The sequence below is a fragment of the Nocardia lasii genome (genome assembly GCF_042658545.1).
Classification (GTDB): Bacteria; Actinomycetota; Actinomycetes; order Mycobacteriales; family Mycobacteriaceae; genus Nocardia; species Nocardia lasii.
Map to the genome: position 1 here is coordinate 103,521 of NZ_JBHSQN010000011.1, position 56,017 is coordinate 159,537.

Sequence of the window (56,017 nt, forward strand, 5' to 3'; positions counted from 1 at the left end):
CGCTGGTTGGCCTCGCTGCGCAGTTCGCGCAGCGAGCGCTGGGTGGGTCGCACGATCGCCATGAACACCGTGACCGCGCCGACCGTGGCGACCGGGGTCAGCGCGCGCACCACGGTCTCGACGTGCCAGCTCTCGAAGGCGCCCAGCGTGATCAGCACCAGCGCGCCCGCCCCGACGCCGAGCCAGGCCGCCAGGATCCGCCCGCGCAGCACCAGCATCGCCAACAGATACGAGGTCGGGTAGGCGGTCCACAGCTGGTGGGAGAAGCCCGTGGGGTTGGCCACCCACGGCACCGTCAGCGCCATCGCCGCGGGTCCGGCGCCCGCGGTGAAGATCGTCGCGGGCCACGGCAGCGGGTCCACCGGGAACACCAGCACCACCAGCGCCGCGGCGGCCATCAGCGCCAGCGCGGTGCCCGCGGCCAGCGGCGGCGCGAAGTCGAAGTTCACCCGCAGATACATCACGATGGTGGCTTCGAAGATGATCACGAACAGCCACGCGGTGCCGTCGCTGAGCCCGAACAGGTCGCGCATCGCGAACGGCAGATCCCGATCCACCATCAGCTCCCCCACACCAAGGTCACGACGGTGCCCGCGCCGGGCGCCGATTCCACGAAGGCCGCGCCACCGGCCAGCGCGCGCATGCGACCCAGGATGCTGCCCGCGATGCCCATCCGGTCGACCGAGACGCGCGCGGGGTCGAATCCGGCGCCGTCGTCGGACAGCACCACCCGGATGCCGCCGGTGGCGATGGTGACCGTGACGCTGCGGCGCACCCGCCGGCCGGGCACGTCGGCGTGGCGCACGCTGTTGCGCACGGCTTCGGACAGGGCGGCGGCGAGCACCTGGGCGGCCTCGGTCGGTAGGCACAGGTCGGCGGTGGAGCGCGAGGGCACCTGCACCGGGATCTCGGCGCTGACCGTGCGCACCGCCTCGCGCAGGAACTCGACCGTCGCGGCCGCGTCGAGGTGGTCGATCTCGGGGGCGCGCCGCGACTGCTCGAGCTGTTCGAGGGTGCGGGCGGCCTGGTTGCGCAGCACCGCCGAGGACCGGTGCGCGCGGGAGGCTTCCAGCAGAGTCGAGAGCACGGCGTCGTGGATCAGCGCCGCGAAGCGGGTGCTCTCGCGTTCCCTGGCCGCGCTCGCCGCGACGGTCGCCGCGCGGCTGCGCTGCCGGACGGCTTCGCGGTCGACCCGTTCGGCCGCGGCGCGCGCGTAGACCACGCACCACAGGAACAGCGCGGCCACGCCGAGGCCGCGGGTGATGTCGCCGAGGGTGGAGCCCATCGAACTGTCCGGCACCACCAGCGCGTTCGACACGCTGGTCGCCACGGCGAGCACCGCGGCGAACGCGGTCGCGACGCGGCGCGACCAGGCCAGTCCGGCGGCCAGCACCCCGACCGCGAGTCCGCGATAGGGCCAGGACGCGAACGAGCCGATGTGCACCACCGAGTACACCAGCGGCGTCACCAGGGTCGCGCCGAGATAGCACAGGGCGGCCGCGCCCGCGGTGCGCCGGATCGCGTCGACGCGCCCGCGCGCCGAGACCAGCGCCAGCACCCCGAACATCAGATACGCCGCCACCAGGTGCGCTTCGGGCCAGATCGACAGGTTCACCGGTCCCACCAGCACCGCGGGCAGTTCCAGGACCATCACGATCATCGCGGCGGTCCCGACCATCACCCCGAGTCGGCGCAGGATCTGCTCGGTGGCCGCCCGCGAGAATTCGATGTCGCCGACCGTCGCGGGCGCCGTCGCGACCGCGAGTGTGCTCACGCGCGCTGCTGCCGCTCCGGGACCGGTAGCCACCCGTCCTCGACCGCGCGTTTGTACAGGTCGGTCTTGGTCGGGGCGGGGCGGCCTGCGTCGGCGTACTTCTGGCGGATGCGGCCGAGGTAGTCGTTGACGGTCTGCTCCGACAGCCCGGTCAGGCGCGCCACCCGCGAGGCCTTCTCGCCCGAGGCGTAGAGCATGAGCACTTCCTCCTGCCGGGGGCTCAGGCCGACGTCGGACAGTTGCGGGTCGCCGTCGATGGCGGCGGCCCAGTCGGTGGTCACCACCTGCTCACCGGAGGCGGCCCGGCGCACCGCCGCGACCACGGTGGCCACGCTCTCGGACTTGCGCAGCACGCCCAGCACGCCCGCCTTGGCGGCGGAGCGCACCAGAAAAGCGTTGTCGGCGCCGGTGAACACGAGCACCTCGATGCCGTGCGCGCGCAGCGCGGTGACATTGTCCTCGGGCGTCGACCCGTCGGGCAGGCGCAGATCGAGCACGACCAGGTCGAGTTCGGTGGTCCGGTCGAGCAGTTCGGCCACCGATTCGGCCACCGCGACCAGTTCCAGGTCCGGCTCCGGGTCGAGCATGGCCGCCAACCCGATCGCCACCGACTCGTGATCCTCGACCACACCCACCCGGCGCACCGCGCGCGTCTGTTCCTCGCTCACCGACCACTCCCACTCGTCGAACACCCACCGCGGCCAGCCCGCAACACCTAGCTCCCGAGTTCTACCGCATCCCAAGCCCCCATGTCAGCCCACCAGAATTCGGGGCCCACCCGCTACCCCCACCCGACCTGCACCGATGGACAACCCATGACGCCACAAGCCCCCCGACTCGGTCGCCGCGCTCCGTGAGCCGGGTGGCCCCACACGATCAGCTGAGCCGGCGCACTCGCCCCGAGTTTCCAGCACTCCTCGCGCTCCCCTTGCTCGGCTTCCCCCCGCACCTCCACGAACTCCGCCGCCCGCATCCACCCCAGCCCGGTCGCATTCACGTGCGTGGTCGCGTAGCCCTGGTGCGAACGCGAAGGGCAACCTCTGATCCAGGCGGTAAATCCGCTAACCGGTCCGATTTGCGAACGGGCGCTTGCCGTACATCGCCACATACTCCGCGATCATTGCCTTTTCCACCGCTCGGGCGTCGGGCTCCTCCCGCCAGCCGACCAACAGCTCAGCGCTGTCGGCGAGCTGCCAGATCAAGCGCCCGCCCCAGTGCCCGGCTCGCCGCCCGGCACCGTGCCGCCGATACTCGCCCAACCGCTTCCGTAGACCCCTCCTGCCCGACGCCCCAAGGTCCGCCTTGCCGATATAGACCACCGGTTCCCCAGGTACCCAGGAGGATTGAAGTTCGGCAAGCGATACGGACGGGTCGCCCTTTGTCCAACCAGCGGGACTGCCAGGGAGAAACACCGGCGGTGCTGTCGCGGGCCGGATGACCACGTAGACCCCGGCTCCGGCCGGAACGTCGGTAGTCGGCAATGCGGCGAAGGTTACGAAGCCCTCGAAACCGGCCAGCGGGAACGTCATACCGGGATGATGCCGCACCGCCCCGACAGATGGTTAGGGCGGATCAGAAGCGGTGCCGCCGCGTGCCCTCGGTCTCGATGCGCTCGCGGATGCCGTCCACTGATCGGTCACGCGGGATGCGCTCAGGCCACAAGATCGCCGCCCCCAGCACCGCCAGCGGCAAGCCCACCACGACCACCCACCCGAGGGCGATCACCGCGCCGCCCGGCGCGGTCCCCGGAGGCATAGCAGGCCGTGACGGACAGCGATCAACAGGCGCTCATCCACCGGCGTCTGGTCCACGGCTGCGAGAGCGGCCACCACATCGGCGTGGAGTTCCACGAACTCGGACATCGGGACCGGCCAGCCGTCCGCGCCGACCACCTCCCAGGTTCCATCGCTGTGCTGGAGGTAGCGTCCGCCGTCCATGTCGTCCCCTGTCGTTCGCTGATGGCTTGCACCGGCCGCCGGGGAGCACAACACTCGACGGCCGGGCATAAACGAATCCTGGGCGGGCACTGCGCGGACCCGATACGACTTTGTGCGTTTTTGCGCGCAACCTTGGGAGCCGGAGGCGAACACGGCGACCATTGCGAGGTACGTTCGCCTCAATCGCAAAGGACGGCCTCACCATGCACTCTCACCTCACACTGCGCCTGCTCGGCTCCGGCTCCAAGAGCGGCACCTGCCCGGCGGTGTACGCCGCCGAGACAGGCGAGCTGGTCGTACAGGGCGACATCACCGACCGGACCGGGACCGTGCTGGTGCCTCACGTCCTGCTCGACTGGCTGGAGCCGGGCATGACGCTGCCCGTAGAAGCCACCAACGCCCCCGGCAAGTTCCTGGTCAGCGGCGAGCAGGTCACCGCGCCCGAAGTCCTCGCACAGCTCCGACTCGCAGACCACGAGACGGCCGTGGTGGTGCGCTGATGCTCCACGTCGTCGGTGACGAGGTATTCGAGCCGCTGTTCCGCGCGGCCCGCCGGTATGCCTTCCACCTGGAGGTGCAGGACACCTACGGCGTAGCCGATGAAGTCGAAGCGCTGCGACGCTGGGAAGCCGGGGAGACCTACGAACCGGAGGAACAGCCGGAGTCGTGGAAGGCGTGGGATGACCTGATGGTCTCCACGGCCGGGCGCGGCGTCTCCTTGGAGCGGCTGCGTGTGGTGACGGTCCCGCACTCGACCTACACCCGCTGGCTGCTCAGCGAGACGGACGGCAACGTGGAGGTCGGCGAGGTGGTCCGATGGCTGCCGCGCCACCTCGCCGACCCGGCCGAGGTGCCGGGCGACGACTTCTGGTTGTTCGATGACGAGACGGTGGCGTTCACGACGTTCGCCGAGACGGGAGAGTTCATGGGCCTGTCCATCACCACCGATCCGGGGATCGTCGGCCTGTGCTTGCGGGCACGGGCGACGTTGTGGCCGAAGGGAATCGACCACGCCCGCTACGCCGACAGTGAGCACGCGCACGCGCCGTGAGAGCTGTCGATGACGCACGGGCCGCGCTCGGCGCACGCCTTCGGGAGCTGCGCCGAGCCGCCCACCTATCCGGCGTCGATCTCGCCGCTCGGTGCGGCTGGCACTCGTCCAAGATCAGCCGCATCGAGCGCGGGAAGCAAGCGCCGTCCGAAGCCGACCTCGCCGACTGGTGCGCAGCGTGCGACAGCATGGCCGTCCTGGATGACCTGGTTGCGAGCCTGCGCAACCTGCGCGCGATGTACCTGGAATGGCAGCGCACCCTGGCCGCCGGGCACGCCCACCGGCAACGCCAGTCCATCAAAGTCGAAGGCGAGACCCGCCTCATCCGCTGGTACGACCCCGACACCATGCCCGGCCTGTTGCAGACCGAGGGCTACGCCCGCGCGATCCTGCGCGTCTGCATCTCGATGATCGGCGGCCGTGACGACCTGGACGAGGCGGTAGCCGTGCGGATGGCCCGTAGGGGTGTCCTCCAGCGCGCCGGGCACCGCTTCCACATCCTCGTCGGCGAGGCCGCGCTCTATCCGACCGTCGGCGATAACGCGGTGATGGTGGCGCAGCTCGAACACCTCCTCGGCGAACTGGAGCGGCCCAACCTCCGGCTCGGCGTGATCCCGCTGGACACCGACTACCGCGCCCCGGCGACGAACTTCGTCATTTACGACCGCGCCCAGGTGCTCACCGAGACCGTCAGCGCAGAACTGACCATCACCCGGCCCTCGGAGATCGCCCTGCACGAGAAGACCTTCGCCGTGCTCGCCGACCAGGCCGCCTACAACGACGCCGCCCGAGCCCTCATCCGGGGAGCGCTGGAGCGTCGGAAGATCCCGCCGCGCGGAAATCTCTAGCGGGCCGAGCGGGCTTGCGCACAAGTCAGACAGCGCGGCTGTTTTCCGCTGCGTGGATCGATTACAAAATCGTGATTGAACAACTTACGGTGTCCCCTGTTGCGTTCACAGGTTCGGCAGTTCCGCCATCCATTCTTCAGCCTCGTGTTCTCAGGCGTGAACTCGTGTCCATACGGACAGAACCGCGACGCTGCATGTTTGGCTAGAAAACACACGCGGCAACGGCGCACCGTCGTCGGATTGCTCGTGTCAATCACATACTCGTGCCCATGCTTCGGAATGTGATCGGCGTTGAGGCGGCACAGTACGCAATTGCGCCAGCCCTTCGCGGTGTATTCCGTTGTCGCCTTGGTGAATTTGTGACCGTTGACGCAGTGTGTTGGGGGCGGGTTCAACTTGCGACAGGTGAGGCAACGCCGCTTCTTGACCGGACCGTCTGGGTCAGGGACGAATGAGTGCCCGTAGTCCGGGATATGTGTCCGATCCCAGATACATTGCTGGCAGTATCGCTTTCCGTCGCTGCCGATCCGCTTGTTCTCGGGGGTGTATTCATGCCCCTGCGGACAGAACTGCGGCGTCGATTCCTTAGTTTGCCGACAGATGAGGCAGCGTCGGCGCTGGTCGCTCACATTCTCACGATCCGCGACAAACTCGTGCCCGAGCATTTCGAGGTGATACACGTCCGTGTTGCACTGGCGGCAACGCCGGTGGCCGTCTGAGCTGTAGTCCGTGTTCTCGTCGTCGTAGGGGTGACCTTTTGGGCAAGCAAGGATCACCATTGCGGCGCGCCGTAGGTTCTCGCCAATGGTCACCGCCTCAAGATGCCGGGGATTGCAGCACAACGGGACACCGCATAGATGATCAATCGTGAGGTTGAGCGCTGAGTCCTCGCCGTTCGCGAGCTCGTAGGCGAGGCGGTGAACCTGCATAACGCGCCCCTTACGTTTCTGGCCCGGCACACGGACATACATTCGCCCGTACCCCATCTCATTCTTTGAGCCGGTCCACACTTGGCAATCACCCGTGAGCCCATACAAGGTCTTGCCGCGCTCCGAAACCGGCTGGGGAACAAGCCCCTTCCTCAACTTCACTGCCGGAGAAACCGCAGCTCCAGTCGCGACGCCGTGACCGTCGAGATATACGACAGCGACAGTGACACTGGCCGCGACCGTTAGCAATTCACCGCACCCGCAACCGCATTTAACCTTGTTCGGGTCACCGTATTTCTTCAAGCGCCGAAGGTGCGCCTGGCACAGACCGCGCCCAGCGACTGGACGCGGGCACCCATCGAGCTTGCATTCATCACCCCCCACCGAAATACGCGGAGCAGGTCGGTCTGCAGGCAGCTCAGCGCTGGTCTCGGCTCGCTCGATGTTGAATTTGCGCGCATTGCACGTCCAATGAGCAGCGCGACAATTTTCCATCGTGTGGGGGCCACCTCTGGACAGAGGAATCACATGGTCGACGGCCGGGGATAGCGGGTCATGTTTGCCGCCAAGGACTCGGGTTGTTCGCAAGGGCTCCGGGATCGGGTCGCCGCACAGGTGACATATCCAGCCGTCTCGCTCGAACACCTCTCGCGCGATGACAAGTTCCGTCTCAACGCCCCACTTCTCGGCACGGTTGAGCGCGTCACGAGCGCGGATCAACTCAGCTTTGCGGAGCTTGACGTGTTCCTCGCACCGCTGGCGGCTCGGACCGCGCCCTGTGGGTCGAGGGTCGAACATCGTGTCGCAATCGGCGCACTTGATGAGCATGAGGCCTCCTCATCCCATTGGACCATCGCCCGGTGACAACATTCGGAGTTGCCGCGCAAACGAGAGCAGCGGTGCGGCTCACCCCATGAGCTGTGCCGCCACGGTCGCGCCGAGTTCCCAGCACGCTTCGAGGTCGCTCTTGGACGGCTTCCCCGACACCACCACATAGTCGGCCGCCTTCACCCACCCCAAGCCGGTAGTGATGGAGGTGACGCCCTTCTCCGCGCCCTCGGTGCCCTCGTTGCCGTGGAAGTACGCGCCGAACGGCCGCCCACGGGTCGAATCCAGGCAGGGGTAGTAAATGACATCCAGCCCGTGTTTCAGGCCGCCGCTCATGTACCCGAGGTTCGCCGGAGTGCCGAGCACGTACCCGTCCGCCTCCAGCACGTCGGTCGGCGACAGGGAGAGCGCAGCACGGCGCACGACCTCCACGCCTTCGATCTCCGGGTCGGTCGCCCCGGACACCACGGCCTCGAACATCGCCTGGCAGTGCGGCGAGGGCGTGTGATGGACGATCAGGAGCCGTTTCACGCCGCCGACCTCGCGGGACTCGTAATAGACGGGTAAGTAGACAAATTATGTTTGAGGGCGCCGCTCATGTAGCCGAGGTTGGCGGGGGTGCCGAGGAGGTAGCCGTCGGCCTCGAGGACGTCGACGGCGGTGAGGGACAGGGCGGCGCGGCGCACGATCTCGACGCCCTCGATCTCGGGGTCGCTCGCGCCGGCGAGGACCGCTTCGAACATCGCCTGGCAGTGCGGGGAGGGGGTGTGGTGGACGATCAGCAACCGGGCCACGGGCTACTCTCCTGGGTCGCGTTCCAGTTTCTCCAAGGCCACGGCGCGGCGCATGGTGTCGCGGGCGCGGCCCCGGTCGCCGGCGTAGTCGTAGGCGCGGGCGAGTCGGTAGGAGCTGCGCCAGTTGTCGGGGTCGGCTTCCCATTCGGTCTTGATCCGCGCGAACAGGGCGTCGGCGGCTCCGCGTTCGATCCGGCCGGACGGGCGCCGCGGCAGCTCGGAGGTGTCGACCTCGAGGCCTTCCTCGTCGATGCGCCGGGCGAGGTGCTGGTGGTCGAACGCCGCGCGCAGGGTCGACCACAGGATCCACACCCCGACCAGCGGCAGTGCCAGCATGCCGATGCCGATCGCGATCCCGGCGAATCCGCCGTCGGCGATGTAGGCGATGGCCAGGCCGCCGAGTCGGACGAAGTAGAACAGCAGCGCGGCGACCATGAAGGCCACCAGCGCAACGGTTTTGAGGACTTGCCGATCGGGTCGCGACCCGGCGGACTCGCTCACAGATCCAGGAACGGGTCGAGTCCGACGGTGAGTCCGGGCCGTCCGGCGATCTCGCGCACCGCGAGCAGCACGCCCGGCGCGAACGAGGACCGGTCGATGGAGTCGTGGCGGATGGTCAGGGTCTCGCCCTGGGTGCCGAACAGCACCTCCTGGTGCGCGACGAGCCCGGCCAGGCGCACCGAGTGCACCCGCACCCCGTCCACGTCGGCGCCGCGGGCACCCTCGAGTTCGGCGGTGGTGGCGTCGGGGCTGACGCCGACGCCTGCCTCGGCGCGGGCGGCGGCGATGACCGCGGCGGTGCGGTAGGCGGTGCCCGAGGGCGCGTCGGCCTTGTTCGGGTGGTGCAGTTCGATGACCTCGACCGAGTCGAAGAACCGCGCGGCCTGTTCGGCGAAGCGCATCGACAGCACGGCGCCGATGGCGAAGTTCGGGGCGATGAGCACGCCGGTCTCGGGCTGCTGGGCCAGTTGTCCGCGCACCTCGGCCAGGCGAACCTCGTCGAAGCCGGTGGTGCCGACGACGGCGTGAATGCCGTTCTCGATGAGGAACTTCAGGTTGCCCATCACCACGTCGGGGTGGGTGAAGTCGACCACGACCTGCGTGTTCGTCTCGGTGAACGTCTCGAGCGCGTCACCCTTGTCGACCTGGGCGACCAGCTCCAGATCGGGTGCCGCCTCCACCGCCGCGCAGATGGCCTGCCCGACCTTGCCGCGTGCTCCGAGCACTCCGACCCGAATGGTCACCGCATCTCCTCGTCCTCGACTCCACTTGCTCGGCCAAGCCTATCGAGCAGCCCGGAACCCGGCCGCGCCGACCTCGCGCCCGGAGTCGAAGACGATGACCTGACGCAGCGCCGCGCCCGCCGCGAGATCGTCCATCGCCGTGTTGACCTGGTCGAGGCCGATCCGCGCCGAGACGAGCCGTTCCAGCGGCAACTTCCCGGCCCGCCACATCCGCACGTATTCGGGGATGTCGCGTGCGGGCACGGCGGAGCCGAGGTAGCTGCCGATGATGGTGCGCCCCTGGGCGACCAGCGCCAGCGGCGAGATCGTGGCGGTGGCGGTCGGTGCGGGCAACCCGACCGTCACGGTGACGCCACCGGGAGCTGTTGCGGCGACGGCAGTTTCAAAGGCACGCACGTTGCCTGCCGCCTCGATCACGACATCGGCGCTCACCCCCTGCTCGGCCACCTCTGCCGGGGTCAGCGCGACGGTAGCGCCGAATTCGCGGGCGAGCGCGAGCTTTTCGGGCACTGTGTCCACCGCGATCACCTCGCCGAGTCCCAGCGAGACCGCCACGAGCACCGCCGCCATCCCGACCCCGCCGAGCCCGACCACCATGATCCGGTCTCCCGCACCGGGTTTCGCCGCGTTGAGCAGCGCGCCACCCCCGGTCAGCACCGCGCACCCGAGCACCGCCGCGATCTCGGGCGGCACATCGTCGTCCACGGGCACCACCGAGCGCCGATCCACCACCGCGTGCGTGGCGAAGCCGGAAACCCCCAGGTGGTGGTGCACCTCCTCGCCGTCGCGGGTCAGCCGCCGCCCACCGCCGAGCAGTTCGCCCGCGTTGTTGGCCACACTGCCCGGCCCACACGGGGTACGCCCGTTGCTCGCGCACCCCGCGCAGTCCCCACAGCGCGGCAGAAACGTCATCACGACCCGCTGCCCGAGCCCCACATCGGTGACCCCGTCCCCCACCGCTTCGACGATCCCCGCGGCTTCGTGCCCGAGCAGCATCGGCACCGGCCGCACCCGATTACCGTCCACCACAGACAGATCCGAATGGCACAGCCCCGCCGCCTCGATGCGCACCAGCAGCTCACCCGGCCCCGGCGCGCCCAGTTCCAGCTCGCACACGGTGATCGGCCGCGACTCGGCGAACGGCGCCGGATCGGCGACGCGTTCCAGAACGGCTCCACGAATCCTCATGCCCGCGACGCTACCGCGAGCACCCTTTACAGGGTCGCGGATCGGTGGCTACCCTCGATCACGGTGAAGGTGCTCCTGTCGGCCGCCTCGTACCGTGCCCAGGGTCGGCGCCTTCACGAACAAGGAGAAATCCCCTGTCAGTGCAGTTCAATCACACTATTGTCGGATGCCGCGATCATCGCGAAACCGCCGAGTTCTGGGCGGACATCCTCGGGTTGGATATCGGCGAGGAGTGGGGGCCGTTCATTCCGATCGCCCTCGCGCACGGGGCCGCTTTCGATTTCGCGAAAGTCCCGCCCGTCATCACCGAGATCCAGCCGCAGCACTACGCGTTCCTGGTGTCGGAGGCCGAGTTCGACGCGGCCTACGCCAAGATTCAGCGCTACCGGCTGGATCACTGGGCTGATCCCCACCAGCACCTGCCGAACGAGATCAACCACAACGACGGCGGCCGAGGGGTCTATTTCCTCGACCCCAACGGCCACTACCTGGAACTGATCACCGTTCCGTACGGCGGCTGGCCCGAGTAGCCCCGCGCGTGCGGGTCCCGAGGTCTCGGGACCCGCATCCGTGGCCCGGCGTCGCGAGTTCCGCCGATCGCGGACCCTGCGGCGATTCAGCCCTTCACGGCCGCGCGCGTTCCGCGAAGTCCGAGCAGCGCCGCGACCACGCAGGCCAGCGCCACGCTCACCACGAACCACGGGAACACCGTCGCGATCCCCCAGGTGGTCGCCGCCCAACCGGCCACCAGGGTCGGCAGGGCCAAGGCCGAGTAGGCCAGCAGGTAGAACGCCGACATGGTCTCGCCCCGGCGATGCGGCGGCACGACCTCCGACAGGTGCCGCAGCGAACCGCCGAAGCCGAGGCCGAAAGTCGCGCCGAGCACCAGGCCCGCGAGCACCACGACCACCGGTTCCTTCGTCGCCAGGGCCGGAATGGTGATCAGCAGCGACGCCGCCATGCCGAGGTCGCCGATCACCGCCGCGCGCCGGGCCGGGATCCCGGTGGCCAGCAGCTGCGCGAGCGCCCCCGACAGCGCGGTCCCGGCGACCACCACGCCGCCGAACACCAGGTTGTGCACGCCGGTCTCGGTCGCGGCCAGCGACGGATACAGCGACAGCAGCACGCCCAGCACCGACCAGGCCGCCATCACCCCGATCGCCGAGAACCAGAAATCTGCCCTGATCTCGTGCGGCACAGCGGGTTTGGCGATGGTGATACGCGCCTTCACCCGGGCGGTGTGCGGTTCGCGCAACGCCACGATGCCCGCGCCCGCCGCCAAACACACCACCGCGATCACCACGTACGGCGTGCGCAGCGGCGCGGGCGCGTACTGCGCGAGCACCGAGGTCCCCAGCACCGCGAGCGCGATGCCCACGTTGAACGCCACCCCGGACAGCTGTCCCGATCGCGCACCGCGCGCGGGCCGCAGATCCAGCAGCGCCGCCGCGCCCGCGACGACGGTCGCGCCCACGGCCGCGCCGTGTAATGCCCTGGCCAGCAACAGCATCGGCACCGAGTCGGCGAGCAGGAACACGACCAGCCCGGCGATCATGGTGGCGAAGGCCCCGATCATCACCGGCTTGCGCCCGATCACGTCGGAGATCCGCCCCGAGACCAGCACGGCGCCCAAGGCCGCGACGGCGTAGACGGCGAACACCATGGTCGTGGTCAGCGGCGACAGGTGCCATTCGGTCTCGTAGATGCCGTAGAGCGGCGCGGGCGCCCCGGACACCCCCAGTGCCACCGCGCACGCGGCCAGAATCGCCCCGTACGCCCAGCGCTGTCCGGTCTCGACCGGTGCCGTCGTCGTCACCACAGTAGTCCCCATCAGCAGAGTTTGATATCCATCGAACGCCTCCGACGCTACGCCCGGGTACGATGACTATCAAACCCCCAGTGAGGTATTCAACTCATGACACAGGCTAAAGATCTTCGGTCGGCGCCGACCCTACCGGTCGCCCCGCTCCCCGCCGTCCTCGGTGCCCTGCACGACCCCGTACGCCTGGAAATGGTCCGTCGCCTGAGCAACGCCGCCGCCCCCGTGCGCTGCGCGGCCCTCTACGACGCCATCAACAAATCCACCGCCACCCACCACTTCAAGATCCTGCGCGAGGCGGGCCTGATCGAACGTCTGACCATCGACGGCCAGACCTACCAGTTCCTGCGCGCCGAGGACATCGAGCGCGCCGTCCCCGGCCTGCTCCCCGCGATCGTCGACGCCGCCAACCGCGCGCACGCGACCGACTGAGTCACGCCTCGACGACCGCGTCCGTCAGCTGTCGACGAGCTTGCGGACCGACGCGGGCAGGTCGCGGGTGCGGCGGTAGGGTCCCGAGACCGCCGCGCCGTAGGGGCGCGCGAGCAGGGTGCGGGCGATGTCGTTGACCTCGTCGGTGGTGACGGCGTCGATGCGGGTGAGCGTGGCCGAGACGCTGCGGTGGTTGCCGTAGCTGAGTTCGCTGCGACCGATGCGGTTCATCCGCGAGGCGGAGTCCTCGAGGCCGAGCACCAGTCCGCCGCGCAAAGAGCCCTTGGCCCTGGCACATTCGGCGTCGGTGACCCCGTTCGCCGCGACCTCGTCGAGCACCGCGCGCGCCAAAGAGGTAACCTGGCCGAGGTTTTCGGGTTGGCAGCCGAGCGAGACCGAGAACGACCCGGTGTCGGCGAAGGTGTCCACGCTCGAGTACACCGAGTACGCGAGGCCGCGTTCCTCCCGAATCCGTTGGAACAGGCGCGAACTCAGTCCGCCACCGACGATGGTGTTGAGGATCGACAGCGGCCACCGCTGCGGCCCCTCGTGCCTGCCGAAGGCCCGCACACCGAACGCGAGGTGGGTTTGCTCGCTGTCGCGATTGACCCGGATCAATCCGGGCGCGCCCTGGGCCCGGAAGGTGCCCTCGCGGCGCGGGGCCGGTTCGGCGGCGGGGTCGAGGCGGGCGCTGAACGCGCGGTGCACCAGTTCCACGACGCGCTCGTGTTCGACATTGCCCGCGACCGCCACGACCATGCGTTCGGGCCGGTAGCGGCGCTGGTGGAAGCCGCGCAGCTGGGTGGCGCGCATGTCCTCGATGGATTCGACGCTGCCGATCACCGGTCGTCCGATGGGGTGGTCGCCGAACATGGCGGTGAGGAAGGAGTCGGCGACCAGGTCTTCGGGGTCGTCGTCGCGCATGGCGATCTCCTCGAGCACGACCTGGCGCTCCACGTCGACATCGACCGCCCGGCACAGCCCGTTGAGCACCACGTCGGAGACGAGGTCGACCGCCAGCGGCAGGTCCTCGTCGATGACGTGGGCGTAGTAGCAGGTCTGTTCCTTGGCGGTGAACGCGTTGAGTTCGCCGCCGACCGCGTCCATGGACTGGGCTATGTCGAGGGCGCTGCGCGTGGGGGTGGCCTTGAACAGCAGGTGTTCGAGGAAGTGCGCGGCGCCGGCCACGGTGGGGCCCTCGTCGCGCGAGCCGACGCCGACCCACACGCCGATGGAGGCCGAGCGCACGCCGGGCACGTGTTCGGTGACCACGCGCAGGCCGCCGGGGAGCACGGTGCGGCGCACGCCACCGTCGGTGGCGAGATCAGTGGGTTGGGCACTGGACTCGGTCAATTTAGGCTTCGTCACCCGATCCCACCGGACGGCTGTGCTGGCATGTTTCCTCGACCTCTCGACGGGAGTTGGCGACGTGCGCGCTGCACGATGACCGACTTGCGATTCTAGGCGCCCATCGCCCCCGCACGCGCATCGGCCCTCGTCGCGGGGTCTTGTCCGGCGAACCCGTCGGCGCCGGTCTCGGCCCCGTCGAGCACCTCGGCGATGCGCGCCAGGCCCGCTTCGCCCGCCATCGCCCAGTGCGTGGCGTCGATGCCGTGGCGGTGCACCGTGCCGCCGATGGCGGTGGTCCAGCTCGCCGCGCCGCGCGAGGCGGTGGGGTCGTCGACGGTGGCCGCGAAGTAGACGAGGTCGCCGTCGAAGCGGCGCGGCCGGTAGTCGTCGACCATGTGCATCGAGGCGGTCGCGGCGTCGAGGATGCGGGTGATGCGGTCGCGGTCGAGGGCGGCCAGCGGGCCACCGATGCCCGCGGCCGCGGCGGCCAGGCCGTCGGCGTCGAAGGCCAGTTCGGCCCCGGCGAGGCCACCGAGCAGGTCGCCGACGGTGGGCATCGGGGTCTGTTCGGGTCCGTCGCCGAGCCAGCTGTCCATCATGGCCAGCTGCGCGACCTGTTCGCCCTCGGCTTGCAGGCCGGTGGCGACCGCGTGGGCGAGCAGCCCGCCCAGCGACCAGCCGAGCAGGTGGTAGGGCCCGTGCGGCTGGACTTCGCGGATGGCCGCGATGTAGCGCCGCGCCCAGTCCTCGATGGTGGCCGGCAGTGGTTCGTCGGCGGTGAGGGCCGGGGACTGGAGGCCGTAGATCGGCCGGTCGAGGTGACGAGTGAGTCCGGCGAAGGACCAGGCCACGCCGCCGACCGGGTGGATGCAGAACAGCGGCGCCCCGGTGCCGCCCGCGCGCAGCGGGAGCAGGACCGCGAACGCGTCGTCGGCGGAATCCCCTTCTACGCGAAGTCGTTCCACGACGACGGCGGGTGTGGGGTCGGTGAAGAACCAGGCCACCGGCACCGTGCTACCCAGTGCCTCGCTCAGCCGCGAGGACAGCTGGACCGCGGTCAGTGAGTTGCCGCCGAGGTCGAAGAAGTTGTCGTCCATGCCGATGCGCTCGAGCCCGAGCACCCGCGCGAACGCCCCCGCGACCACCTGTTCGGTCTCGGTGATGGGCGCCCGGTAGGCGGCTTGGCGCAGCTCGGGGCGGGGCAGCGCACCGCGATCGAGCTTGCCCGAGGTGTTGACCGGCAGGGCGGCGAGCTCCACCACGACGGCGGGCACCAGGTACCCGGGCAGTTCCGCCGCCAGCGCCGAACGCAGCGCGGCGACATCGACAGTCGAATGCGCCTGCACCACAGCACCTTCGGCATCCGACCCCGGGACAGCAGCCCCGACATCGGCGAACCCGGTGGCAGCAGTATCGACACCACCACGCTGACCAGCAGTCGCGCTGATATTCCCACCGACCGCGCCGTCGGCAGCGCCGCCCTCGGTGTCGACAACGGCACCGGACGCGGGCGTGCCGTTCTCCTGCGCACGCGCGGAGGCGCTCGGCACGACCGGGTGGCCGCTCACCCAGGTGCCGTCCTCCTGCGCACGCGCGGCGACGACGTAGGCGACGAGCCGGTCGGCGCCGACCCCGGAGACCACGGCGGCCGCGGCCTGCGCGATTCCCGGCTGCCGCTGGAGCGCGGCTTCCACCTCGCCCAGTTCGATGCGCTGGCCGTTGAGCTTCACCTGGAGGTCGGCGCGTCCCACGTATTCCAGTGTGGGACTGCGCTTTCCGCGCAGCCGGACGAGGTCGCCGGTGCGGTACATCCGGGCGCCGGGCGCACCGAACGGATCGGACACGAACCGTTCGGCGGTGAGTTCGGATGCCCCGACGTACCCGTGCGCGAGCTGGGCGCCACCGACGTACAGCTCACCGACGACACCGGGCACCACCGGCCGCAGCCGGGAATCGAGCACGTAGAGCCCCGTGTTCGACACCGGCGTGCCGATCGGCACCGTGACGAGGTCGTCGTCGCCGACCACATGGGTGCTGACCTGCACCGTGGTCTCGGTGGGCCCGTACAGGTTCACCACCTGCGCGCCGGTGAGTTCGCGGACCTGCTGGGCGAGCGCGGCGGGCAGTGCCTCACCACCGGCGAACACACGCCGAAGTGCCTGGCCCGCACCACCATCGAACGCGACGCCCGGCGCGAATCGCGCGCTCGAGCCGCCGTCTACGAGAAGACTTTGTCCCACCCCGGCGTCGTTGCCCGTGCCGGTCACACCCTGACCAGCACCCGCACCGGCACCGTTGCCCACGCCGGTCACACCCTGACCAGCACCCGCCTCGGCGTTGTTGCCCAGGCCGGTGTCACCCTGACCGGCACCCGCCTCGACCAGGTGCGCGACATAGGCCGAGAGCAGGGTCGGCGCGAATTGCACAGTGTCGATGCGGTGTTCGGCGATCAGCGCCGCCAGGTAGGCCGGGTCGCCGTGTCCACCGGGTCGGGCGATGATCGTGCGAGCACCCACCCGCTGGGGCAGGAGCAGTTCCCAGATGGAGGCGTCGAAGGTCGTCGGCGTCTTGTGCAGCACCGTGTCACCGGCGGCGAAGTCGAAACGCCGTGCCAGCCAGTCGAGTTGGTTGACGATCGCCCGGTGCGGGACACCGACGCCCTTGGGCAGCCCGGTCGAGCCGGAGGTGAAGATCACGTACGCGGTGTGCTCGGGCAGCAGCGGGCGCACCCGCTCGGCCTGCGCGATCGGCCCGGCGGCGTACCCCGCGAGATCGACCGTGTCGAGCGCGACCGTCGCCACGGGCAGATCCACCCCGGACGTGCTCAGCACGCACACCGGCTGGGCGATCCGCAGAATGCGCGCGACCCGTTCGGCCGGATGATCGGGATCGACGGGCACATACGTACCGCCTGCGGCGAGCACCGCGTACACCCCGACCAGCAGGTCCGCCGACCGCCGGACTCCGACCGCCACCGAACTGTCGGGTCCGACGCCGAGCGCGATGAGATGGCGAGCGAGCCGGTTCACACGGTCCGCGAACTCGACGTAGGTGAGCACGGTGTCGCCGTCGACGAGCGCGACAGCATCGGGCGTGGCAGCGACCTGCCGCTCGAAAGCGGTGGCGAGAACCCCTTCCGCCCAGTCGTTCTCGCTGATCCGGGCACGTGCCAGGTCGCGCGCGGGCAACAGCGACCCGGGCACATCTTGCCCAGTGTCCGACCGCGCGTCGGAGGTCTCTCCACACACGCCCAGCTCCGTCGGGCCGGACGCCCGCGAGGTGGCAGCTTGCCCATCGTTCGACCGCGCGTCGGAGGACGATGCCCGCACCGCACGCCCGTCATCCGCAAGCTGTCGGTCGGCGAACGGGGACGGCTCAGTGCCCGTCTGCACCGTTTCCGACCCGGGGAGATCCGCGAACGACGCGGACCGCTCGATCCCCGACCACCGGTCGAGCAACGCGCGATCGGCGTCGGTGAGCAGGTCGATATCGCCCACCAGGCCCTCCGGGTCGGCGGTGACCGCATCGAGGACCCGCACGTACCCCTCGGCGATGCGGGCGGCCGTGTCGGCGTCGAACAGGTCGGTGGCGTAGGTCAGGCTCAGCGCGCAACCCCCGTCGGCGGTGTCGGCCAGGACCAGGTCCAGGTCGAATTTGGCGATGCCGGCGTCGGCGTCGAGGCCGGTGATCGTGAGGTCGGGCAGGTTGACCGCCACGGGGGCGGCGGACAGGTTCTGGAAGGCCAGCATCACCTGGAACAGGGGGCTGTGGGCGGCCGAGCGGGCCGGGTCGAGCACGTCGACGAGCCGTTCGAAGGGCACGTCGGCGTTCTCGAACGCGTCCAAGTCCACCCGCCGCGCCTCACGCAGCAGGGCGGCGAAGGAGGCGCCCGGGTCAACGGCGGTGCGCAGCACCAGGGTGTTGACGAACATGCCGACGAGGTCGTCGAGCGCCTGCTCACCGCGACCCGCCACCGGCGTGCCGATAGCGATGTCGCCGGTGCCGCTCAGGCGCGCCAGCAGGGCGGCCAGTGCCGCATGGGCGACCATGAACTCGCTGGCGTCGACCCGACGGGCGAGCTGGGCGACCCGCTGCCAGACCTGCTGCGGCACTACGGTTTCCACACTCGCGCCACGATGCGAGGCGACGGCGGGCCGTGGCCGATCGGCGGGCAGTTCGAGCACGCCGCTCGCGCCGTCCAGCTCGTTGCGCCAGAACCGCAGCTGCGCGGCGGCGACCGAGGCGGTGTCGTCCTCGCTGCCGAGGACCTCCCGCTGCCACAGCGTGTAGTCCGCGTACTGGACTTCCAGTGGGGCCCAACCGGGTTCGGTGCCGGCGTGCCGGGCGAGGTAGGCGGCGGCGGTGTCGCGCAGCAGCGGTCCGGCGGAGAATCCGTCGGCGCTGATGTGGTGGATCACCACGACGAGCACCACTTCGTCTGCCGCACAGCGCAAGACGCGCACGCGCACCGGCGGCGCGGCGGTCACGTCGAATCCGCGTCCGACCTCGGCGGCCACGATGGCGGGCACCGCGATCGGATCCGCGGTCTCGACCACCGGTGTGGGCACGAATTCCCACACCACCTGGTGGCCGATGCCGTCGAACGCCGGGTAGGCGGTGCGCAGCACCTCGTGGCGGTCGAGCACGTCGGAGACCGCGGCGGCGAGCGCGTCGGCGTCGACGGCGCCGGACAGCCGCACCGCGATCGGGATGTTGTAGGCGGCCGAGTCCGGGTCGAGGCGGTTGAGCAGCCACATGCGCTGCTGGGCGGCCGAGAGCGGAACGCGCGCCGGGCGCGGTCCGGCGGTCAGCGCGATGCCGGTGCCGCTGCCCGCCTTCGCCGCGAGCGCGGCCGCGAGGTCGATGACCGTGGTGGCCTCGAACAGGGTGCGCACGGGCACCCGGGTCGACAGTGCCGCCCCGAGTCGGGCCGCGACGCGGGTGGCGATGAGCGAGTTGCCGCCGAGTTCGAAGAAGTCGTCGTCGAGACCGACCTGCTCGCGCCCGAGCACCTCCCCGAACACCTCGGCCACCGCCCGCTGGGCCGCAGTGACCGGGGCACGGAAGGGCCTGGCCACGAATTCCGGTGCGGGCAGGGCTTTTCGGTCGAGCTTGCCGGAGGTGTTGAGCGGGAACGCGTCCAGGACCACGATCACCGACGGCACCATGTAGGACGGCAGCACCGCGCCGACGGCGGTGCGCAGGTCGGCCGCGTCCACCTCGACGCCCGGTGCGGGCACCACGTAGCCGACGAGGCGGTCGCCGGTGTCGCTCGGCGAGACCACCGCCGCGGCCTGGCTGACCGTGGGCAGGGATTGCAGCGCGTTCTCGATCTCGCCGAGTTCGATGCGCTGACCACGGAACTTCACCTGGAAGTCGATGCGGGCCAGGTAGACGAGCACGCCGTCACGGGTCCAGCGCACCAGGTCGCCGGTGCGGTACATGCGGGCCCCGACGACAGGGTCGGTAGCGGAGCCACCGGCCACAGCACTGTCGGCGCCGAGCGCGAACGGGTCGGCCACGAACCGGTCCGCCGACAGATCCGGGCGACCGAGGTAGCCGCGCGCCAACTGCTCACCGGCCAGGTACAGCTCACCGGCCACACCCGGCGCCACCGGACGCAACCGCTCGTCGAGCACGTACACCCGGGTGTTCCATTCGGGCACCCCGATCGGCACGGTCTGCCCGGTCGCCGCCTCGGCGGGCCAGGCGGTGACCGACACGGCGGCCTCGGTGGGCCCGTACAGGTTGTGCACGGCCGCAGTCGATTTCGCACCGAAGGCGGCCACCGTGTCCGGGGTGAGCGCCTCACCGATCGCGAGGACCAGGCGCAGGCTCGCGAGCTGGTCGGCCTCGGCGTGCGCGGCGAACATCGCCAGCATCGACGGGACGAAGTCGACGACGGTGATGCGCTGGGCGGCAACGAGTTCGGCGAGGTAGAGCGGGTCGCGATGCCCGTCCGGGGTGGCGAGCACCAGGGTCGAACCCGCCGCGAGCGGGGCGAAGTAGCCCCACACCGACAGGTCGAACCCGGCCGCCGACTTCTGCAGGTACACATCGTCGCCGTCGAGCCCGTACCGATCGAGCAGCCAGGCGATCTGATTGCGAATCCCGGCATGGCTCATCGCCACGCCCTTCGGCTTACCGGTCGACCCGGAGGTGAACAGCACGTAGGCCAGGTTGGAATCCCGCAGTGGGGCACGGAGTTCGCTGTCTGCCACCGGGTGCGCGGGGTAGGTGTCGGTCGCGATGTCATCGACCACGACGACCCGCGCGGGCGTCGAACCGACCGCCGCTTCCCCGGGGCCGACCGACGGCCCGAGATCCGCTGCGGCACCGAAGATTACCGATTCCGACGGCTCGAGGTCCGTCGCGCCCGACTCACCGGTCTCCCGGCTGACCGGCTTCGACAGCTCGGCTGCCTGTACGACCGTCGCCGACAGCTCAGCTGCCTGCCCGAGCTCAGCTGCCTGCCCGACCGTGGGCGACAGCTCAGCTGCCTGGCCGTCAGACGCCGACAGCTCGTTCACCAGGCCGACGGGGGCCGACCGCTCAGCTGCCAGGCCGTCAGACGCCGACAGCTCGTTCACCAGGCCGACGGGGGCCGACCGCTCAGCCGCCAGGCCGTCAGACGCCGACAGCTCGTTCACCAGGCCGACGGGGGCCGACCGCTCAGCCGCCAGGCCGTCAGACGCCGACAGCTCATTCACCAGGCCGACGGGGGCCGACCGCTCAGCCGCCAGGCCGTCAGACGCCGACAGCTCGGCACCGAGGTCCGCGCGAGTGTCGAATTCATCTCTGCGGGTGGTCAGGACGAGGTGCGGGTGGGCGGTGTCGAGGATCTGGGCGATGCGGTCGGTGGGGTGGTCGGGGTCGACGGGGACGTACGCGCCGCCCGCGGTGAGGACCGCGTACATGGCGACGACCAGGTCGATCGAGCGGCGCATGGCCACGGCGACGAGCACGTCGGGGCCGACGCCCTCGGCGATGAGGTGGCGGGCGAGCCGGTTCACCTGGGCGTCGAAGGCGGCGTAGGACAGGGCGGTGCCGTCGAAGACCAGCGCGGTGGCGTTCGGTCGTGCCGCGACCCGCGCCCGGTAGGGCGTGAGCAGTGTTGCGGTGCGGTCGATCTCGTGCGCGGTCGTGTTCCAGCCGTCGAGGATGCGGTGGCGTTCGGCGGGCTCGAGCACGTCGAACGCGTCCACCGGCGTGTGCGGTGCGGCGGCCACGGCGGTGAGCAGCCGTTCCAGGCGGGCGCCGATCGCCGCGGCGGTCTCGGTGTCGAACACGTCGTGGGCGTAGGTGAGCACGCCGGTGACCCCGGCGGCGGTCCCGTCGGCGGCGTAGTCGTCGCTGACGATCAGGTGCAGGTCGAACTGGGACAGTTCGCTGTCGGTGTCCAGGCCCGAGACCGTGATCCCGGGCAGGGTCAGTTCGGCCCGCTCGAAGTTCTGGAACGAGAACCCGACCTGGAACAGCGGATGCCGCGCGGTGGAGCGGGTCGGGTCGAGCACCTCGACGAGGCGTTCGAACGGCACATCGGCGTTGGCGTACACCGCGAGGTCGGTGGCGCGCTGCCGAATCAGCAAGTCGCGGAACGACTCTGCGTGCCGCAGGCGGGTCCGGAACACCAGCGTGTTGACGAACATGCCGATCAGGTCCTCGAGCGCGGCCTCCCCGCGCCCGGCGACCGGGGTGCCCACGGTGATGTCGGCACTGCCCGACAGCCGTCCCAGCAGGGCGGCGAAGGCGGTGTGCACGACCATGAACAGCGTCGCGCCGGATTCCCTGGCCAGCTCGGCGAGCCGGGCGTGGGTGGCGGCGTCGAGCGTGACGGGCACGGTGCCGCCGGCCAGGGTCCGCACGGCGGGGCGCGGGCGGTCCAGCGGCAGGGCCAGTTCCTCGGGCAGGTCGGCGAGTTCGCCGCGCCAGAAGTCGAGCTGGCGGGCGGCGACGGAGTCGGGATCGGACTCGTCGCCGAGCACCGCGCGCTGCCACAGCGCGTAGTCGGCGTACTGCACCGGCAGCGGCGCCCACTGCGGGGCCGCGCCGTCGCGTCGTGCCAGGTAGGCGGTCATGAGGTCGCGCACCAGCGGCGGCACGGAGGACCCGTCGGCGCTGATGTGGTGCACGACCAGGGCGAGCACCGCTTCGGTGTCGGTGATCCGGTAGAGCACCACGTCCCACGGCACACCGGCGGTGACGTCGAAGGTGGTGGCGGCCAGTGCCGTCACCGCGTCGACGACGTCCTCGGCCGCGATATCGCGAACCCGCAGGGCCACATCGGCTTCCGCGGCGGACAGGATCTGCTGCACGGGCCCGTCGGCGGTCTCGGGGTAGAAGGTGCGCAGGACCTCGTGCCGTTCGACGAGATCGTCGACCGCCGTGGCCAGTGCGGCCAGGTCGAGGGCACCGCTGAGCCGCACCGCGATCGGCACGTTGTACCCCGCCGAGTCCGGATCGAACCGGTTGAGGAACCACATGCGCTGCTGCGCGGGCGACAGCGGCAGCGACGCGGGCCGCTCCCCCGCCACCAGCGCCACCCGCGCGGCACCGGCGTCGGCGTCGAGCGCGGCGGCCAACGCGGCCACCACCGGCGCCTCGAAGATCCGCGCCACCGGCACCCGCCGGTCCAGCGCCGCCCCGAGCCGCGCGGCGACCCGGGTCGCGATCAGCGAGTTACCGCCCAGATCGAAGAAGTCGTCATCGGCGCCGACCAGTTCCGCACCGAGCACGTCGGCGACGATCCCGGCCACCACCAGCTCGGTCGGCGTCGTGGGCGCCCGGAATTCCCGCGCGACCAGTTCCGGCGCGGGCAACGCCCGCCGATCCAACTTGCCGGACGCGTTCACCGGTAGCTCGTCGAGCACCACGAACACTCCCGGCACCATGTAGGCCGGAAGCGCCTGCCCGAGCGCGGCTTTCACCACATCGAGGTCGATCAACTCGGCGACGGAACGCACCTCCGCTGCCACCCGCGCGGCGACATCAGCAGTCGCCGCGTCGGGGCCGATCAGCTCGGCAGTCGAGTGGGTCGCCGCAGCGCGCCCGACCGGTTCGGTGGTGGCGCGCGCCACGTCGGGTTCAGCCGGAACGAGGTACGCGGTGAGGTAGTCGCCGGTGCCGTCGTCGCGGACGGTGACAACCGCGCGGTCGATGGCGTCCAGTCCGCTCAGGACCGCTTCGATCTCGCCGAGTTCGATGCGCAGGCCGCGCAGTTTCACCTGGAAGTCGGTGCGGCCCAGGTACTCCAGTTCGCCCGTGCGGGTGCGGATCACCAGGTCGCCGGTGCGGTACAGGCGGGCGCCGGGGGCGCCGAGGGGGTCGGCGACGAAGCGGTCGGCGGTGAGGTCGGGGCGCGCGAGGTAGCCGCGCGCCAGCTGGATTCCGGCCAGGTACAGCTCGCCGGGGACGCCGACCGGCACGGGGCGCAGCCGGGCGTCGAGCACGTGCAGGGCGGTGTTGGCGACCGGGGCGCCGATCGGCACCGTGACGGTGTCGACGTCGGTGACCTCGTGGAAGCTGACGTCCACGGCGGCCTCGGTGGGCCCGTAGAGGTTGTGGACCGCCACCGCGGGGATCAGCGCGCGCAGGCGCTGGGCGTCGGCGGCGGGCAGCGCCTCACCGGAGGCGAACACCTGCCGCAGCGACACACACTGTCCGGCAGTGGGTTCGGCGAGGAAGGCGGCCAGCATGGACGGCACGAAGTGCGCCACGTCCACGCCGGTGCGGGTGATCACCTCGGCCAGGTAGGCCGGATCACGGTGCCCGTCGGGCCGCGCGATCACCAGCGTGGCCCCGATCTGCAAGGGCCAGAACAGTTCCCACACCGACACGTCGAAGGTGATGGGCGTCTTCTGCAACACCACCGACGCCGGGGTGAGCCGGTAGGCGTCCTGCATCCAGACCAGCCGGTTCACGATGGCGGTGTGGGTGACCGCCACGCCCTTGGGCTTGCCGGTCGAGCCGGAGGTGAACAGCACGTAGGCGAGATCGGCGCCCCGCAGCGGCCGCAGTCGGTCGGCGTCGGTCACCGGGTCGCCGGCGAAACCGGACAGGTCGAGCGCGGCGGGATCGACCACGCGCACAGTGGATTCGGCGCGCGTGACATCCGGGTCCGAGGTCCATCGGCCGGAATCCGTTCGACCGCGGTCCACGGCGAATCCGCCGGTGCGCGACTCGGATTCACCGTCGACCGTCGAGAACTGGCCGGTGGTCGAATCACCGGCCGACCGGACGGATCCGCCGGTGCGCGACTCGGATTCACCGTCAGCGGTCGAGGACTGGTCGGTGGCCGAATCACCGGTCGACCGGACGGATTCGACTGTGCGCGGCTCGGATTCGGTCGGAGTCGGCGTCGGACGGGGGAAATCGGAGGTGGCGAGCACACACACCGGCGCGGCGGTGGCCAGTACGTCGGCGATGCGGTCGGCCGGGTGGTCGGGGTCGAGGGGCAGGTAGGCGGCACCTGCGGCCTGCACGGCGTAGAGGGCGACGAGCAGGTCGATGCCGCGCCGGAGTCCGACACCGACGATCGAACCCGGGCCGACCTGTTCGGCGATCAACCAGCGGGCGAGCTGGGCGACGCGAACTGCGAACTCGCCGTAGGTGATTCGCTGACCCTCGAAGTCGAGGGCCACCGCGTTCGGCGTGCGCGCGGCTCGGTCGGCGAACAGCGAGACCAGGGTCGCGTCGAGGTCGAGCGGGGCGACGGTGTCGTTCCACGCGGCCAGTTGCGCGGCCTCGGCGGCGTCGAACAGGTCGATCTCGCCGACGGCGAGGGTGTCGTCGGCGACGACCTCGCCGAGCACCCGCACGAATCGGGCGCCGAGGCGCTCGACGGTGTCGGCGTCGAACAGGTCGGTGGCGTAGCGCAGCGCACCGCGCATGCCGGGTTCGCCCGCGGTGCCGATGGTTTCGTTGATCGCCAGCGACAGGTCGAACTGGGTGGTCGCGGCGGGCAGGTCCACCGCGCCGATGCGCAGGTCGGGCAGTTCGATGGTGGTGTCGTCGCGGTGCTCGAACGCCAGCATCACCTGCACGATCGGCGCGTAGGAGGTGGACCGCACCGGGTTCAGTTCCTCCACCAACCGCTCGAACGGCAGGTCGGCGTGGGCGAAGGCGGCCAGGTCGGCGGTGCGCACCGTGCGCAGCAGCTCGCCGAAGCCGGCGCCGCCGTCCACCGTGGTGCGCAGCACGAGGGTGTTGACGAACATGCCGACCAGGTCGTCGAGGGCCGCGTCGGCGCGGCCCGCGACCGGCGTGCCGATCGCGATATCGGGCCCGGCGCCCAGGCGCGAGAGCAGCACCGCGAACGCCGCGTGCACCACCATGAAGGTCGAGACGCCGTGGCGCCGTGCCATGGCCTCGATTCCGGCCACGATCTCGGCGGGCACGTCGAATCCGACGGCCGCGCCGATTCCGTCGCGCACCACCGGCCGTGGCCGGTCGGTCGCGAACTCCGAAACCGGTGCCAGCCCGGCCAATTCGTCTCGCCAGTGCGCGAGCTGCCGGGCCGCGCGCGACTCGGGATCGGCGGGATCGCCGAGCACCGCGTGCTGCCACAGCGTGAAGTCCGGGTACTGCACCGGCAGGGGCTCCCACACCGGCGCGACGCCCGCCGCCCGCGCGGCATAGGCGGTGACCAGGTCACGGGCCAGCGGCGTGGTCGACACACCGTCGGCCGCGATGTGATGCACGGCCAGCACGAGCACGTGCTCGACATCGGCCCGCGCCGAATCGTGCACCGAGGGACGCGCCACGTCCGCGCCATCGGCTACGGCGAAGGCGTCGGCGCCACCGTGCGGCGGGCGCGCCCCGGCGATCGCTGTCGACGGCAGGGCATCACGGGACGCACCGGTCGAATCGACAGTGCCGTAGGCATTTTCGCTCGCGGTGCGACGCAGCAGCACGGCCCGCAGTGGCGGCTCGGCGGTCAGGTCGTACCCGGCGCCGATGATCGCGCGCACCGTGTCCGCCAGTTCCGCCTCGCGAATGTCGCGGACCACGCTCTCGGGCATGACCCGCTCGACCGGGAGGACGACCTGGGTCGGGCCCTGCTCGTCCTCGGGGAAGACGGTGCGCAGGGATTCGTGCCGGTCGAGGACGTCGGCCAGCGCGGCCCACAGGGCGTCGGTGTCGAGGGCGCCGGTCAGACGCAGGGCGATCGGGAGGGTGTAGACGGCCGAGTCCGGGTCGATGCGGTTGAGCAACCACAGGCGAGTCTGCGCCAGCGACAACGGGATCCGCTCGGGACGCGGCGTGGCGACCGTGAGCGGCGGCAGCTGCTCGCGGCGGGCGGCGGCACGTTCGGCCAGGCCGGCGACGGTGGGCGCGTCGAACACGTCGCGCACATCCAGCGCACTGCCCAGCGCGGCATTGGCCCGCGCCACCAGGCGCATGGCGAGCAGCGAGTTGCCGCCGACGGCGAAGAAGTCGTCGTTCGCGCCGACCCCCTCGACCCCGAGCAGCTCGGCGATCACCCCGGCCAGCACGGTCTGCGCGCCGGGTCGCGGCGCCACGTAGACCGTGGTGGCGGACAGGTCGGCGGCGGGCAGCGCGGCCCGATCGAGCTTGCCCGCCGAGTTCAGCGGCACCGTCTCGAGCACCACCAGGTGCGCGGGCACCATGTACGCGGGCACCCGCCCGGCCACATGGGCACGCACGGCCACGACATCGACCGCACCGGCCACATACCCGACCAGGCACTGCCGTCCGGCGTCGTCGGTGGCGGGCAGCACGGTCGCGTGGGTCACGCCGGGGGCGTCCCCGAGCGCGGCCTCGATCTCGCCCAACTCGATCCGCAGCCCACGGATCTTCACCTGGAAGTCGTTGCGGCCCAGGTAGACCAGGGCACCGTGGCGATCACGGCGCACGAGGTCACCGGTGCGGTACATGCGCGCGCCACCACCGGAGCGATGCACGGGGGAACCGCCATCATCGGCCCGCTGCGCGCGAACGCCACCATCGCCGGGACGACGCACGCGGGCCCCATCGTCATCAGCGCCGCGCAGGCGATCGCTACCATCACCGGCACCGTGCACGCCATCGCCATCACCGGGACGCACGTGATCGCCACCGTTACCGGCGCCATGCAGTCGGTCGCCATCACCGGTGCGATCAGTGACCGTGGTCTCGGGTGCCGGCTCAATGTCTAGGGCGGCCGCGAACGGGTCGGCGACGAAGCGGTCGGCGGTCAGGTCGGGTCGGCCGAGGTAGCCGCGCGCGAGCTGGTCGCCCGCGAGGTAGAGCTCACCCGCGACACCGTCGGGCACCGGGTGCAGGCGCTCGTCGAGGACGTAGGCGCGCACGTTCCAGGTCGGGCGCCCGATCGGCATCTCGGTCTGCTCGACCGGGGCGGTGATCTGCTGGAACGTGCTGGTGATCGCGACCTCGGTGGGACCGTAGGTGTTGTGCAGTTCGCCGGGCAGCGCGGCGAGCACGGTGGCCGCGAGCGGGGCGGGCAGTTCCTCGCCGCCCACGTGCAGCATCCGCAGACCGCGCAGCGCGTCGCCGAGCCCTTCGGCCAGCATCGCGGCCAGCACCGACGGCACGATCTCGAGGATGGTGATGCCCTGCTCGCGCACCACCTGCGCCTGGTAGGCCAGGTCGAGGTGGCCGCCGGGGCGCAGCAGCACCAGCGGGGCGCCGAGCAGGGCGGGCGCGAGGAGTTCCCACAGGGACACGTCGAAGGTGAGCGGGGCGCGCTGGAGGAACCGGTCGGCCGAGGTCATGGCGTATTCGCCACGCAGCCAGGCGATTTCGTTGACCACGGCGCGGTGCGAGACCAGCACGCCCTTCGGGGTGCCGGTGGAGCCGGAGGTGAACAGCACGTACGCCGGGTGCTCGGGGTGCAGCGGCGCGAGACGTTCACTGTCGGCGAGCGGCGTGCCCGCGACACTGCCGCGCGCGGAGTCCTCGAGTTCGGCGACGGTCAGCACGGGGAACCCGGAGCGCGAGGCGGCGGCGAAATGCACGGAGGCCGTGGCGGATCGGATGCCGCTGTCGACATGATCGAGGTCACCGGCGGCGGCGACGATCACCAGGCGCGGGGTCGCGGTCTCGAGCACATGGCCGATGCGTTCGGCGGGCTGGCTCGCGTCGATCGGCACGTACACGCCACCGGCGGCGAGCACACCGTGCAACACCACCAGCAGTTCGATACTGCGCGGAACCGCCACGGCCACCGGGGTTTCCGGGCCGACGCCGCAGTCGATCAGGCGGCGGGCGAACCGATTGGCCCTGGCGGCCAGAGCACCGTAGGTGATCTCGGCGCCCTCGAAGACCGCCGCCACCGCGTGCGGGTCACGGGCAGCCGCGGCGTCGAGCAGGTGCGCGGCCAGCGGGGCGCGCAGGCCCAGTTCGGCCAGTTCGGTGTCCAGGGCGACCACGTCACCGTGCGGGCCCGCGACCAGCGCGGCCCGCGCACTGTCGGCCAGCAGGGCGAGGTCGCCGACCGGGGTGCCGGGCGCGGTGACCGCACCCCGCAGCACCCGCTCGAGCATGGCGATCAGACCGACGACGGTGTCGGCGTCGAAAAGGTCGGTGGCGTAGCGGAGTTCGAGGTCGAGGCCGTCGGGTGCGCCCTCGGCGGTGTAGCGGTCGACGAAGGTGAAGTCGAGGTCCACTTCGATCGGCGCGTCCGGCAGGGTCAGCCCGGACAGGGTCAGGCCGGGCAGTTCGAACGCGGTCCGCCGCTGGTTCTGCAACGCGAGCGAGACCTGGTACAGCGGCGAATAGCCCTGGGAGCGAGCCGGATTCAGGGCATCGACCAGGCTCTCGAACGGCACGTCGGCATTGTCGAAGGCGTCGAGATCGTCGGCGCGGACCGCGTCGAGCAGTGCGCCGAAGCCGGCGTCGGGCCGCACCCGCGCGCGCAGCACGAGGGTGTTGACGAACATGCCGACGATGTCGTCGAGTTCGCGATGACCGCGCCCGGCCACCGGGGTGCCGACGACGATGTCGGTGCCGGCCGACAGGCGGGCCAGCAGCACCGACAGGCCCGCGTGCAACACCATGAACGGGGTCGCGCGGTGCGTGCGCGCCAGGTCCTCGATGCCCCGGTGTAGGTCGGCGGGCAGGGTGGTGGTGACGGTGGCGCCCCTGTTGGAGGCGATCAGCGGCCTGCGCCGGTCGGCGGGCAGGGTCAGCACGTCGGGCAGGCCCGCGAGTTGGCGCGTCCAGTAGTCGAGCTGGCGGGCCAGCGGCGCGTCCGGGTCGTCCACGCTGCCCAGACCCTCGCTCTGCCACAGCGCGTAGTCGGCGTAGTGCACGGTCAGGGCGGGCAGGTGCGGCTGGGTGCCCGCCGCGCGGGCGGCGTAGGCGGCGACCAGGTCGCGAGTGAGCGGGCCCATCGACCACCCGTCGGCGGCGATGTGGTGGACCACGAGCACCAGGACGTGCTCGGTCGGGGTGACCCGGAGCAGCGCGGCGCGCACGGGCACCTCGGTGGTGATGTCGAAGCCACCGGCCAGGACCGCGACCACCGCGGCGGGGACCTCGTCGGCTGACACGTCGGTGACGGCGAGCTCGGGCACGAAGGCGGGTCCGACGAGTTGGGTTGCCTGCCCGTCGAATTCGGGATAGGTGGTGCGCAGGGTCTCGTGCCGGGCGATCAGATCGCCGAGGGCACCGCGCAGCGCCTCGGTGTCGAGGTCGCCGCTGAGCCGGATCGCGACCGGGATGTGGTAGGCGGCGGAGTCGGGGTCGAAGCGGTGCAGGAACCACATCCGCTGCTGGGCGGGCGAGAGCGGAATCCGTTGCGGCCGTTGGCCCGCGACCGGTCCGCGCCTGCTGCCGGTGCCGCGCAGCGCGTCCAGTCGCAGGGCGAGTCCGTCGACGGTGCTGTCCTCGAACAGTTCCCGCACCGGCACCCGCGCGTCCAGCGCGGCACCGAGCCGCGCGGCCACCTGGGTGGCGAGCAGGGAGTTGCCGCCGAGGGCGAAGAAGTCGTCGTCGGCGCCGACCCGCTCGAGGTCGAGGACCCCGGCGAAGGTGGCGGCCACGATTCGCCCGGTGGCGGTGGCGGGTTCGCGGTAGTCGAGCTGTCGCGATTCCGGTGCGGGCAGGGCCCGACGGTCGAGCTTGCCGGAGGCGTTCACGGGCAGCTCGTCGAGGAAGACGTAGGCGCCCGGGACCATGTACGAGGGCAGGGTCGCGCTGATCGCGGCATCGAGATCGGCTGTCGTGGAGGCTGTCTCGTCCACGGACGCGCCGGCGGCGCGGACCACGTAGGCGACGAGCTGGTCGGGGCGACCCTCGTCCGCGCGGACCAGCACGGCGACGCGGTCGATGCCGGGGACCGCGGCGATGGCGGCTTCGATCTCGGCGGGTTCGATGCGCAGACCGCGCAGTTTCACCTGGAAGTCGGTGCGGCCCAGGTAGTGCAGGGCGGGGCCGTGCGGGCCGGTGCGCCAGGTGACCAGGTCGCCGGTGCGGTACAGGCGCTCGCCGGTGCCGAAGGGGTCGGCGACGAACCGTTCGGCGGTGAGGTCGGTGCGACCGTGGTAGCCGTCGGCGAGCTGGGCGCCCGCCACATACAGCTCACCCGGGACACCGGCCGGGACCGGGTGCAGGCGCGAATCCAGCACGTACACACGGGTATCGGCGACCGGCGTGCCGATCGGCACGGACGCGGTCCGCTCGTCGCCCGCCTCGTGCGTGGTGACCTGGATGGTGGTTTCGGTGGGGCCGTACAGGTTCACGACCCGCGCGCCGGTGCTGGTGCGCACGCGGCGCGCCAGGTCGGCGGTCAACGCCTCGCCACCGGCGAACACCAGACGCAGCGAATCACTCTGTGCCGCAGCGGGTTCTGCCAGGACAGCGGCCAGCACCGAGGGGACGTACTGCACGACACTCACGCCGTGGCGCGTCGTGGCGGCCGCGAGGTAGGCCGGGTCGCGGTGCCCGTCGGCGGTGGCGAGGACCAGTCGCGCGCCGACCTGCAAGGGCCACAGCAGTTCCCACACCGACGCGTCGAAGGTGAACGGGGTCTTCTGCAACACCACGTCACTGCCGTCGAGGGGGAATTCGCGCTGCAACCACAGCAACTGGTTCACGGCGGCGCGGTGCGAGACCGCCACACCCTTGGGTCGACCGGTGGAACCCGAGGTGAACAGCACGTACGCCAGGTTCTCGGGGCGCAGCGGTGCCACGCGCTCGGCATCGGTGATGGGGTCGGTGGACAGGTCCGACAGATCGAGGGTGTCGACCCGAACGACACGAGTGTCCCCGGAGAGACCGTGCGCGTCGACTTCGGGGGTGAGCGCGCTCTCGCCTGCCCCCTCCGAGATACCCAGAGCCGCAACCGATTCCGTGCGAGTCAGCACACACACCGGTGCCGTCTGCGCGAGCACATACGCGGTCCGCTCGACCGGATGATCCGGATCCACCGGCACATACGCCGCCCCGGCCGCCAGGACCGCGTGCACGGCCACCAGCTGATCCAGCCCACGCCGCATCGCCACCGCGACCAGCGCCCCGGGTCCGGCCCCGAGCCCGATCAGATGCCGGGCCAACCCGGCGACCCGCCCACTGAACTCCGCGTACGTCAGCTCCGCGACGCCTGCCGAATCGACACCCGCTCCGGGAGCTGTCGACGCAGCGGACAGCGCCGCCGAGGTGGGTGTGGTCGAAGCACGGTGTTCGGCAATGGCATCGACCGCCGCATGCTCGAGCCGAGAAATCGCGCTCGCCGACCCGACGGGTCCACGGGCAGAACCACTGTCGATGGCCGCGGCATCGGCGGCCGCTCCGGCGACAGCCCCGGCAGCCGTGGCCGTGCGGGCGACAGGCGCAGCGTCGGTGGCGGCTCCGACGACAACCCTCACGTCCGTGGCCGAACGAGTGCCAGTCGCCGCGTCCGAGGCCGACCCGGCGGCGAGCCCGGCGTCCCCGGCCGCTTCCGGCGACGGCCGATGCGCGGTGGCCGAAGGCACTGTCGCCGCGAGGTCGCGGTCCGACAACGCGTTACCGAGGAACTCGGGATCCGTGTCGATGACCACCGCGATCGACTGCGGGTTCGTGGCCGCCCGATCGGCGAACAGGGCGGCCAGGGTGGCGGTGTGGGGGTGGTCGGTGGCGGTGTTGTTCCAGGTGGTGAGGAGTTCGGTGTGTTCAGTGGGGGTGAGGAGGTCGAGGTCGCCGAGGGGGCGGGTGGGGTCGGTGAGGGCGGCGGTGAGCAGGCGGGTCAGGCGGGTGGCGAAACCGGCGACGGTGGGGGCGTCGAACAGGTCGGTGGCGTAGAGGAACGCGCCGGAAATGCCTGCGGGGGTGCCGGTCTCGTCGCGGTGTTCGGTGAGGGTGAGTTCGAGGTCGAACTTGGCGACACCGGTGGGCAGGTCGAAACCGGCGACCGTCAGGCCGGGGAGGGCGAGTTCGCTCGGGGTGTCCTCGTTGAGGGACAGCATCACCTGGAACAGGGGGTTGCGGGCGGTGGAGCGGACCGGGTCGATGACCTCGACGAGGCGCTCGAACGGGATGTCGGCGTGGCCGAAGGCGGCCAGGTCGGTCTCGCGCACGCGGGCGACCAGGTCGGTGAACGAGGTCGCGGGCGACACCTCGGTGCGCAGGACCAGGGTGTTGACGAACATGCCGACCAGATCGTCGAGTGCGCGCTCACCACGCCCCGACACCGGGGTGCCGATGGCGATGTCGGTGGTCGCGGACAACCGTGCCAGCAGCGCCGCGAACACCGCGTGCGCGGCCATGAACACCGTGATGCCGTGTGCGCGAGCGAATTCCGCCAGCGCGCGGTGGGTCTGGGCATCGAATTCCACCCGGTGCAGCGCACCACGGCGGGAGGCGACGGCGGGCCGCACCCGGTCGGTCGGCAGTTCCAACTGCTCGGGCACACCGGCCAGCGCGTTCTTCCAGAACGAGAGCTGCTTCGCCGCAACCGATTCCGCGTCGGCGGCATCGCCGAGCACGGCGTGCTGCCAGAGGGCGTAGTCGGCGTACTGCACGTCCAGGGGCGCCCACTGCGGGTTCGCACCGGCAGCCCGCGCACCGTACGCGATGAGAATGTCACGGATCAACGGCCCGAACGAGAACCCGTCCGCCGCGATGTGATGCAGCACGATGACCAGGACATACTCCGCCGCATCAGGAACCGTCGCGACCTTGCCGACGTATCCGGAGCCCTCGGCACGCTCGACACCTGCGCGGGCTCCCCCATCGACATCCGCAAGCCCACCGGTACCTGCTCCCACGTCGGTGCCGGCATCGCCACCGGTGGCGGCATCGTCACCGGCATCGGATCCGAGAAGGTCGAACGAGCTGGTGCCCGCGACAGTACCCGAGTCCCGCACGCCCGCCGGGTCGGCGTGCTCTGCCGAGGGGCCGGTCCGATCGAGGTCGAACGCCGACGAGTCCGCCGGTGTCGCCGAGCTACTCGCGGCGACCCGCAGCAGGCTCGCGCGGATCGGGGCGTCGACGGTGAGGTCGAAGCCGGTGGCGGCGAAGGTGCGGACGGCGTCGGGCAGGTCGGACGCGCCGACGATGTGGGGGTGGACCTCGGGGAGCAGGCCGGTGGCGGGCAGGATCTCCGCGACGGCCTGGCCGTCGCGCTCGGGGTAGCGGGTGCGCAGGACCTCGTGGCGGTCCAGCACGTCGACGATCGCGGCCTGGAGGGCGGTGATGTCGAGGGCGCCGGTGAGGCGGACGGCCATGGGGATGTTGTCGGTGGCCGAACCGGGGTCGAACCGGTTGAGGAACCACATGCGCTGCTGGGCGGGCGAGAGCGGCAGCACCTCGGGGCGCGGGCCCGCGACCAGGGCGGGACCGGTGCCGGTGCCGCGCAGGCGCTCGGCCGCGGCGGCCAGGGTGAGCACGGTGGCGGTGTCGAAGAGCTGGCGGACGGGGACGCGCAGGTCGAGGTCGGTGCCGATGCGCGCCATCAGGCGGGTGGCGAGCAGCGAGTTGCCGCCGAGGTCGAAGAAGTCGTCGTCGCGGCCGACCCGATCCACGCCGAGGACCTCGGCGAAGGCGGCGGCCACGACCTGCTCGGCCCGGGTTTCGGGGGCGCGGTAGGCGGCGGCCTCGAAGACCGGCGCGGGCAGCGCGGCCCGGTCGAGCTTGCCGACGGGGGTCAGCGGCACCGCGTCGAGGGCGACGATCGCGGCGGGCACCATGTGCGCGGGCAGGTGGGCGGCGGCGTGCGCGATCAGGGTCGCGGAATCGACTGCGGCACCGGTCACGACGTAGGAGACCAGCAGCGTCGCGCCTGCCTCGGTGCGGTGACCGAGGGTGGCCGCGAAGTCCACGGCCGGGTGGCGGGTGAGCACCGCGTCGATCTCGCCGAGTTCGATGCGGAAGCCGCGCACCTTCACCTGGAAGTCGTTGCGGCCCAGGTATTCCAGGTCGAAGGAGCCGTCGCGGCGCACCCAGCGCACGGTGTCGCCGGTGCGGTACATGCGCTCGCCGGGGGCGCCGTAGGGGTTGGTGACGAAGCGCCCGGCGGTCAGCGCGGGCCTGCGGTGGTAGCCGCGCGCCACCTGCGCACCGGCGATGTAGAGCTCACCGACGACCCCGGCCGGAACCGGGCGCAGGCGCTCGTCGAGCACGAGTTCGGTGGTGCCCTCCACGGGCGCGCCGAGAGTGATCGGCGTTGCGGCGGTGAGGGGTTCGCTGATGTTGGTGACGATGGTGGTCTCGGTCGGACCGTAACCGTTGCGGAAGACCAGCCCCGGAATCGCGGCGGTCCAGCGCGCGACCAGCTCGGCCGGGCACGCCTCACCACCGACCACGACCACCCGCAGCGCGTCGAGCCCGTCGGGGTTCACCGTGGCCAGCGCCGACGGCGTGATGATCACATGGGTCACCCGCTCGACCCGCAGCAGCTCACCCAGCTCCGCCCCACCGAACACGCCGGTCGGCGCCACCACCATGGTCGAACCCGCGGTGACGGTGAGCAGCAGCTCGGCCACGGAGATGTCGAACGAGGGCGAGGCCACGTGCAGCACGCGCGCGTCGGCGGCGGCCAGGTAGCGCCCCGCCTGCACCGGCAGATACGCCGCGACCGCCCCGTGCGGGATCACGACGCCCTTGGGCAGACCGGTGGTGCCGGAGGTGTAGATGACGTAGGCGGGGTCCAGCGGGTCCACCGGGCGGCGACCGCCCCCGGCACGCGCCGAGCCGAGCCCCGACGCCGTGTCGCGGACGGTCCCGCCCGAGCAGCCGCCGAGGGCGGAGTCGACAGTGACCGGGACCGGTTCGCGACCCAACGAATCACACTCTCCACCAGCATGTTCCGCACCTCGATCGATCTCGCGATCGAGCAGCAACCAGTCCACCGTGCCGGGCAGATCCGCCGACACCGACTCGACCGTGATCCCCGCCGCCGCACCGGAATCGGCGAGCATGTGGGCGACGCGGTCCGCCGGGTAGGTGGGGTCGACCGGCAGGAATCCGGCGCCGGACTTCACCACGGCCCAGACGGCGGTGACCGAGTCGGCCGAACGCGGAATGCTCACGGCCACCAGGTCACCCGCGCCGATGCCACGCTCGGTGAGGTGGGCGGCCAGGCGTGAGGAGGCGGCGTCGAGTTCGCCGTAGGTGAGGGTGCGGGCACCGTCGCGCAGGGCGATCGCGGACGGGTCGGCGGCGGCGCGGGCCAGCACCTGCGGCAGCAGCGGGGCCGGGTCGGACGGGCCGCCGGTGCGGGTGGTCAGCTCGGCGAGTTCGGTGTCGATCAGCAGGGGCAGATCGGCGACCGGGGTACCCGGCGCGGCGGCGATCGCGGCGAGCAGGCCGGTGAAGCGGCGCACCATGCGGGCGACGGACTGCTCGTCGAACAGATCTGTGGCGTAGGAGAATTCGCCGGACAGCCCCCGGGTAGCGGCCTCGCGCACGGTCACCGAGAGGTCGAACTTCTCGATGTCGTAGGGCATGTCGACGGCGGCGGCCCGCAGGCCGGGCAGTTCGAAACCAGTCGGCGGCAGGTTCTGCAGCGACAGCGCGACCTGGAACAGCGGGTGGCGACCGGCCGACCGCGACGGCGCGAGCACCTCGACCAGCCGCTCGAACGGCAGGGTGGTGTGGTCGAACGCGGCCAGATCCTCGGCCCGCACGCGACCGAGCAGGTCGGCGAACGATTCGGCACCACGCACCCGGGTGCGCAGCACGGCGGTGTTGACGAACATGCCGATCACGTCGTCGAGTTCGGCCGCGCCGCGCCCGGCGACCGGCGTACCGATCGCCACATCGGCATTGCCCGACAGGCGCGCGATCAGCACCGACAGGGCCGCGTGCAACACCATGAACAGCGTGGCACCCTGCTGCGCGGCAACGGCATTCAGCGCGGCGACCACGTCGGCATCCAGCTCGAAGTCGATCCGGCGCCCGTGCATCGAGGCGGTGGCGGGACGCGGCCGGTCGGTCGGCAGACTCGACTCGTCCGGCAGTCCGGCCAAAGCCTCACGCCAGAAGGCGATCTCGCGCCCGGCCTGCGACGCGGCGTCCTCTTCGGCCCCGAGGAGCGCCCGCTGCCACAGGGTGTAATCGGCGTACTGCACCGGCAGCGGCACCCACTGCGGCGCCGCGCCCTCGGTCCGCGCGTAGTAGGCGGCCATGGTGTCACGCACCAGCGGACCGGCCGACCACCCGTCGGAGGCGATGTGGTGCACGACCAGCACCAACACGTGATCGCCGTCGACCTCGAACAGCCGCGCGCGCACCGGCGGCGCGACGGTGACATCGAACCCGCCCAGGATCACCTCGGCCAACACACCCGGCAGTTCCCCGGCCCCGACGCTGACAGGATCGAGCAGCCCCGACACCCCAGCGGACCCGGCCGCGCCATCGAGCACCACCCCGGCCGGACCCGTCCCGACCTCCGCGACGGAGCCCCGGCTCGAATCACTTGCCGCACGGAGCAAGTCGATTGCCTCGTCGACCAGGAGAACCCGCTGGATCCCCACCCCGTCGACCTCGGGATACACCGTGCGCAACACCTCGTGCCGCGCGAGCAGATCACCCACCGCCGCCGCCAGCGCCGCCCGGTCCAACACACCGGACAGCCGTACCGCGATCGGGATGTTGTACGCCCCGGTCGCCGGATCGAACCGGTTCAGGAACCACATGCGCTGCTGGGCGGGCGAGAGCGGCACGATCGCCGGCCGCGGACCCGCGACGAGGGCGGGCCGATCATCGGCGGTCCCACCGTCGACGAGCGCGGCCAGCACCGCGACGGTCGGGCTGTCGAAGAAGTCCCGAACATCCACCCGCACACCGAAACTCGACTGTAGGCGGGCGATGGCGCGGGTGGCGATCAGGGAGTTCCCGCCGAGACGGAAGAAGTCGTCGTCCAGGCCGATGGTCTCCACGTCGAGCAGCTCGGCGAACAGCGCGGCCACGGCCCGCTCGGTGGCGGTGCGCGGCTCCCGGAATTCCGCGGCGGCCGCCCGGAAGTCCGGCTCCGGCAGTGCTTTTCGATCCAGCTTGCCGCTGGCGTTGATCGGCATGGCCGCGAGCTGCACCAGCAGCGAGGGCACCATGTACTCCGGCATCGACGCCTTGGCGTGCGCGACCAACTCGGCCTCGTCGAGCGCCGCGCCGTCGGTGCTCACCACGTAGCCGACCAGCGCCTCACCGGCGGCGTGCCGGTGCAGGACCACCGCCGCGTTGCCGACCCTCGGATGCGCGGCCAGCACGGCCTCGATCTCGCCCAGTTCGATCCGCAGGCCGCGCAGCTTCACCTGGAAGTCGGTGCGCCCCAGGTATTCCAGCTCGCCGCGCACCGAACGCACCAGGTCGCCGGTGCGATACATCCGCTCCCCGGCCGTCCCGTACGGGTTCGCCACGAACCGATCCGCCGTCAGCCCCGGCCGCGCCACGTACCCGCGCGCCAACTGCACACCCGACAGGTACAGCTCACCCACCACCCCGACCGGCACCTGGTCGAGGTTCTCGTCGAGGACCAGCAGCCCGGTGTCGTCGGCCGGTCCGCCGATCGGCACCGACACCTCGTCGGCGGCGGTCACCTCGTGCGCGGTGACATCGACGGCGGCCTCGGTGGGCCCGTACAGGTTGTGCAGCGCGGTCGCCGACAGCGCCCGCAATCGCGCGGCCGTGGCGGCGGGCAGCGCCTCACCGGAGGCGAACACCATCCGCAACGACGACAGATCCACCTCGGCCCCGGAATCGCCCAGCTCGCCCACGAACGCGGCCAGCATCGACGGGACGAAGTGGGTCACGGTGGCCCGGTGCTCGGCGATCAGCGCCGCCAGGTAGGCGGGATCACCGTGGCGGCCCGGTTCGGCCACGACCAGCCGCGCACCGACCTGCAGCGGCCAGAACAGCTCCCACACCGACACGTCGAAGGTGTAGGGCGTCTTCTGCAAGACCACGTCGGCCTCGGACAGGGGGTAGCAGCGCTGGCGCCATTCCAGGTTCGCCACGATCGCGCCGTGGGTCACCGCCACACCCTTGGGCCTGCCGGTGGAGCCGGAGGTGAAGATGACATAGGCCGTGTTCTCGGCCCGCGCCGCCACGACCACCTCGGCGGGCGTCTCGGTCCAGTCGATGTCGTCGGTCCGCAGCACCGGCGCGTCGGCCAGATCCGGCTCGTCGCACGCCCGGGTCACGACCACCACCGGCCGCGCCACCTCGAGCACATAGTGCAACCGCTCCACCGGATGATCGGGATCCAGCGGCACGTACGCGCCACCGGCCCGCACGATCGCGTGCACCGCGACCAGCAACTCCACACCGCGCCGCATTGCCAACCCGACCAGCGACTCCGGCCCCACACCCAGCTTCACCAGTCGCCCGGCCAGCACCCGCACCCTGGCGTCGAACTCCGCGTAGGTCAGCGACTGCTCCCCGAAGCGCACCGCCACCAGATCCGGCGTGCGCGCGACCTGCGCGACGAACCGGTCCACCAGGGTGGCCGCGGCCACCGACTCCAGCCCCAGCGCCGCCATCGCGTCGACGGCCAGCGCGTCCAACAGCACACCGAAGGTTCCGTCGGCGGCGTCGACCACGCCGGGGAACAGCTCGGCGAGCACCACCTGCACCAGCGTCTCCGCGTCCAGCGCCCCGCCGGTGAGCTCGGCCATCAGCGTGAGCTGGGCGTCGAGCTCGGCGTAGGACACCGCCGTGCGGTCGAACTCGACCGCGACCCGCGCGGGATCCATCATCGCGACCGTCGCCACCAGCGCTGCCAGCTGCTCTGTTTCCGCGCGCGCCGGAGTGGGGTTGGTCATCGCAACACTGCCTTCCATTACCGGCCGCGGGTAACGCCACGCGGCCGCACAAACTCTCGGAACTCCCCGGCCGGCATCCGGGGCGACGGGATCAGCGGGGGTGGCCAACCTCGGGCACCCTGCCCGAAATCCACCCACTCACACCGGTTTCAGTGCGATCGGCTATGACACGATCACTGACTCGGCTATCTCCCGACCTCCATCATCGAACCCCGACACCTGAACACGCGTCCATATACGAGGAGAAGCGTATTCGTTTCCACATTAAACCGGACCGGATTCAGTCAATATCTGACCGGGTCCTACCCTTTCGACGCCGAGAACGGACCGACGTGGCATCCGCGTACGTCGAGCGGACAGCAATCAGCTCGCGACTCCCACCGGGAGGGCGCGACCACTGTCGTCACAGATTCTTACTGTGTCCAGTCACACTAGGGGACGCAACGTTGCATCACCGTTGCATCATCGTGACCCAGATCACGAGCCCGGTCACAGCCCGAAAACGACGAAACCCCCGCCGTCGGAACGGCGGGGGTCTCGCGGGGAGCTACTTACTCGGCGGAAACGGTCTCCTCGACGGCGACCGGCTCAGCGGCAGCCTCGTCCTCGACCGGCACCAGCGAGATCTTGCCGCGGTTGTCGATATCGGCGATCTCCACGCGCAGCTTGTCGCCGACGTTGACCACGTCCTCGACCTTGGCCACGCGCTTGCCGTTGCCCAGCTTGGAGATGTGCACCAGACCGTCACGACCCGGCAGCAGCGAAACGAACGCGCCGAAGGCGGTGGTCTTGACGACCGTGCCCAGGAAGCGCTCGCCGACCTTGGGCAGCTGCGGGTTGGCGATGGCGTTGATCATGTCGATCGCGGCCTGGGCCGACGGCCCATCGGTCGCACCGACGAACACGGTGCCATCATCCTCGATCGAGATGTTGGCGCCGGTCTCCTCGGTGATCTGGTTGATCATCTTGCCCTTGGGCCCGATGACCTCGCCGATCTTGTCGACCGGGATCTTGATGGCCGTCACGCGCGGGGCGTAGGGGCTCATCTCGTCGGGGTCGGCGATGGCCTCGGCCATCACGTCCAGGATCGTGGTGCGGGCGTCGTGCGCCTGGTTGAGCGCACCGGCCAGCACCTGCGAGGGGATGCCGTCGAGCTTGGTGTCCAGCTGCAGGGCGGTGACGAAGTCGCGGGTACCGGCGACCTTGAAGTCCATGTCGCCGAAGGCATCCTCGGCGCCGAGGATGTCGGTCAGCGCGACGTAGCGGACCTCGTCCTCACCCTTGTCGTTGGTGATGGTGTCCGACACCAGGCCCATGGCGATACCCGCGACCGGCGCCTTCAGCGGCACACCGGCGTTGAGCAGCGACAGGGTCGAGGCGCAGACCGAACCCATCGAGGTCGAGCCGTTCGAGGACAGCGCCTCGGAGACCTGACGGATGGCGTAGGGGAACTCCTCCTGCGAGGGCAGCACCGGCATCAGCGCGCGCTCGGCGAGAGCGCCGTGGCCGATCTCGCGACGCTTCGGCGAACCGACGCGACCGGTCTCGCCGGTGGAGAACGGCGGGAAGTTGTAGTGGTGCATGTAGCGCTTGGAGGTCTCCGGGCCGAGCGAGTCGACCTGCTGCGCCATCTTCACCATGTCGAGGGTGGTGACGCCCATGATCTGGGTCTCGCCACGCTCGAAGATCGCCGAACCGTGGGCGCGCGGGATCACGTCGACCTCGGCCGAGAGCTGACGGATATCAGCGAGCCCACGGCCATCGATCCGGAAACCGTCGGTCAGGATGCGCTGGCGAACCAGCTTCTTGGTGACCGAGCGGAACGCGGCACCCAGCTCCTTCTCACGGCCGACGAAGTCCTCGCCCAGCCGGGACAGGACCTCGGCCTTGATCTCGTCGATCTTGGCTTCGCGGGCCTGCTTGTCGGCGATGCTCAGCGCCTGGTTCAGCTCGACCTTCGAGGTGCCCTCGACAGCCTCGAACACGTCCGGGCCGTAGGGCGGGAAGAGCGGGAACTCCTGGGTCGGCTTGGCGGCCAGCGCGGCCAGGTCGGCCTGGGCGCGGACCAGACGCGCGATGAACGGCTTGGCGGCTTCCAGACCCTGGGCCACGACGGCCTCGGTCGGCGCCTGCGCACCGTCTTCGATCAGCGCGATCACCTTGTCGGTGGCCTCGGCCTCGACCATCATGATGGCGACGTCGCCGGTGTCGGTGACGCGGCCCGCGACGACCATGTCGAACACGGCGCCCTCGAGCTGCTCGACGGTCGGGAACGCGACCCACTGGTCACCGATGAGGGCGACGCGCACGCCACCGATCGGGCCCGAGAACGGGATGCCCGAGAGCTGGGTCGACGCCGAGGCGGCGTTGATGGCCACCACGTCGTAGAGATCGGCCGGGTTCAGGCTCAGGACCGTCACGACGACCTGGATCTCGTTGCGCAGACCGTCGATGAAGGTCGGGCGCAGCGGCCGGTCGATCAGGCGACAGGTCAGGATCGCGTCGGTGGAGGGGCGACCCTCGCGACGGAAGAACGAGCCGGGGATGCGACCCGCGGCGTACATGCGCTCTTCGACGTCGACCGTCAGCGGGAAGAAGTCGAACTGGTCCTTGGGGTACTTGCCGGCGGTGGTCGCCGACAGCAGCATGGTCTCGTCGTCCAGGTAGGCGGCGACGGAGCCGGCGGCCTGCTTGGCCAGACGGCCGGTTTCGAAGCGGATGGTGCGGGTGCCGAAGCTACCGTTGTCGATCAGCGCGACCGACTCGAAAACACCGGGCTCGACCTCGACCGCAGTCGATGTACGTTCAGTTGTCTGCGTCATATTTTCTTCTCTCGACCTCTCGTCTCGCTGGTCGCGCTGCCGTTTCCAGGCGTACCCACCTGATGGGCGCGAGCCAGCTCTTTGTCAGCCGTACCGGACACGGACACGTGGAAACCCTCCTGGCTGCCACGCGCAGCACCCGGCCGTATCCCCTCGGCTGGAACATTCCACAGAAGGGGCGACGCGAAGGCGGTCATCGATCGAAGCCCGACGGCGGCGAAACGCCTGCCGAAAGGCCACTACCGAAGACCGACGCCACGCGGACGGATGCACACGGCTGTCACATGTTGTAGTGCACACCGGAACCCGAAGGTCGGCGAATACACGAATAGCCAACGAGAAGAAGTGTACTTCTTCGCGTCGGCTACTCGGCGACCGCCTCAGCTAGGAGGCGTGTCCGTACGAAATCAGCGGCGCAGGCCGAGACGCTCGATGAGCGAACGGTAGCGGTTGATGTCGTTGGCCTGCAGGTACTTGGACAGGCGACGACGACGACCGATCAGGGCCAGCAGGCCGTGACGGGTGTGGTGATCGTGCTTGTGGGTCTTCAGGTGCTCGGTCAGGTCCGAGATCCGCTTGGACAGCAGCGCGATCTGCGCCTCCGGCGAACCGGTGTCCTTGGGGTGCAGGCCGTACTCGGCGAGGATCGCCGACTTCTGCTCAGTGGTCAGCGCCATGTGGCTCGACTCCTATTTTTCAGTTCCGCGCTCGAAGGTCCGGTTACCCGGGATGGGTGCCACCGCGGACCGCAGCAAACCCGAGGAGCCACTTTACGCGACCCCTGCGATCGCGATGAAATCGGGACCTGGGTAGCGATCAGGCGTCGGCGGCCGCGAGGACCTTGCGCGCTTCCTCGACATCGCGGCCCATGGCCTCGACCAGTTCGTCGATGGACTCGAATTTGCGCATCCCGCGCAGTTGTTCGACGAAGTCGACGCCCACGTGCTGGCCGTACAGATCGGCCTCCCCGTCGAGCACGAACGCCTCGACCGTGCGTGAGCGACCCGAGAAGGTGGGGTTGGTGCCCACCGAGATCGCCGCCATCGCCCGCTCGCCGGGTTCGGTGGCGCCGATCGCCGGGCCCGAGCCCAGCACGGTGAACCAGCCCGCGTACACCCCGTCGGCGGGGATCGCGGCGTGCATCGGCGGGGCCACGTTCGCGGTCGGGAAGCCGAGCCCGCGTCCGCGCCCGTCGCCGTGCACGACGACGCCCTCGACCCGATGCGGGCGTCCGAGCGCCTCGGCCGCGGCGCCCATGTCACCCGCGTCCACGCAGGCGCGGATGTAGGTGGAGGAGAAGGTGACGGCGTGCTCGCCGAGCAGGGTCACCCCGTCGACCTCGAACCCGAACCGGGCCCCGAGCTCGCGCATCGTGTCCACGGTGCCCGCGGCCTTCTTGCCGAAGGTGAAGTTGTCACCGACCACGACCTCGGTCACGTGCAGGCGTTCGACCAGCAGGTCGTGCACGTACTCGGCCGGGGTGAGCTTCATGAAGTCCTGGGTGAACGGCATCACGCAGAACACGTCGATCCCGAGCTCGGCGGCCAGTTCGGCCCGCCGGGTCAGCGTGGTGAGCTGTGCGGGATGCGAACCCGGTCGCACCACTTCCATCGGGTGCGGGTCGAAGGTCATCAGAACCGAGGGCACGCCACGCTTTTCCGCCGCGGCGACCGCGCGGCTGATCAGCTGCGCGTGCCCCCGATGTACCCCGTCGAACACGCCGATCGTGAGAACGCAACGCCCCCAGTCCGCGGGCACGTCGTCGAGACTTCGCCATCTCTGCACAGAGCGAAGCCTACGCAAAGCGTTGCCCGAACAGAATTCCGGTGTGACCGGATCATCGGCCGGGCCGGTTCGCCGATGTGTCATTCGGGGCCGCGATGCCTACCATTGACAACGTGCCAGGTAAACGAGATGTCGCGCCCCGCCGAGCCGTGTCGCAGCCCGCCGAGCAGGCCGAACTCGCCACCACCGCCACGATCGCCCCCGAACTCTCGGCCGTGGCCCAGGACTATCTCAAGGTCATCTGGACCGCCCAGGAGTGGTCACAGGAGAAGGTCTCGACCAAGCTGCTGTCCGAGCGCATCGGGGTGTCGGCCTCCACGGTCTCGGAGGCGGTGCGCAAACTCACCGACCAGGGCCTGGTCGAACACGCCCGCTACGGCGCGATCACGCTCACCGACCACGGCCGCCGCGCCGCCGTGGCGATGGTGCGCCGCCACCGCCTGATCGAGACCTTCCTGGTCAACGAACTCGGCTACGGCTGGGACGAGGTCCACGACGAGGCCGAGGTGCTCGAGCACGCCGTCTCGGACCTGCTCATGTCGCGCATCGACGCCAAACTCGGCCACCCCGACCGCGACCCGCACGGCGACCCCATCCCGTCGGCCGACGGCGCCGTGCCCACTCCCCCGGCCCGCCAACTCAGCGACTTCGCCGCGGGCGAATCGGGCCGGGTCGCGCGCATCTCCGACTCCGATCCGGCGATGCTGCGCTATTTCGACTCCGTCGGCATCGCGCTCGACACCACCATCGCCGTCGAGGAGCGCCGCGATTTCGCGGGCACGATCGCGGTGCGCATCGCCGGCTCGGAGTCGCCCACCGAACTGGGAACCCCTGCGGCCGAGGCGATCTGGTTGACGACCTAGCCGCTCAGCAGTTGTGGAAGTAGTGGCGTAACGGCTGTGGCACACCGTCGGTGAAGGCGGTGGTCCAGCAGGTCACGTGCGGGAAGAGGACGTAGGTGGTCCAGGTGCCCGAGGTTCGGGTGATGACGCGCTGATTGTCGCCGGGGCTGTCCCAGCGCACGACGGCCCACTGTTCGTCACAGTCGGAGATCGTGGCGGCGGGCGCCATGTCCACGCCGAGTTCGGTCTCGATGGTGGATTCGGCACACGCCGACGCCGGTGCGGCGTCGTTGAACCGGAGTTTGCCGGTGATCGTGCTGCCCGGGGTGACCAGGAACAGCGAGTGCATGCCCTCGGGAACCGGGTTCGTGCCCGCGGGGGCGGTCATGCCGAAGTGGTAGCACCCGGTCGGCACGGTGAACGTCGCGCTGCCCTGGTCGTCGGTGATCCCGTCGCGGCGCAGGGCCTCGGTGGTCTCCCCGAGGGGGATGTCGTGGCCGACCGGGTCACAGGGCCTGCGAAGCGAAAGGCGTACCGGCACAGCGGGAACGGGGACACCGGACACGGTCACGGTGCGCAGCACGATGGTGCCGGTCGCCGATTCCGGCGGTGGCGCGGTGGTGGACGCACCGGGCTCGGGCGGTGCGACGACGGTCGGCGCCGGGGCGCCGGGGGTGGCGTCGTCGGGCGCGTCGGCGGGGGCCGCGGTGGCGGTCGGTGCCGGGGCGGTGCTGGTGACCGATGGCCGTGGTGTGCTCGGCGCCTGCGGTTCACCCCCGCCGCAGGCCGTCACCAGCAGTGTCATCCCGGCGATCACGCCGATCCAGGTCTTTCCGGTCGCGGTCATGGTCCACCCCTCGTAGGCGCGAGCTATACCTATTGCCTATCGCCTGGGGTCAGGGCGGTGTTAGGCGCGATCCAGCCCCCAGAACAGGGGGCACCGCGCCGTTCGCCGGTGTGACCGCGCGCTCGCGTTGTCGGGCGACCGCGTGCCTGTCGTGGACGGGTCAGTCGCCGATGCCGCGCGGGCGCACCACCATCACCGACCCCGCGCGCTTGCCGCTCTCCTCGAGCAGGGCGATGGCTCGGCCGCGCGGATCTATCGCGGCGTACACGCCTTTGATGCCGACGGGCTCCAACCAGCGCCCGGTGCGCAGGTCGTCGGCCTGGGACTCGCTGATGTCGCGGTGGGGGAAGGCGGTGCGGACGGCGGTGTCGATGTCGAGGCTGAGCAGGGGTTGCTCGGCCTCGGCGGCGGTCGCGAGTTCGCCGAGGGTGCGGGCGTGTTCGAGGGTGAAGGGTCCGACCCTGGTGCGGCGCAGGGCCGTCAGGTGGCCGCCGACGCCGAGGGCGGCGCCGAGGTCGCGGGCCAGTGCGCGGATGTAGGTGCCGGAGGTGCACTCGACGTCCACGTCCACATCGACGAATTCACCGTCGGCGACGTCACGGCGGGCCAGGATCTCGAAGCGCGACACCGTGACCGGGCGCGCGGCCAACTGCACCTCCTCGCCGGCGCGCACGCGGGCGTAGGCGCGTTCGCCGTCGACCTTGATGGCGCTGACCGTGGCGGGCACCTGCTGGATATCGCCGGTCAGGGCGGCGACGCCGGCCGCGATCGCGGCATCGGTGACGTGCAGCGCGGAGGTGGTCGCGAGGACCTCACCCTCGGCGTCGTCGGTGTCGGTGGCCTGGCCGAGGCGAATGGTCGCGGTGTAGGCCTTGGTGGTGAGCAACAGCTGGCCGAGCAGCTTCGTCGCCCGCTCGACCCCGAGCACCAGCACCCCGGTCGCCATCGGATCCAGGGTGCCGGCGTGTCCGACCTTCTTGGTCCGCAACAACTTTCGACCCCGCGACACCACATCGTGACTGGTGAGACCGCTGTCCTTGTCGACGATCACCAGACCGCCGAGCTCGCCCACCGGCGAGACGCGCGCCGCCATCAGCCGTGCGCGATCGCGGTCAGGATCAGCCCGTCGGCGATCAGCCAGCGTCCGTCGAACTCCATCAGCGGAGCGCCCCCGTCCTTGGTCGTGCCCGGTACGAGCAGCTTGGTGTGAAAGGTTCCCGACCCGGAATCGGCTGTGCGCGAGTCCGTTCGGAAGGTGATGTGGGCGTCCTCGAAACCGAGCCAGCGCAGCGTCAGCGGGAACCACGCCTTGTAGGTGGCCTCCTTGGCGCAGAACAGCAGTCGGTCCAGGTGCAGGCCGTCGGCGGGAGTGCCTGCGAGCCAGGCCCGTTCGGCGGGCAGGCTGACCGAGTCGAGCACGCCGTCGGGCAGCGGGCCGTGCGGTTCGGCGTCGATCCCGACCGAACGGAACCGCAGCGAATGCGCCATCGCGGCGGCGCGGTAGCCGTCGCAGTGGGTGAGGCTGCCGACGACGCCGCGCGGGAACAGCGGCATCCCGCGCTCGCCCTTGCCGATCGCGACGGGCGGCTCACCGAGTTGTTCGAGGGCGAGGCGGGCGCAGTGGCGGGCGCCGATGAAATCGCGGCGACGCTTCTCGACGGACTTGGCGATGAGGTGTTCCTCGGCCGGGTGCGCCGTCAATTCCTCGGGGTAGGCCAACAACTCCGCCGACGCCACACCCCCCGGCAAGATCCTCTCCAACACGTGCTGGTCCGCCTCTCCGCGTAGTCGGCCAGACCGGGACGCTGGTGGGGACAGCGTGGGCGGCTGGCGGTGCCGGGGTGGTTCGGTCAGCTGGTTCCCGGCGAGCTACCCATGTTCTCACCGGCTGTCGGCCGTGCGATCCGTGGCCCCGGTCGTCGGTCAGATACCCCGCCTGCGCTCGGCTTTCTCGCGCATCTGGGCGGCGGCGGCCTCCATTTCCGGAGTGACCTTGAAGTGGCCGCCCCAGGCGTTGAGGTCGCCGTCGGCGTAGACGGGATCGGGCAGGATCTGGCGCAGCAGCGGTTCGGGCATGCCGCGGCGCTTCCACTCGCGCGGGTAGCCCAGGGAGACCTCTTCGAAGCGGACGCCGTCGTAGTAGGTGGTGCGGGGGATGTGGAGGTGGCCGTAGACCGAGCAGACCACGTGGTAGCTGGTGTGCCAGTCGGCGGTGAGGTCGGTGCCGCACCACAGGGCGAACTCGGGGTAGAACAGGATGTCGGTGGGCTGACGGACCAGCGGGAAGTGGTTGATCATGACCACGGGGGTCTCGGGCGCGAGGGCGTCGAGGCGGCGCTGGGTGTACTGGACGCGGGCGTGGCACCAGGCGTCGCGGGTGAGGTACGGGTCGGGGGTCAGCAGGAACTCGTCGGTCGCGACGACATTGCGTTCCCTGGCCAGCGCCAGACCCTCGGCCTTGGTCTTGGTTCCGGCCGGGCGCCACGAGTAGTCGTAGAGCAGGAACATCGGCGCCAGGGTGACCCGACCGCCGTACTTCTCCGCTCCCGGCCCGGTCCACACCGGGAACGGGTCCTCCGGCGTCACCACATCCAGGTCGCGGCACATCGCCACCAGGTAGTCGTAGCGCGCGGCCCCGTGCATCTGCACCGGATCCTTCGGCGTGGTCCACAGCTCGTGATTGCCCGGCACCCAGATCACCTTGGCGAAGCGGCCGCGCAACAACTCCAGCGCCCACCGCACCTCCTCGGCCTTCTCCCCCACGTCCCCGGCCACGATCAGCCAATCCTCGGGCGAATCAGGCACGATCTGCTCCACCACCGGCTTGTTGCCCTGGTGTCCCACATGCACATCGCTGACCGCCATCAACTTCGGATTCACCCGTCCACAGTGGCACACCACCCGCCGTCGCCGAGCACGCACCGGTCGAACCGCCCGCTACGCCGCACCGCTGGGCACCTCCGCGCCCGCCCGCGCCCAGCGGCCCGACCGCGCTCGGGCGAGCACCGCGATCAGGCGCAGCAGCATGAAGGCGACCAGGCCCGACCAGATTCCGGCCACGCCCCAGTCGAAGACCAGCGACAGCCAGATCAGGGGGAGGAAGCCGGCGAGGGCGGCGATCAGGGTGGCGGTGCGCAGGAAGGCGGCGTCGCCCGCACCGAGCAGGACACCGTCCAGAGCGAAGACGGCGCCCGCTACCGGGATCATGGCGAGGAAGAACCACCAGATGAGGTGGGTGCGGTCGAGGACCTGGGGGTCGTCGGTGAACAGCAGCGGGATGGCGCCCGCGCCCGCGGCGAACACCGCGGTCAGGATCAGTGCGAAGATCTCCGACCAGCCGGTCACCCGCCGGGCGATCGCCTTCGCACTGCCGACCCTGCCCGCGCCGAGCGCCGCGCCCACCAGGGTCTGGGCGGCGATGGCGAGCGAGTCCAGGGTGAGCGCGATCAGGTTCCACAGTTGCAACACCAGCTGGTGCGCGGCGACCGAGGCCGCGCCGAAGCGGGCGGCCACCGCGGCGGCGGAGACGAAGCAGACCTGGAACGACAGGCTGCGCACGATCAGATCGCGACCGAGTACCAGTTGCGCGCGCATCACCGGCGGGTCGGGTCGCAGCGAAACCCCTTCGCGCAGCAGGGCATACACGAACAGCACGCCGGAGACGGACTGGCCGACCAGGTTCGCCACGGCCGACCCCGCCAGTTCCATGCGCGGCGCACCGAGTAAGCCGTACACGAGCACGGGACACAGCACCGCCGAGATACCAAGTCCCACCACGACATACGTGAGGGGTCGGCGCACATCCTGCACCCCGCGCATCCACCCGTTGCCCGCCATCGACAGCAGGATCAACGGCACCCCGAACAGCGCGATCCGCACCCACCCCAGCGCCTCCTCGGCGATCTCACCGCCACCGGCGAGCACCGAGCACAGCGGTACCGCGAACACCTGGATCACCGCGACGATCACCAGCCCCACCACCACCCCGACCCAACTGGCCTGCACCCCCTCCTCCACGGCCCCGGTCCGATCCCCCGCCCCGTGCCGACGCGCCGCGCGCGCGGTGGTCCCGTAGGACAGGAACGTGAGCTGGGTGCTCACCGTTCCCAGGATCACCGCGCCGACCGCCAACCCGGCCAGCGCCAACGCGCCGAGCCTGCCGACCACCGCGATATCGAACAGCAGATACAGCGGTTCGGCGACCAGCACACCGAGCGTGGGCACCGCGATCCCGAGAATCCGCCGCGGACCCGCCCGATCGAGCGCGTCCTCGGTCTCACCGATCGGCTCCACAGACCCCACCTAGACCCCTCCCACCGTTGGCATGGACCACGCATCCGCTGCGACGTGTCGATAGTGGCACAGGGCACCGACACGAAATCACCGCCGCGAGAACGGGGACCGCGGGTCTGGTGGCGAGGCGAAACGGCAGGTAAGAAGTGTGGACGGCGGCGGCACGAGCGGCGATACTGGTCGTTCGCCCAGCTGGGACGGGATCAGGTCGCGAACAGTCGGTTCGCCCGAACGACACAGGATTGCCCATGGTGGTTGTGCAGCGATGGCGAGTGATCACGGCGTTCGCCCTGGTCGGTGCGGCGACCCAGCTCGTCTGGCTCACCTACGCGCCCGTGACCACCGTCGCGGCCGCGCATTTCGGGGTCTCCGAGTCCGCGATCGGGTGGCTGGCGAACATGTTCCCGCTGCTCTACGTCGTGCTCGCGATCCCCGCCGGGATCGCGCTGGATCGGTGGTTCCGGCCGAGCCTGATCGCCGGCGCGGTCCTCACCGCCGGCGGCGCCGCCCTGCGCCTGGTCGGCGACGATTTCGCGATCGTGTTGATCGGCCAGACCGTCGTCGCGATCGCGCAACCGCTGGTACTCAACGCGATCACCGGCATCGCCGGGCACTACCTCGACGAGCAGGACCGGCCGACCGGAATCGCGGTCGGCACCGCGAGCACCTTCGCGGGCATGGCCGCCGCGTTCGTGCTCGGCGCCGCGCTGCCCGCGGACAGCCAGCTCACCACCCTCACCGCGATCGGCACGATCTTCGCCGCCGTGGCCGCGGTCGCGCTCACCGTCGAACTGCTGCGGGCGGGCACCGGCCCCGCCACGCGCACCCCGACCTCACTGGCTGCACTGCGGGCGACCGTCGGCGACAGCTACGTGCGTCGACTCTGCGCCGCGGTGTTCTTTCCCTTCGGCACGTTCGTCGCGCTGGCGACCTTCGGCCAGGCGCTGCTGGAACCCTCCGGGGTCAGCGCCGACGCGGCCAGCATCGTGCTGCTGGTCAATGTCGTGGCCGGCGTGGTCGGGTGCGCGGTGATCCCGGTCGCGGTGCTGCGTCGCGGGGTCGAACTGCCCGCGGTCATGGTCGGCCTCACCGCCAGCGCCGCCGCCTGCCTGCTCGTCGCCCTCGCCCCCGGCCTGGCGACCGGGTTCCTGGCCTTCGTGCTGATCGGCCTGACCCTGCTCCCGGCCCTGCCGATCGTGCTGTCGATGGCCGAACGCCACACCGGCGCCGCCGAAGGCACCGCGGCCGGGCTCATCTGGATGACCGGCAACCTCGGCGGCCTGATCGTCGCGGGCCTCACCGGCCTGCTCGTCGACCGACCCTCCCTGGCGTTCACCCTCTGCGCCGTCACCACCGCCCTCGGCGTCCCCCTCGCGATGCGCCTGCGACAGCCCACCGCGCGGGACGCGACCTCATCCCAATGACGTGATCAGCGCGCGCACGACCTCGTCGGGAGTCCCGTGGGTGGTGTACCCGGCCGCGAAGCGATGCCCACCACCACCGAAACCACTGGCGACCGCGGCGACATCGATGCCGTCGGTGCGGCCCGGCGCGGAGTCGCGCGAACGCAGCGACACCGTCCACCGATCGTTGTTGCCGCGCGCTTCCTTGAAGACCGCGGCGATCCCGGCCTCGGCGGTCGTGCGGATGACATCGATGACGCTCTCGACCTCCTCGGGCCCGACATCATGGGTGTCCGCGGCGCGAACCAGCGCGTAGACCAGCCCCACACCGGCCGCCGAGGGCACGACCACCGCGGTGGACAGCACGCTCGACAGCATCGGCAACCAGGCGTAGGGGTGGGTGTCGAGCAGCACCCGGGTGATCTCGGTGCCGTCGATGCCGGTGGCGAGCAGCCGCTCGGCCATCGCGTGACTGCCGCGACGCGCCCAGCGGAACGACCCGGTATCGGTGACCAACCCGGCGAACAGGCAGTGCGCGATGGCGGCGTCGATCTCCACACCCCAGGCGTCGAGCAGCCGGGTGACCAGTTCGGTGGTGGAGGCCGCGGACTCGTCGATCAGGTCGACGGTGCCGAAACCGTCGTTGGCCCGGTGATGATCGATCACCAGAGTCGTTGTGGCGCCGGGCAATCGGTCGGCGAGCGCACCGAGCCGCGAACGCGCGCCGCAATCGACCACGATCAGCAGATCGACCGTGTCGGGCACCTGCGCGGGCGCCACGATCAGCTCCACCCCGGGCAGCGTGCGCAACGACGCCGGCAGCTCGGCGGGCTCGGCGAACGACACACACACCGGCACCCCGCGCCTGCGCAGCGCCAACGCCAGTGCCAGCCCGCTGCCGACGGTGTCGGCGTCGGGCTGCACATGGCACAGGATCGTGACCGAACGCGCCGCCGCCAGTGCGGCGACGGCGGCGTCGGACGCGGTCCCGACCGGTGCGATCACCTCGGCCGCCGACTCCGGGCGCTGACCGGGCATGGCCGCCTACTCGTCTTCGTCGTCTCGATCGACCTTGTACGGGTCGGCGTCACCCGCGTGCTTGGCGTTGGCCGCGACCTTGGCGACCTCGTCGTCGATGGCGCGAGCCCGAGCCAGCAGCTCTTCCATCTCGCGGGCCACCTCGGGCACCTTGTCGAGGGTGAACGACAGGACCGGGGTGAACTTCACCCCGGTGCCCGCACCCACCTTCGAGCGCAGCACACCCTTGGCCGCGTCCAGTCCGGCCGCGGCTTCGGCGTAGTCGGGCTCGGCGTCGATCGTCTCGCCCATCACCGTGTAGTACACGTTCGCCTCGCGCAGATCGCCGGTCACCTTGGCATCGGTGACGGTGACGTAGCGCAGTCGCGGATCCTTGATCTCGTATTCGATCGCGGTGGCCACGATCGCGGAAATCCGCTTGGCGAGTCGGCGTGCCCTGGCTTGATCCACCATGGGGGTGCTCCTCTCTTCGGCGGCACGGGTGAGGCCCTACGTGGTTACGCAGGCTTGCGCCTCCGGGCCTTGACACCCGTGCCGCGCCCTTAGTCTTCGGGTCCGAAGATCCGGCGGCGTACTGCCAGCAACTCTATCTCCGGACGAGCGGCAACGTGCCGCTCACACTTGTCGAGCACCTCGTTCAGGTGTCCCGTCTGCGCACTGACCATGGCGACGCCGAGCAGTGCCCGGCGGTGTAGGTCCTGGTCACCGGCTTCGGCGGCATTCACGCCGAAGCGTTTCTGTAGCTCGGCGAGGATCGGTCGGATCACCGACCGCTTCTCCTTGAGCGAATGCACGTCACCCAGTAGCAGATCGAATTCGAGCGCACCGATGAACAGCGGTGCTCACCTCCTGTGAATTGTTTGGATGTACGCCCGCACGCCGCACCCGAGAGTTCGGATGCGGCGTGCGAAGCGGTGTTGCGTCTATCAGTCGCGCGGCTTTTCCCGAAGCTCGTAAGCCTCGATGATGTCGCCTTCCTTGATGTCGTTGTAGGTGACGGTCAGACCGCACTCGAAACCTTCGCGGACCTCGGTCGCGTCGTCCTTCTCCCGCTTGAGCGAGGAGATGGTCATCGTCTCGGCGATCACTCGACCGTCGCGGATCAGGCGCGCCTTGGCGTTGCGCTTGACCGAACCCGACAGCACCATGCAGCCGGCGATGTTGCCGATCTTGGACGAGCGGAAGATCGCGCGGATCTCCGCGCGGCCCAGCTCGACCTCTTCGTAGATCGGCTTGAGCATGCCCTTGAGGGCCTTCTCGATCTCGTCGATCGCCTGGTAGATGACCGAGTAGTACCGGATATCTACGCCTTCGCGGTTGGCCAGCTCGGTGGCCTTGCCCTCCGCGCGGACGTTGAAGCCGATGATGATCGCGTTGGAGGCCGACGCCAGGTTGACGTTGGTCTCGGTGACGCCACCGACACCCCGGTCGATGACGCGCAGACGCACCTCGTCGTCGATCTCGATGCCGAGCAGGGCCTCTTCGAGGGCCTCGACGGTACCGGAGTTGTCGCCCTTGAGGATCAGGTTGAGCTCCGAAGTCTCCTTCAGGGCGGCATCCAGATCTTCCAGGCTGATCCGCTTGCGGCTGCGAGCGGCCAGCGCGTTGCGCTTGCGAGCGTTGCGGCGATCGGCGATCTGACGGGCGATGCGGTCTTCCTCGACCACGATCAGGTTGTCACCGGCGCCGGGGACGCTGGTGAAACCGATGACCTGGACCGGGCGCGACGGGGTCGCCGCGTGGACGTCCGCGCCGTGCTCGTCGACCATGCGACGGACGCGACCGTAGGCGTCGCCCGCCACGATCGAGTCACCCACGTGCAGGGTGCCGCGCTGGATGAGCACGGTGGCCACGGGGCCACGGCCGCGGTCGAGGTGCGCCTCGATGGCGACACCCTGGGCGTCCATGTCCGGGTTGGCCCGCAGGTCGAGCGAGGCATCCGCGGTCAGCAGCACGGCTTCGAGCAGCTGATCGATGTTGGTGCCCTGCTTGGCCGAGATGTTGACGAACATGGTGTCGCCGCCGTACTCCTCGGTGACCAGGCCGTACTCGGTGAGCTGCTGCTTGATCTTGTCCGGGTTCGCACCCTCTTTGTCGATCTTGTTGATCGCGACGACGATCGGCACATCAGCGGCCTGAGCGTGGTTGATCGCTTCCACCGTCTGCGGCATGACGCCGTCGTCGGCCGCGACCACGAGGATCGCGATATCGGTGGCCTTCGCACCACGCGCACGCATGGCGGTGAACGCCTCGTGACCCGGGGTGTCGATGAAGGTGATCAGACGCTCTTCGTCGTTGAGGTTGGTGAGCACCTGGTAGGCACCGATGTGCTGGGTGATGCCACCGGCCTCGCCCTCGGCGACGTTGGCCTTACGGATCGTGTCGAGCAGTCGGGTCTTACCGTGGTCGACGTGACCCATGACGGTCACGACCGGCGGACGGTGCTCGAGGTCGTCCTCGCCGCCGGCGTCCTCGCCGTAGGTGAGGTCGAACGACTGCAGCAGTTCGCGATCCTCGTCCTCGGGGCTGACCACGTGGACGACGTAGTTCATCTCGCCGCCGAGCAGCTCGAGGGTCTCGTCGTTCACCGACTGCGTGGCGGTGACCATCTCGCCGAGGTTGAACAGGGCCTGCACGAGAGCTGCGGGGTTCGCGTCGATCTTCTCGGCGAAGTCCGACAGCGAAGCGCCACGGGCGAGGCGGATGACCTCACCGTTGCCACGGGGCAGACGCACGCCGCCGACGGCGGGAGCCTGCATGTTCTCGTACTCGGCGCGCTTCGCCCGCTTCGACTTGCGGCCACGGCGAACCGCGCCACCGGGACGACCGAACGCACCGGCTGCGCCACCACGGCCACCGGGACCACCGGGACGACCGCCGCCGCCACCGGGACGACCACGGAAACCACCGGCCGCGGGAGCACCGGCACCGGCACCGGGAGCGCCGGGGGCACCGCCGCCACCGCCACGGTAACCGCCACCGCCGCCGCCACCACCGGGACGGCCTGCGCCGCCACCGCCGGGAGCGCCACCGGGACGACCCGGACGGCCACCGGCCGCGGGGCCGGGACGCGCCGAACGCGCGGGCATGGCACCGGGGTTCGGACGCGGAGGCATCGAACCCGGGTTGGGACGGGGACCACCGGGACGCGGGGCACCGCCCTGCGCGGCGGCCGGGCGCTGGCCCTGACCACCCTGACCGGGGCGGGGACCGCCCTGACCGGGAGCCGGACGCGGGCCACCCTGACCGGGAGCCGGACGGGGACCGCCCTGACCCGGAGTCGGCCGCGGGCCACCCTGGGGGGCGGGACGCGGAGCCGGACGCTCACGATCGGGCGCCGAGCTGAACGGGTTGTTGCCCACGCGCGGGGTCTTCGGACCGGGCTTGGGGCCCGGACCGGCCGGACGCGGCGCCGGGGCACCGGGTGCGGGCTGGCCGGGACGCTGCTGCTGCTGCGGCGCCTGGGCACCCTGCGCGGGACGCGGGGCCGGGGCGGGACGCGGGCCGGGTGCCGGAGCACCGGCGGGCTTGACGGCCGGAGCCGACGACTGCGCGGCGGCCGGGGGGGGCCTGGCGGGCGGGGGCTGCTCG

General features: G+C 70.7%; 31 protein-coding genes and 3 pseudogenes. 8 read left to right on the forward strand and 26 right to left on the reverse strand.

What is annotated here, in order from left to right; translation table 11 throughout:
- From ACFP3H_RS16625 to ACFP3H_RS16645, 5 genes and pseudogenes are all read right to left on the reverse strand, one after another.
- Window positions 1–560, reverse strand: a pseudogene (locus tag ACFP3H_RS16625) (hypothetical protein); the annotation flags it as partial.
- Window positions 560–1,774 carry a sensor histidine kinase gene (locus ACFP3H_RS16630; protein WP_378606711.1) on the reverse strand — a complete coding sequence of 405 codons (1,215 nt, stop codon included), beginning with the start codon at window positions 1,772–1,774 and terminating at the stop codon, window positions 560–562. The gene ACFP3H_RS16630 and the pseudogene ACFP3H_RS16625, both read right to left, overlap by 1 nt.
- Window positions 1,771–2,442 carry a response regulator gene (locus ACFP3H_RS16635; protein WP_378606714.1) on the reverse strand — a complete coding sequence of 224 codons (672 nt, stop codon included), beginning with the start codon at window positions 2,440–2,442 and terminating at the stop codon, window positions 1,771–1,773. Before ACFP3H_RS16635 ends, ACFP3H_RS16630 begins: the two co-directional genes overlap by 4 nt.
- Before the next feature lie 393 nt (window positions 2,443–2,835).
- The gene (locus ACFP3H_RS16640; RefSeq protein WP_378606717.1) at window positions 2,836–3,303 is read right to left on the reverse strand and encodes a hypothetical protein; all 468 of its coding nucleotides are present in this window, start codon (window positions 3,301–3,303) and stop codon (window positions 2,836–2,838) included.
- 43 nt (window positions 3,304–3,346) lie between these two features.
- Window positions 3,347–3,529, reverse strand: a complete 183-nt coding sequence (locus ACFP3H_RS16645; RefSeq protein ID WP_378606720.1) for a hypothetical protein — start codon at window positions 3,527–3,529, stop codon at window positions 3,347–3,349.
- A gap of 385 nt (window positions 3,530–3,914) precedes the next feature.
- Between ACFP3H_RS16645 and ACFP3H_RS16650 the strand changes: the two genes are divergently transcribed.
- The 4 genes and pseudogenes from ACFP3H_RS16650 (at window position 3,915) to ACFP3H_RS16665 (ending at window position 5,610) form a co-directional block, all read left to right on the forward strand.
- Window positions 3,915–4,211: a hypothetical protein gene (locus tag ACFP3H_RS16650; RefSeq protein ID WP_378606723.1), complete on the forward strand. Its 297-nt coding sequence runs from the start codon at window positions 3,915–3,917 to the stop codon at window positions 4,209–4,211.
- On the forward strand, window positions 4,211–4,762 hold the full coding sequence (locus tag ACFP3H_RS16655; protein ID WP_378606725.1) for a DUF6879 family protein: 552 nt from the start codon (window positions 4,211–4,213) through the stop codon (window positions 4,760–4,762). Before ACFP3H_RS16650 ends, ACFP3H_RS16655 begins: the two co-directional genes overlap by 1 nt.
- A pseudogene (locus tag ACFP3H_RS16660) lies at window positions 4,759–4,935 on the forward strand (helix-turn-helix domain-containing protein); the annotation flags it as partial. The gene ACFP3H_RS16655 and the pseudogene ACFP3H_RS16660, both read left to right, overlap by 4 nt.
- A gap of 15 nt (window positions 4,936–4,950) precedes the next feature.
- A complete protein-coding gene (locus ACFP3H_RS16665) occupies window positions 4,951–5,610 on the forward strand; it encodes a DUF5753 domain-containing protein (protein ID WP_378607424.1) in 660 nt (219 codons plus the stop codon).
- On the opposite strand, the gene ACFP3H_RS16670 is transcribed toward ACFP3H_RS16665, so the two are convergent.
- From ACFP3H_RS16670 to ACFP3H_RS16695, 6 genes and pseudogenes are all read right to left on the reverse strand, one after another.
- Window positions 5,607–7,367, reverse strand: coding sequence for an HNH endonuclease (locus tag ACFP3H_RS16670; RefSeq protein WP_378606728.1), 1,761 nt, complete (start codon window positions 7,365–7,367; stop codon window positions 5,607–5,609). The genes ACFP3H_RS16665 and ACFP3H_RS16670 overlap by 4 nt on opposite strands.
- A 78-nt stretch (window positions 7,368–7,445) precedes the next feature.
- Window positions 7,446–7,898 (reverse strand): flavodoxin family protein, encoded by a 453-nt coding sequence (locus ACFP3H_RS16675; RefSeq protein WP_378607427.1) that lies wholly within the window; start codon window positions 7,896–7,898, stop codon window positions 7,446–7,448.
- Between the two features lie 23 nt (window positions 7,899–7,921).
- Window positions 7,922–8,161, reverse strand: a pseudogene (locus tag ACFP3H_RS16680) (flavodoxin family protein); the annotation flags it as partial.
- A gap of 3 nt (window positions 8,162–8,164) precedes the next feature.
- Window positions 8,165–8,596: a hypothetical protein gene (locus ACFP3H_RS16685; RefSeq protein ID WP_378607430.1), complete on the reverse strand. Its 432-nt coding sequence runs from the start codon at window positions 8,594–8,596 to the stop codon at window positions 8,165–8,167.
- Between the two features lie 62 nt (window positions 8,597–8,658).
- The gene (gene dapB / locus ACFP3H_RS16690; RefSeq protein WP_378606731.1) at window positions 8,659–9,405 is read right to left on the reverse strand and encodes a 4-hydroxy-tetrahydrodipicolinate reductase; all 747 of its coding nucleotides are present in this window, start codon (window positions 9,403–9,405) and stop codon (window positions 8,659–8,661) included.
- A 39-nt stretch (window positions 9,406–9,444) separates the two neighbouring features.
- A complete protein-coding gene (locus ACFP3H_RS16695) occupies window positions 9,445–10,593 on the reverse strand; it encodes an alcohol dehydrogenase catalytic domain-containing protein (protein ID WP_378606734.1) in 1,149 nt (382 codons plus the stop codon).
- A 134-nt stretch (window positions 10,594–10,727) separates the two neighbouring features.
- On the opposite strand from ACFP3H_RS16695, the gene ACFP3H_RS16700 reads away from it, so the two are divergent.
- Window positions 10,728–11,123, forward strand: a complete 396-nt coding sequence (locus ACFP3H_RS16700; protein ID WP_378607433.1) for a VOC family protein — start codon at window positions 10,728–10,730, stop codon at window positions 11,121–11,123.
- Window positions 11,124–11,209: 86 nt separating this feature from the next.
- Here ACFP3H_RS16700 and ACFP3H_RS16705 read toward each other — a convergent pair whose 3' ends face one another.
- Window positions 11,210–12,424 (reverse strand): MFS transporter, encoded by a 1,215-nt coding sequence (locus ACFP3H_RS16705; protein WP_378606737.1) that lies wholly within the window; start codon window positions 12,422–12,424, stop codon window positions 11,210–11,212.
- 84 nt (window positions 12,425–12,508) lie between these two features.
- On the opposite strand from ACFP3H_RS16705, the gene ACFP3H_RS16710 reads away from it, so the two are divergent.
- Window positions 12,509–12,844, forward strand: coding sequence for an ArsR/SmtB family transcription factor (locus tag ACFP3H_RS16710; protein ID WP_378606740.1), 336 nt, complete (start codon window positions 12,509–12,511; stop codon window positions 12,842–12,844).
- A gap of 24 nt (window positions 12,845–12,868) precedes the next feature.
- Here ACFP3H_RS16710 and ACFP3H_RS16715 read toward each other — a convergent pair whose 3' ends face one another.
- The 5 genes from ACFP3H_RS16715 to ACFP3H_RS16735 form a co-directional block, all read right to left on the reverse strand.
- Window positions 12,869–14,197, reverse strand: coding sequence for a M16 family metallopeptidase (locus ACFP3H_RS16715; RefSeq protein ID WP_378606743.1), 1,329 nt, complete (start codon window positions 14,195–14,197; stop codon window positions 12,869–12,871).
- 107 nt (window positions 14,198–14,304) lie between these two features.
- On the reverse strand, window positions 14,305–39,396 hold the full coding sequence (locus ACFP3H_RS16720) for a non-ribosomal peptide synthase/polyketide synthase (protein WP_378606746.1): 25,092 nt from the start codon (window positions 39,394–39,396) through the stop codon (window positions 14,305–14,307).
- Between the two features lie 551 nt (window positions 39,397–39,947).
- Window positions 39,948–42,218, reverse strand: a complete 2,271-nt coding sequence (locus ACFP3H_RS16725; protein WP_378606749.1) for a polyribonucleotide nucleotidyltransferase — start codon at window positions 42,216–42,218, stop codon at window positions 39,948–39,950.
- A gap of 407 nt (window positions 42,219–42,625) precedes the next feature.
- On the reverse strand, window positions 42,626–42,895 hold the full coding sequence (gene rpsO, locus ACFP3H_RS16730) for a 30S ribosomal protein S15 (RefSeq protein WP_378606752.1): 270 nt from the start codon (window positions 42,893–42,895) through the stop codon (window positions 42,626–42,628).
- A 139-nt stretch (window positions 42,896–43,034) separates the two neighbouring features.
- Window positions 43,035–44,003, reverse strand: a complete 969-nt coding sequence (locus ACFP3H_RS16735; protein WP_378606755.1) for a bifunctional riboflavin kinase/FAD synthetase — start codon at window positions 44,001–44,003, stop codon at window positions 43,035–43,037.
- A gap of 95 nt (window positions 44,004–44,098) precedes the next feature.
- Between ACFP3H_RS16735 and ACFP3H_RS16740 the strand changes: the two genes are divergently transcribed.
- Window positions 44,099–44,866: a metal-dependent transcriptional regulator gene (locus ACFP3H_RS16740; RefSeq protein ID WP_378606758.1), complete on the forward strand. Its 768-nt coding sequence runs from the start codon at window positions 44,099–44,101 to the stop codon at window positions 44,864–44,866.
- 4 nt (window positions 44,867–44,870) lie between these two features.
- Here the strand turns inward: ACFP3H_RS16740 and ACFP3H_RS16745 are convergent, their stop codons facing one another.
- The 5 genes from ACFP3H_RS16745 to ACFP3H_RS16765 form a co-directional block, all read right to left on the reverse strand.
- Window positions 44,871–45,692: a hypothetical protein gene (locus tag ACFP3H_RS16745; RefSeq protein WP_378606761.1), complete on the reverse strand. Its 822-nt coding sequence runs from the start codon at window positions 45,690–45,692 to the stop codon at window positions 44,871–44,873.
- Between the two features lie 160 nt (window positions 45,693–45,852).
- Window positions 45,853–46,785: a tRNA pseudouridine(55) synthase TruB gene (gene truB / locus ACFP3H_RS16750; protein ID WP_378606764.1), complete on the reverse strand. Its 933-nt coding sequence runs from the start codon at window positions 46,783–46,785 to the stop codon at window positions 45,853–45,855.
- Window positions 46,785–47,456, reverse strand: a complete 672-nt coding sequence (npt, locus tag ACFP3H_RS16755) for a 4'-phosphopantetheinyl transferase Npt (RefSeq protein ID WP_378606767.1) — start codon at window positions 47,454–47,456, stop codon at window positions 46,785–46,787. The genes truB and npt overlap by 1 nt, the downstream gene beginning before the upstream one ends.
- Window positions 47,457–47,615: 159 nt before the next feature.
- The gene (locus ACFP3H_RS16760) at window positions 47,616–48,557 is read right to left on the reverse strand and encodes a metallophosphoesterase family protein (protein ID WP_378607436.1); all 942 of its coding nucleotides are present in this window, start codon (window positions 48,555–48,557) and stop codon (window positions 47,616–47,618) included.
- 72 nt (window positions 48,558–48,629) lie between these two features.
- Entirely contained in the window at window positions 48,630–49,985 is a 1,356-nt protein-coding gene (locus ACFP3H_RS16765; RefSeq protein WP_378606770.1) for an MATE family efflux transporter, read from the reverse strand.
- Window positions 49,986–50,233: 248 nt separating this feature from the next.
- Between ACFP3H_RS16765 and ACFP3H_RS16770 the strand changes: the two genes are divergently transcribed.
- Window positions 50,234–51,409, forward strand: coding sequence for an MFS transporter (locus tag ACFP3H_RS16770; protein WP_378606773.1), 1,176 nt, complete (start codon window positions 50,234–50,236; stop codon window positions 51,407–51,409).
- Here ACFP3H_RS16770 and ACFP3H_RS16775 read toward each other — a convergent pair.
- From ACFP3H_RS16775 to infB, 4 genes are all read right to left on the reverse strand, one after another.
- Window positions 51,398–52,426 (reverse strand): DHH family phosphoesterase, encoded by a 1,029-nt coding sequence (locus tag ACFP3H_RS16775; RefSeq protein ID WP_378606776.1) that lies wholly within the window; start codon window positions 52,424–52,426, stop codon window positions 51,398–51,400. The genes ACFP3H_RS16770 and ACFP3H_RS16775 overlap by 12 nt on opposite strands.
- A 6-nt stretch (window positions 52,427–52,432) precedes the next feature.
- Window positions 52,433–52,879 (reverse strand): 30S ribosome-binding factor RbfA, encoded by a 447-nt coding sequence (rbfA, locus tag ACFP3H_RS16780; RefSeq protein ID WP_378606779.1) that lies wholly within the window; start codon window positions 52,877–52,879, stop codon window positions 52,433–52,435.
- An 89-nt stretch (window positions 52,880–52,968) separates the two neighbouring features.
- The gene (locus ACFP3H_RS16785) at window positions 52,969–53,262 is read right to left on the reverse strand and encodes a DUF503 domain-containing protein (RefSeq protein ID WP_378607439.1); all 294 of its coding nucleotides are present in this window, start codon (window positions 53,260–53,262) and stop codon (window positions 52,969–52,971) included.
- A 90-nt stretch (window positions 53,263–53,352) separates the two neighbouring features.
- Window positions 53,353–56,017, reverse strand: a 2,665-nt coding sequence (infB, locus tag ACFP3H_RS16790) for a translation initiation factor IF-2 (protein ID WP_378606782.1), incomplete at its 5' end; no start/stop codon positions are given.

Bases quoted from the DNA above. Each gene is read 5' to 3' on its own strand.
- ACFP3H_RS16710 (WP_378606740.1), top strand. From the start codon at position 12,509: ATGACACAGGCTAAAGATCTTCGGTCGGCGCCGACCCTACCGGTCGCC.
- ACFP3H_RS16740 (WP_378606758.1), top strand. From the start codon at position 44,099: ATGCCTACCATTGACAACGTGCCAGGTAAACGAGATGTCGCGCCCCGC.
- ACFP3H_RS16720 (WP_378606746.1), bottom strand. From the start codon at position 39,396: ATGACCAACCCCACTCCGGCGCGCGCGGAAACAGAGCAGCTGGCAGCG.
- ACFP3H_RS16650 (WP_378606723.1), top strand. From the start codon at position 3,915: ATGCACTCTCACCTCACACTGCGCCTGCTCGGCTCCGGCTCCAAGAGC.
- ACFP3H_RS16760 (WP_378607436.1), bottom strand. From the start codon at position 48,557: ATGGCGGTCAGCGATGTGCATGTGGGACACCAGGGCAACAAGCCGGTG.
- ACFP3H_RS16770 (WP_378606773.1), top strand. From the start codon at position 50,234: ATGGTGGTTGTGCAGCGATGGCGAGTGATCACGGCGTTCGCCCTGGTC.
- ACFP3H_RS16725 (WP_378606749.1), bottom strand. From the start codon at position 42,218: ATGACGCAGACAACTGAACGTACATCGACTGCGGTCGAGGTCGAGCCC.
- ACFP3H_RS16685 (WP_378607430.1), bottom strand. From the start codon at position 8,596: ATGGTCGCCGCGCTGCTGTTCTACTTCGTCCGACTCGGCGGCCTGGCC.
- ACFP3H_RS16695 (WP_378606734.1), bottom strand. From the start codon at position 10,593: ATGAGGATTCGTGGAGCCGTTCTGGAACGCGTCGCCGATCCGGCGCCG.
- rbfA (WP_378606779.1), bottom strand. From the start codon at position 52,879: ATGGTGGATCAAGCCAGGGCACGCCGACTCGCCAAGCGGATTTCCGCG.
- ACFP3H_RS16665 (WP_378607424.1), top strand. From the start codon at position 4,951: ATGGCCGTCCTGGATGACCTGGTTGCGAGCCTGCGCAACCTGCGCGCG.
- ACFP3H_RS16705 (WP_378606737.1), bottom strand. From the start codon at position 12,424: ATGGGGACTACTGTGGTGACGACGACGGCACCGGTCGAGACCGGACAG.
- ACFP3H_RS16645 (WP_378606720.1), bottom strand. From the start codon at position 3,529: ATGCCTCCGGGGACCGCGCCGGGCGGCGCGGTGATCGCCCTCGGGTGG.
- truB (WP_378606764.1), bottom strand. From the start codon at position 46,785: ATGGCGGCGCGCGTCTCGCCGGTGGGCGAGCTCGGCGGTCTGGTGATC.
- ACFP3H_RS16670 (WP_378606728.1), bottom strand. From the start codon at position 7,367: ATGCTCATCAAGTGCGCCGATTGCGACACGATGTTCGACCCTCGACCC.
- rpsO (WP_378606752.1), bottom strand. From the start codon at position 42,895: ATGGCGCTGACCACTGAGCAGAAGTCGGCGATCCTCGCCGAGTACGGC.
- ACFP3H_RS16775 (WP_378606776.1), bottom strand. From the start codon at position 52,426: ATGCCCGGTCAGCGCCCGGAGTCGGCGGCCGAGGTGATCGCACCGGTC.
- ACFP3H_RS16745 (WP_378606761.1), bottom strand. From the start codon at position 45,692: ATGACCGCGACCGGAAAGACCTGGATCGGCGTGATCGCCGGGATGACA.
- ACFP3H_RS16640 (WP_378606717.1), bottom strand. From the start codon at position 3,303: ATGACGTTCCCGCTGGCCGGTTTCGAGGGCTTCGTAACCTTCGCCGCA.
- ACFP3H_RS16655 (WP_378606725.1), top strand. From the start codon at position 4,211: ATGCTCCACGTCGTCGGTGACGAGGTATTCGAGCCGCTGTTCCGCGCG.